General features: G+C 67.8%; 65 protein-coding genes, 2 tRNA genes and 1 pseudogene (1 of these 68 cut by a window edge). 48 read left to right on the forward strand and 20 right to left on the reverse strand.

What is annotated here, in order from left to right:
- Positions 1–274: 274 nt before the first annotated feature.
- The 31 genes from rpsL to rplQ all read left to right on the forward strand — a co-directional run bounded on the left by rpsL (position 275) and on the right by rplQ (position 17,432).
- Complete coding sequence (gene rpsL, locus H5U26_RS03545; protein WP_290616695.1) at positions 275–649, forward strand: 30S ribosomal protein S12; 375 nt, start codon at positions 275–277, stop codon at positions 647–649.
- A 65-nt stretch (positions 650–714) separates the two neighbouring features.
- Positions 715–1,185, forward strand: a complete 471-nt coding sequence (gene rpsG / locus H5U26_RS03550) for a 30S ribosomal protein S7 (RefSeq protein WP_068805612.1) — start codon at positions 715–717, stop codon at positions 1,183–1,185.
- Positions 1,186–1,225: 40 nt separating this feature from the next.
- Complete coding sequence (gene fusA, locus H5U26_RS03555; RefSeq protein ID WP_290616699.1) at positions 1,226–3,310, forward strand: elongation factor G; 2,085 nt, start codon at positions 1,226–1,228, stop codon at positions 3,308–3,310.
- 39 nt (positions 3,311–3,349) lie between these two features.
- Positions 3,350–4,540: an elongation factor Tu gene (tuf, locus tag H5U26_RS03560; protein WP_290616679.1), complete on the forward strand. Its 1,191-nt coding sequence runs from the start codon at positions 3,350–3,352 to the stop codon at positions 4,538–4,540.
- 5 nt (positions 4,541–4,545) lie between these two features.
- Positions 4,546–4,857 carry a 30S ribosomal protein S10 gene (gene rpsJ / locus H5U26_RS03565; protein ID WP_290616701.1) on the forward strand — a complete coding sequence of 104 codons (312 nt, stop codon included), beginning with the start codon at positions 4,546–4,548 and terminating at the stop codon, positions 4,855–4,857.
- A gap of 71 nt (positions 4,858–4,928) precedes the next feature.
- Entirely contained in the window at positions 4,929–5,582 is a 654-nt protein-coding gene (rplC, locus tag H5U26_RS03570) for a 50S ribosomal protein L3 (RefSeq protein ID WP_290616703.1), read from the forward strand.
- A 1-nt stretch (position 5,583) separates the two neighbouring features.
- Positions 5,584–6,204: a 50S ribosomal protein L4 gene (gene rplD, locus H5U26_RS03575; RefSeq protein ID WP_290616705.1), complete on the forward strand. Its 621-nt coding sequence runs from the start codon at positions 5,584–5,586 to the stop codon at positions 6,202–6,204.
- Positions 6,201–6,485, forward strand: a complete 285-nt coding sequence (rplW, locus tag H5U26_RS03580) for a 50S ribosomal protein L23 (RefSeq protein ID WP_290616707.1) — start codon at positions 6,201–6,203, stop codon at positions 6,483–6,485. The genes rplD and rplW overlap by 4 nt, the downstream gene beginning before the upstream one ends.
- A 30-nt stretch (positions 6,486–6,515) precedes the next feature.
- Positions 6,516–7,343: a 50S ribosomal protein L2 gene (gene rplB / locus H5U26_RS03585; protein WP_290616709.1), complete on the forward strand. Its 828-nt coding sequence runs from the start codon at positions 6,516–6,518 to the stop codon at positions 7,341–7,343.
- Positions 7,344–7,364: 21 nt separating this feature from the next.
- The gene (gene rpsS / locus H5U26_RS03590) at positions 7,365–7,640 is read left to right on the forward strand and encodes a 30S ribosomal protein S19 (protein ID WP_068805633.1); all 276 of its coding nucleotides are present in this window, start codon (positions 7,365–7,367) and stop codon (positions 7,638–7,640) included.
- A gap of 7 nt (positions 7,641–7,647) precedes the next feature.
- Entirely contained in the window at positions 7,648–7,995 is a 348-nt protein-coding gene (gene rplV / locus H5U26_RS03595) for a 50S ribosomal protein L22 (protein ID WP_068805636.1), read from the forward strand.
- A 5-nt stretch (positions 7,996–8,000) separates the two neighbouring features.
- Entirely contained in the window at positions 8,001–8,660 is a 660-nt protein-coding gene (gene rpsC, locus H5U26_RS03600; RefSeq protein ID WP_366055865.1) for a 30S ribosomal protein S3, read from the forward strand.
- Positions 8,661–8,677: 17 nt separating this feature from the next.
- Positions 8,678–9,094, forward strand: a complete 417-nt coding sequence (rplP, locus tag H5U26_RS03605) for a 50S ribosomal protein L16 (RefSeq protein ID WP_068805642.1) — start codon at positions 8,678–8,680, stop codon at positions 9,092–9,094.
- Positions 9,091–9,291, forward strand: coding sequence for a 50S ribosomal protein L29 (rpmC, locus tag H5U26_RS03610; RefSeq protein ID WP_290616714.1), 201 nt, complete (start codon positions 9,091–9,093; stop codon positions 9,289–9,291). Before rplP ends, rpmC begins: the two co-directional genes overlap by 4 nt.
- The gene (gene rpsQ / locus H5U26_RS03615; RefSeq protein ID WP_290616716.1) at positions 9,288–9,551 is read left to right on the forward strand and encodes a 30S ribosomal protein S17; all 264 of its coding nucleotides are present in this window, start codon (positions 9,288–9,290) and stop codon (positions 9,549–9,551) included. The genes rpmC and rpsQ overlap by 4 nt, the downstream gene beginning before the upstream one ends.
- Before the next feature lie 25 nt (positions 9,552–9,576).
- The gene (rplN, locus tag H5U26_RS03620; RefSeq protein WP_290616718.1) at positions 9,577–9,945 is read left to right on the forward strand and encodes a 50S ribosomal protein L14; all 369 of its coding nucleotides are present in this window, start codon (positions 9,577–9,579) and stop codon (positions 9,943–9,945) included.
- A 10-nt stretch (positions 9,946–9,955) separates the two neighbouring features.
- Positions 9,956–10,270: a 50S ribosomal protein L24 gene (gene rplX, locus H5U26_RS03625; protein WP_290616720.1), complete on the forward strand. Its 315-nt coding sequence runs from the start codon at positions 9,956–9,958 to the stop codon at positions 10,268–10,270.
- A gap of 15 nt (positions 10,271–10,285) precedes the next feature.
- On the forward strand, positions 10,286–10,825 hold the full coding sequence (gene rplE / locus H5U26_RS03630) for a 50S ribosomal protein L5 (RefSeq protein ID WP_068805657.1): 540 nt from the start codon (positions 10,286–10,288) through the stop codon (positions 10,823–10,825).
- 10 nt (positions 10,826–10,835) lie between these two features.
- Positions 10,836–11,141 carry a 30S ribosomal protein S14 gene (rpsN, locus tag H5U26_RS03635; protein WP_290616723.1) on the forward strand — a complete coding sequence of 102 codons (306 nt, stop codon included), beginning with the start codon at positions 10,836–10,838 and terminating at the stop codon, positions 11,139–11,141.
- A gap of 14 nt (positions 11,142–11,155) precedes the next feature.
- Positions 11,156–11,551, forward strand: a complete 396-nt coding sequence (gene rpsH / locus H5U26_RS03640; protein WP_290616725.1) for a 30S ribosomal protein S8 — start codon at positions 11,156–11,158, stop codon at positions 11,549–11,551.
- 12 nt (positions 11,552–11,563) lie between these two features.
- Positions 11,564–12,100, forward strand: coding sequence for a 50S ribosomal protein L6 (gene rplF, locus H5U26_RS03645; protein WP_290616727.1), 537 nt, complete (start codon positions 11,564–11,566; stop codon positions 12,098–12,100).
- Between the two features lie 25 nt (positions 12,101–12,125).
- On the forward strand, positions 12,126–12,479 hold the full coding sequence (rplR, locus tag H5U26_RS03650; protein WP_290616729.1) for a 50S ribosomal protein L18: 354 nt from the start codon (positions 12,126–12,128) through the stop codon (positions 12,477–12,479).
- A gap of 9 nt (positions 12,480–12,488) precedes the next feature.
- Positions 12,489–12,992 carry a 30S ribosomal protein S5 gene (gene rpsE, locus H5U26_RS03655; RefSeq protein WP_290616731.1) on the forward strand — a complete coding sequence of 168 codons (504 nt, stop codon included), beginning with the start codon at positions 12,489–12,491 and terminating at the stop codon, positions 12,990–12,992.
- Positions 12,989–13,183 carry a 50S ribosomal protein L30 gene (rpmD, locus tag H5U26_RS03660; protein WP_068805677.1) on the forward strand — a complete coding sequence of 65 codons (195 nt, stop codon included), beginning with the start codon at positions 12,989–12,991 and terminating at the stop codon, positions 13,181–13,183. Before rpsE ends, rpmD begins: the two co-directional genes overlap by 4 nt.
- Positions 13,183–13,620, forward strand: coding sequence for a 50S ribosomal protein L15 (rplO, locus tag H5U26_RS03665; protein ID WP_290616733.1), 438 nt, complete (start codon positions 13,183–13,185; stop codon positions 13,618–13,620). Before rpmD ends, rplO begins: the two co-directional genes overlap by 1 nt.
- On the forward strand, positions 13,620–14,981 hold the full coding sequence (gene secY / locus H5U26_RS03670; protein WP_290616735.1) for a preprotein translocase subunit SecY: 1,362 nt from the start codon (positions 13,620–13,622) through the stop codon (positions 14,979–14,981). Before rplO ends, secY begins: the two co-directional genes overlap by 1 nt.
- Before the next feature lie 16 nt (positions 14,982–14,997).
- Complete coding sequence (gene rpmJ / locus H5U26_RS03675; RefSeq protein ID WP_075968177.1) at positions 14,998–15,111, forward strand: 50S ribosomal protein L36; 114 nt, start codon at positions 14,998–15,000, stop codon at positions 15,109–15,111.
- Positions 15,112–15,152: 41 nt separating this feature from the next.
- Positions 15,153–15,509, forward strand: a complete 357-nt coding sequence (gene rpsM / locus H5U26_RS03680; protein ID WP_290616738.1) for a 30S ribosomal protein S13 — start codon at positions 15,153–15,155, stop codon at positions 15,507–15,509.
- Positions 15,510–15,528: 19 nt separating this feature from the next.
- A complete protein-coding gene (gene rpsK / locus H5U26_RS03685; protein WP_068805691.1) occupies positions 15,529–15,921 on the forward strand; it encodes a 30S ribosomal protein S11 in 393 nt (130 codons plus the stop codon).
- Between the two features lie 87 nt (positions 15,922–16,008).
- On the forward strand, positions 16,009–17,010 hold the full coding sequence (gene rpoA, locus H5U26_RS03690; protein ID WP_290616741.1) for a DNA-directed RNA polymerase subunit alpha: 1,002 nt from the start codon (positions 16,009–16,011) through the stop codon (positions 17,008–17,010).
- A gap of 35 nt (positions 17,011–17,045) precedes the next feature.
- On the forward strand, positions 17,046–17,432 hold the full coding sequence (gene rplQ, locus H5U26_RS03695; protein WP_068805697.1) for a 50S ribosomal protein L17: 387 nt from the start codon (positions 17,046–17,048) through the stop codon (positions 17,430–17,432).
- 178 nt (positions 17,433–17,610) lie between these two features.
- Here rplQ and ada read toward each other — a convergent pair.
- A pseudogene (gene ada / locus H5U26_RS03700) lies at positions 17,611–18,713 on the reverse strand (bifunctional DNA-binding transcriptional regulator/O6-methylguanine-DNA methyltransferase Ada).
- Between the two features lie 345 nt (positions 18,714–19,058).
- A tRNA-Thr gene (locus tag H5U26_RS03705) sits at positions 19,059–19,134 on the reverse strand.
- A gap of 93 nt (positions 19,135–19,227) precedes the next feature.
- Between H5U26_RS03705 and H5U26_RS03710 the strand changes: the two genes are divergently transcribed.
- The 5 genes from H5U26_RS03710 to H5U26_RS03730 all read left to right on the forward strand — a co-directional run bounded on the left by H5U26_RS03710 (position 19,228) and on the right by H5U26_RS03730 (position 22,567).
- A complete protein-coding gene (locus H5U26_RS03710; RefSeq protein WP_290616764.1) occupies positions 19,228–20,268 on the forward strand; it encodes a phosphotransferase in 1,041 nt (346 codons plus the stop codon).
- Positions 20,265–20,927, forward strand: coding sequence for an N-acetylmuramate alpha-1-phosphate uridylyltransferase MurU (gene murU, locus H5U26_RS03715; RefSeq protein ID WP_290616766.1), 663 nt, complete (start codon positions 20,265–20,267; stop codon positions 20,925–20,927). Before H5U26_RS03710 ends, murU begins: the two co-directional genes overlap by 4 nt.
- Positions 20,924–21,364: a PGPGW domain-containing protein gene (locus H5U26_RS03720; RefSeq protein WP_290616768.1), complete on the forward strand. Its 441-nt coding sequence runs from the start codon at positions 20,924–20,926 to the stop codon at positions 21,362–21,364. Before murU ends, H5U26_RS03720 begins: the two co-directional genes overlap by 4 nt.
- Positions 21,365–21,447: 83 nt before the next feature.
- Positions 21,448–21,999: a hypothetical protein gene (locus H5U26_RS03725; protein ID WP_290616770.1), complete on the forward strand. Its 552-nt coding sequence runs from the start codon at positions 21,448–21,450 to the stop codon at positions 21,997–21,999.
- Between the two features lie 19 nt (positions 22,000–22,018).
- Positions 22,019–22,567, forward strand: a complete 549-nt coding sequence (locus H5U26_RS03730) for a cob(I)yrinic acid a,c-diamide adenosyltransferase (RefSeq protein WP_290616772.1) — start codon at positions 22,019–22,021, stop codon at positions 22,565–22,567.
- Positions 22,568–22,577: 10 nt separating this feature from the next.
- Here the strand turns inward: H5U26_RS03730 and H5U26_RS03735 are convergent, their stop codons facing one another.
- The 6 genes from H5U26_RS03735 to H5U26_RS03760 form a co-directional block, all read right to left on the reverse strand.
- Positions 22,578–23,474 carry a DnaJ C-terminal domain-containing protein gene (locus H5U26_RS03735; protein ID WP_290616774.1) on the reverse strand — a complete coding sequence of 299 codons (897 nt, stop codon included), beginning with the start codon at positions 23,472–23,474 and terminating at the stop codon, positions 22,578–22,580.
- Positions 23,475–23,619: 145 nt separating this feature from the next.
- Complete coding sequence (locus H5U26_RS03740; RefSeq protein ID WP_290616776.1) at positions 23,620–24,678, reverse strand: DUF1207 domain-containing protein; 1,059 nt, start codon at positions 24,676–24,678, stop codon at positions 23,620–23,622.
- A 222-nt stretch (positions 24,679–24,900) separates the two neighbouring features.
- The gene (locus H5U26_RS03745) at positions 24,901–25,956 is read right to left on the reverse strand and encodes an NUDIX domain-containing protein (RefSeq protein WP_290616778.1); all 1,056 of its coding nucleotides are present in this window, start codon (positions 25,954–25,956) and stop codon (positions 24,901–24,903) included.
- A 37-nt stretch (positions 25,957–25,993) separates the two neighbouring features.
- Positions 25,994–26,914: an AEC family transporter gene (locus H5U26_RS03750; RefSeq protein ID WP_290616780.1), complete on the reverse strand. Its 921-nt coding sequence runs from the start codon at positions 26,912–26,914 to the stop codon at positions 25,994–25,996.
- Positions 26,915–27,003: 89 nt separating this feature from the next.
- On the reverse strand, positions 27,004–27,606 hold the full coding sequence (locus H5U26_RS03755; RefSeq protein WP_290616782.1) for a glutathione S-transferase N-terminal domain-containing protein: 603 nt from the start codon (positions 27,604–27,606) through the stop codon (positions 27,004–27,006).
- A gap of 21 nt (positions 27,607–27,627) precedes the next feature.
- Positions 27,628–28,275, reverse strand: a complete 648-nt coding sequence (locus tag H5U26_RS03760) for a class II aldolase/adducin family protein (protein WP_290616784.1) — start codon at positions 28,273–28,275, stop codon at positions 27,628–27,630.
- Positions 28,276–28,393: 118 nt separating this feature from the next.
- Between H5U26_RS03760 and H5U26_RS03765 the strand changes: the two genes are divergently transcribed.
- The gene (locus H5U26_RS03765) at positions 28,394–29,092 is read left to right on the forward strand and encodes a glutathione binding-like protein (protein WP_290616786.1); all 699 of its coding nucleotides are present in this window, start codon (positions 28,394–28,396) and stop codon (positions 29,090–29,092) included.
- 506 nt (positions 29,093–29,598) lie between these two features.
- Positions 29,599–32,112 (forward strand): EAL domain-containing protein, encoded by a 2,514-nt coding sequence (locus H5U26_RS03770; protein ID WP_290616788.1) that lies wholly within the window; start codon positions 29,599–29,601, stop codon positions 32,110–32,112.
- A gap of 28 nt (positions 32,113–32,140) precedes the next feature.
- Here H5U26_RS03770 and H5U26_RS03775 read toward each other — a convergent pair whose 3' ends face one another.
- A complete protein-coding gene (locus tag H5U26_RS03775; RefSeq protein ID WP_290616790.1) occupies positions 32,141–33,382 on the reverse strand; it encodes an EAL domain-containing protein in 1,242 nt (413 codons plus the stop codon).
- Between the two features lie 212 nt (positions 33,383–33,594).
- A complete protein-coding gene (locus H5U26_RS03780) occupies positions 33,595–35,319 on the reverse strand; it encodes a thiamine pyrophosphate-binding protein (protein ID WP_290616791.1) in 1,725 nt (574 codons plus the stop codon).
- Between the two features lie 146 nt (positions 35,320–35,465).
- On the opposite strand from H5U26_RS03780, the gene H5U26_RS03785 reads away from it, so the two are divergent.
- The 3 genes from H5U26_RS03785 to H5U26_RS03795 are packed head-to-tail and all read left to right on the forward strand — an operon-like array spanning position 35,466 to position 38,231.
- Positions 35,466–36,758 (forward strand): Rieske 2Fe-2S domain-containing protein, encoded by a 1,293-nt coding sequence (locus tag H5U26_RS03785; RefSeq protein ID WP_290616792.1) that lies wholly within the window; start codon positions 35,466–35,468, stop codon positions 36,756–36,758.
- Positions 36,755–37,231 carry an aromatic-ring-hydroxylating dioxygenase subunit beta gene (locus tag H5U26_RS03790; protein ID WP_290616793.1) on the forward strand — a complete coding sequence of 159 codons (477 nt, stop codon included), beginning with the start codon at positions 36,755–36,757 and terminating at the stop codon, positions 37,229–37,231. Before H5U26_RS03785 ends, H5U26_RS03790 begins: the two co-directional genes overlap by 4 nt.
- A 22-nt stretch (positions 37,232–37,253) precedes the next feature.
- The gene (locus H5U26_RS03795; RefSeq protein WP_290616795.1) at positions 37,254–38,231 is read left to right on the forward strand and encodes an alpha/beta hydrolase; all 978 of its coding nucleotides are present in this window, start codon (positions 37,254–37,256) and stop codon (positions 38,229–38,231) included.
- A gap of 13 nt (positions 38,232–38,244) precedes the next feature.
- Here the strand turns inward: H5U26_RS03795 and lspA are convergent, their stop codons facing one another.
- The 5 genes from lspA to murJ all read right to left on the reverse strand — a co-directional run bounded on the left by lspA (position 38,245) and on the right by murJ (position 44,486).
- Positions 38,245–38,721, reverse strand: a complete 477-nt coding sequence (gene lspA / locus H5U26_RS03800) for a signal peptidase II (protein ID WP_290616797.1) — start codon at positions 38,719–38,721, stop codon at positions 38,245–38,247.
- Positions 38,721–41,525, reverse strand: a complete 2,805-nt coding sequence (gene ileS, locus H5U26_RS03805; protein WP_290616799.1) for an isoleucine--tRNA ligase — start codon at positions 41,523–41,525, stop codon at positions 38,721–38,723. Before ileS ends, lspA begins: the two co-directional genes overlap by 1 nt.
- Before the next feature lie 19 nt (positions 41,526–41,544).
- Positions 41,545–42,474, reverse strand: a complete 930-nt coding sequence (gene ribF / locus H5U26_RS03810; protein WP_290616801.1) for a bifunctional riboflavin kinase/FAD synthetase — start codon at positions 42,472–42,474, stop codon at positions 41,545–41,547.
- A gap of 52 nt (positions 42,475–42,526) precedes the next feature.
- Entirely contained in the window at positions 42,527–42,892 is a 366-nt protein-coding gene (locus tag H5U26_RS03815) for a DUF2203 domain-containing protein (protein ID WP_290616803.1), read from the reverse strand.
- Positions 42,893–42,962: 70 nt separating this feature from the next.
- Positions 42,963–44,486 (reverse strand): murein biosynthesis integral membrane protein MurJ, encoded by a 1,524-nt coding sequence (gene murJ, locus H5U26_RS03820; RefSeq protein WP_290616850.1) that lies wholly within the window; start codon positions 44,484–44,486, stop codon positions 42,963–42,965.
- Positions 44,487–44,584: 98 nt separating this feature from the next.
- Here murJ and rpsT point away from each other — a divergent pair, with 98 nt between their 5' ends.
- On the forward strand, positions 44,585–44,857 hold the full coding sequence (rpsT, locus tag H5U26_RS03825) for a 30S ribosomal protein S20 (protein WP_290616805.1): 273 nt from the start codon (positions 44,585–44,587) through the stop codon (positions 44,855–44,857).
- A gap of 107 nt (positions 44,858–44,964) precedes the next feature.
- On the opposite strand, the gene proB is transcribed toward rpsT, so the two are convergent.
- The 4 genes from proB to rplU all read right to left on the reverse strand — a co-directional run bounded on the left by proB (position 44,965) and on the right by rplU (position 47,810).
- Positions 44,965–46,086, reverse strand: coding sequence for a glutamate 5-kinase (gene proB, locus H5U26_RS03830; protein WP_290616807.1), 1,122 nt, complete (start codon positions 46,084–46,086; stop codon positions 44,965–44,967).
- Positions 46,083–47,111 carry an Obg family GTPase CgtA gene (cgtA, locus tag H5U26_RS03835; protein WP_290616809.1) on the reverse strand — a complete coding sequence of 343 codons (1,029 nt, stop codon included), beginning with the start codon at positions 47,109–47,111 and terminating at the stop codon, positions 46,083–46,085. Before cgtA ends, proB begins: the two co-directional genes overlap by 4 nt.
- A gap of 95 nt (positions 47,112–47,206) precedes the next feature.
- The gene (rpmA, locus tag H5U26_RS03840) at positions 47,207–47,467 is read right to left on the reverse strand and encodes a 50S ribosomal protein L27 (protein WP_068805197.1); all 261 of its coding nucleotides are present in this window, start codon (positions 47,465–47,467) and stop codon (positions 47,207–47,209) included.
- Between the two features lie 28 nt (positions 47,468–47,495).
- Complete coding sequence (gene rplU, locus H5U26_RS03845) at positions 47,496–47,810, reverse strand: 50S ribosomal protein L21 (protein ID WP_068805196.1); 315 nt, start codon at positions 47,808–47,810, stop codon at positions 47,496–47,498.
- 164 nt (positions 47,811–47,974) lie between these two features.
- Between rplU and H5U26_RS03850 the strand changes: the two genes are divergently transcribed.
- From H5U26_RS03850 to H5U26_RS03865, 4 genes are all read left to right on the forward strand, one after another.
- Positions 47,975–48,952 carry a polyprenyl synthetase family protein gene (locus H5U26_RS03850; protein WP_290616810.1) on the forward strand — a complete coding sequence of 326 codons (978 nt, stop codon included), beginning with the start codon at positions 47,975–47,977 and terminating at the stop codon, positions 48,950–48,952.
- A gap of 47 nt (positions 48,953–48,999) precedes the next feature.
- Positions 49,000–49,076: transfer RNA gene (locus H5U26_RS03855), tRNA-Pro, on the forward strand.
- Between the two features lie 70 nt (positions 49,077–49,146).
- Positions 49,147–50,424, forward strand: coding sequence for a nucleotide sugar dehydrogenase (locus H5U26_RS03860; protein WP_290616811.1), 1,278 nt, complete (start codon positions 49,147–49,149; stop codon positions 50,422–50,424).
- A 26-nt stretch (positions 50,425–50,450) separates the two neighbouring features.
- Positions 50,451–51,458: an NAD-dependent epimerase gene (locus H5U26_RS03865; RefSeq protein ID WP_366055877.1), complete on the forward strand. Its 1,008-nt coding sequence runs from the start codon at positions 50,451–50,453 to the stop codon at positions 51,456–51,458.
- Positions 51,459–51,539: 81 nt separating this feature from the next.
- Here H5U26_RS03865 and H5U26_RS03870 read toward each other — a convergent pair whose 3' ends face one another.
- On the reverse strand, positions 51,540–52,157 hold the full coding sequence (locus H5U26_RS03870; RefSeq protein WP_290616815.1) for an L-threonylcarbamoyladenylate synthase: 618 nt from the start codon (positions 52,155–52,157) through the stop codon (positions 51,540–51,542).
- A 124-nt stretch (positions 52,158–52,281) separates the two neighbouring features.
- On the opposite strand from H5U26_RS03870, the gene H5U26_RS03875 reads away from it, so the two are divergent.
- Together H5U26_RS03875 and H5U26_RS03880 are read left to right on the forward strand one after the other, a co-directional pair.
- The gene (locus H5U26_RS03875; protein ID WP_290616817.1) at positions 52,282–53,019 is read left to right on the forward strand and encodes an inner membrane-spanning protein YciB; all 738 of its coding nucleotides are present in this window, start codon (positions 52,282–52,284) and stop codon (positions 53,017–53,019) included.
- Positions 53,016–53,171 carry the 5' portion of a BolA family protein gene (locus H5U26_RS03880; protein WP_290616819.1) on the forward strand. 135 nt of this gene lie beyond the right edge of the window, so only the first 156 of its 291 coding nucleotides appear in the window; its start codon is at positions 53,016–53,018; the stop codon falls past the right edge of the window. Before H5U26_RS03875 ends, H5U26_RS03880 begins: the two co-directional genes overlap by 4 nt.

Consider the following 53,171-nt stretch of genomic DNA (forward strand, 5'->3'; position numbering starts at 1 on the left):
TGGCCCGCCCCTGCCGGGGCGGGCCAGCCCGCGTACGAACCCGGTGAAGGCCCGTATGGCCAGGATGTTGCGCCCTGGCGGGTGCTTGCCGGGTTCGGTTGATGGCATTTGAATTGTGATCGGCTGCGATTGCGCCGAATGCGTCTGTTGAAGACCGGAACGGCGCGCTTTTTGGGTTGACAGTGACCCCGCCGATCCCTAGAATTCCGCTCCCCTGACAGGTCGGGGCCCCGTTGCCCCGGCCTGTCTATTTATTTGTGACCAGGAATTTTCCATGGCGACGATCAACCAGCTGGTCCGCAAGCCGCGCGTGCAGCCGCGAAAGAAGTCGCCGGTTCCGGCGCTCGAAGCCTGTCCGCAGAAGCGTGGCGTGTGCACGCGTGTCTACACCACCACGCCCAAGAAGCCGAACTCGGCCCTGCGCAAGGTGGCGCGCGTGCGCCTGACCAATGGCTTTGAGGTCACCACCTATATCGGTGGCGAAGGCCATAACCTGCAGGAGCACTCGGTGGTGCTGATTCGCGGCGGTCGCGTCAAGGACTTGCCCGGCGTGCGCTACCACACAGTGCGCGGCACGCTCGACACCACGGGTGTCAAGGATCGTCGCCAGGGTCGCTCCAAGTACGGTGCCAAGCGGCCCAAGAGCTGATCGATTCCAGGCGCCCCGGCGTTCACCCGCCGGGCGACTTTTCCCGATTTCTTTAGAGATCTGCCATGTCGAGACGACGAGTACCCGCCAAGCGCGACATCCTTCCGGACCCCAAGTTCGGCGACAAGGTGTTGGCCAAGCTGATTAACGTGATCATGCATGACGGCAAGAAGTCGGTCGCCGAGGCCATCGTGTACGGTGCCCTGGATCGCCTGACGGAGAAATCGGCGTCCGATCCGGTGGAAAAGGTCCGCCAGGCGCTGACCAATATCGGGCCGCTGGTCGAGGTCAAGTCCCGTCGTGTCGGTGGCGCCAACTACCAGGTGCCGACCGAGGTGCGCCCGTCCCGTCAGCAGGCGCTGGCCATGCGCTGGCTGATCGATGCCGCCCGCAAGCGTGGCGAGAAATCCATGGCGCTGCGCCTGGCCGGTGAAATCGGCGACGCGTCCGAGAACCGCGGCGCGGCCGTGAAAAAGCGCGAAGACACCCACCGCATGGCGGAGGCCAACAAGGCCTTCTCCCATTACCGCTGGTAAGCAGCGGTTTCTGAATCCGGATTCGACCGAGTAAACAGTCGTGCGTACCACCCCGATCGAGCGTTATCGCAACATCGGCATCATGGCCCACATTGATGCCGGCAAGACGACCACCACGGAACGCATCCTGTTCTACACCGGTGTGTCGCACAAAATGGGCGAAGTCCACGACGGCGCCGCCACCATGGACTGGATGGAGCAGGAGCAGGAGCGGGGCATCACCATCACGTCCGCGGCCACCACCTGCTTCTGGCAGGGCATGGACAAGCAGTTCCCGCAGCACCGCATCAACATCATCGACACGCCCGGTCACGTCGACTTCACGATCGAGGTCGAGCGTTCGCTGCGCGTGCTGGATGCCGCGGTGGCCGTGTTCTGTTCGGTCGGTGGCGTGGAGCCGCAGTCCGAGACCGTATGGCGCCAGGCCAACAAGTACGGCGTGCCGCGCTTGGCCTTCGTCAACAAGATGGATCGCTCCGGCGCCAATTTCCTGCGCGTGGTCGAGCAGGTTCGCACCCGCCTGGGCGCCAATCCGGTGCCGATCCAGCTGCCGATCGGCGCGGAAGAGAATTTCGAGGGCGTGGTCGACCTGATCGGCATGCGCGCCATCTACTGGGACGATGCCACCCAGGGCATGAGCTACGAGCCGCGCGACATTCCCGAAGCCATGCAGGCGGATTGCGCGAAGTGGCGCGAGAAGATGATCGAGGCGGCTGCAGAGGCCGACGAGGCGCTCATGGAGCAGTACCTCGAGGGTGGCGAGCTGTCGGTTGACGACATCAAGCGCGGCCTGCGTCAGCGTGTCCTGCGCAGCGAAATCGTGCCCATGCTGTGCGGTTCGGCGTTCAAGAACAAGGGCGTGCAGGCGATGCTCGACGCCGTCGTCGAGCTGCTGCCCTCGCCGGCCGACAAGCCGCCGGTGCGCGGTCTTGACGAGCGCGAGCAGGAAGACACGCGTCCGGCCACCGACGAGGCCCCGTTCTCGGCGCTCGCGTTCAAGATTGCGACCGATCCCTTCGTCGGTACGCTGACCTTCTTCCGCGTCTATTCCGGCGTGCTCAGTTCCGGCGACAGCGTCTACAACCCGGTCAAGGGCAAGCGCGAACGGGTCGGTCGCATCCTGCAGATGCACGCCAATACCCGCGAGGAAATCAAGGAAGTGCGCGCCGGCGACATCGCCGCGGCGGTGGGTCTGAAGGACGTCACCACCGGCGACACACTGTGCAGCGAGAAGTCGATCATCACGCTCGAGCGCATGGAGTTCCCGGAGCCGGTGATTTCGGTGGCGGTGGAGCCCAAGACCAAGAGCGACCAGGAAAAGATGGGCATCGCGCTGCAGAAGCTGGCGCAGGAAGACCCGTCGTTTCGTGTGCGCACCGACGAGGAATCCGGCCAGACCATCATTTCCGGCATGGGCGAGCTGCATCTTGAGATCATCGTCGACCGCATGCGCCGTGAGTTCAAGGTCGAAGCCAACGTCGGCGCGCCGCAGGTGGCCTACCGCGAAACCATCCGCAAGTCGGTCGAGCAGGAAGGCCGCTTCGTGCGCCAGACCGGTGGCCGTGGTCAGTTCGGCCACGTCTGGCTGCGCATCGAGCCGCGCGAGCCGGGCGAGGGCTACCAGTTCCACAACGGCATCGTCGGCGGCGTCGTGCCCCGCGAATATATCCCGGCCGTGGACAAGGGCGTTCAGGAAGCGCTGGGCAACGGCATCATCGCCGGTTACCCGGTGGTCGACGTCAAGGTGACGCTGTTCGACGGCTCCTACCATGACGTCGACTCGAACGAAATGGCGTTCAAGATTGCCGGCTCCATGGCCTTCAAGGAAGGCGCGCGCAAGGCCAGCCCGGTCCTGCTCGAGCCGATCATGAAGGTCGAGGTGGTGACCCCGGAAGACTACATGGGCGATGTGGTCGGTGATCTGAACCGACGTCGCGGCGTCATCCAGGGCATGGATGACTCGCCGTCCGGCAAGGTCATCCGCTGCGAGGTGCCGCTGGCCGAGATGTTCGGTTACGCCACCGACCTGCGCTCGGCCACCCAGGGCCGCGCCACCTACTCGATGGAATTCAGCAAGTATCTGGAGGCGCCCAGCAGCGTCGCCCAGAAGGTCATCAACCAGTAACGTCCGTCGGACGGGTCAGTCAAGCGAAGGGTGTGAGTCATGTCCAAGGCCAAATTTGAGCGAACCAAGCCGCACGTGAACGTGGGCACGATCGGTCACGTGGATCACGGTAAGACGACGCTGACGGCGGCGCTGACCAAGATCGGCGCGGAGCGTTTTGGCGGGGAATTCAAGGCCTACGACCAGATCGACAACGCGCCGGAAGAGCGGGCGCGCGGCATCACCATTGCGACCGCGCACGTCGAGTACGAGTCCCCGACCCGCCACTACGCGCACGTCGACTGCCCCGGTCACGCCGACTATGTGAAGAACATGATCACCGGTGCGGCGCAGATGGACGGCGCCATCCTGGTGGTGTCGGCGGCCGACGGCCCGATGCCGCAGACCCGCGAGCACATCCTGCTGGCGCGTCAGGTGGGCGTGCCGTACATCGTCGTGTTCCTGAACAAGGCCGACATGGTCGACGACCCCGAACTGCTCGAGCTGGTCGAGATGGAAGTGCGCGAACTGCTGACCCAGTACGGCTTCCCGGGCGACGACACCCCGATCGTGACCGGCAGCGCGCTGAAGGCGCTCGAGGGCGACCAGAGCGAAATCGGCGTGCCGGCCATCCTGAAACTGGTCGACGCCATCGACAGCTACATCCCGCTGCCGGAGCGCGCCATCGACGGCGCGTTCCTGATGCCGGTCGAGGACGTGTTCTCCATCTCCGGGCGCGGCACCGTAGTGACCGGTCGTGTCGAGCGGGGCATCGTCAAGGTCGGTGACGAAATCGAGATCGTGGGCATGCGCCCGACCATCAAGACCACCTGCACCGGCGTGGAAATGTTCCGCAAGCTGCTGGACCAGGGCCAGGCGGGCGACAACGTGGGCGTGCTGCTGCGCGGCACCAAGCGGGACGAGGTCGAGCGTGGTCAAGTGCTGTGCAAGCCCGGCTCGATCACCCCGCACACCAAGTTCGAGGCCGAGGTGTACATCCTGTCCAAGGACGAGGGCGGGCGCCACACGCCGTTCTTCAAGGGCTACCGCCCGCAGTTCTACTTCCGGACCACCGACGTGACCGGCAGCTGCGAGCTGCCGGCGGGCACCGAGATGGTGATGCCGGGCGACAACGTGAACCTGCAGGTATCGCTGATCACGCCGATCGCGATGGACGACGGCCTGCGGTTTGCGATCCGCGAGGGCGGCCGCACGGTCGGCGCCGGCGTGGTTGTCAAGGTGATCGAGTAAGCACCATGGCCGGACAGAAGATTCGCATCCGTTTGAAATCCTTCTCGCATCAGCTGATCGACAAGTCGGCGCGCGAGATCGTCGACACCGCCAAGCGTACCGGCTCACGTGTGCACGGGCCGATCCCGCTGCCGGTGAAGATCGAACGCTTCACGCTGCTGCGCTCGCCGCACAAGGACAAGGATTCGCGCGATCAGTTCGAGATTCGCACCCACAAGCGGTTGATGGACATCATCGACCCGACCGACAAGACGGTGGATGCGCTGATGAATCTGGATCTGGCCGCCGGCGTGGACGTGCATATCAAGCTCAGCTGACGGCCGTGGGCAGGCCCCGAAGGGTGGGGTTGCAGCCCGGGCGATTTGGATAACAGGTAAGGGAACCAGGCATGGCCATTGGTTTGGTGGGCCGCAAGTGCGGCATGACACGAATATTCACGCCGGAAGGCGCCGGGGTGCCGGTGACGGTGGTCGACGTGTCCAACAATCGCGTGGTGCAGGTGCGCACCGCCGAGGTGGACGGCTATCGAGCCGTGCAGGTCTCGCGCGGCAGCAAGCGTGCGGCGCTGGTCGACAAGGCCCTGGCCGGGCACTACGCCAAGGCCGGGGTCGAGCCCGGACGCAGCCTGACCGAGTTTCGCCTGCCCGAAGGCGCAGGTGACGAGTTGGCGGTTGGCGACACCCTGTCCCCCGATCAGTTCGAGGCAGGCCAGATGGTCAGCGTGACCGGTGTGACGCGCGGCCGGGGGTTCACCGGCACCGTGGCGCGCTGGGGTTTTCGCGGCGGCGACGCCACGCACGGCAACTCGCTGTCGCACCGTGCGCCGGGCTCCATCGGTCAGAACCAGACGCCGGGCCGCGTGTTTCCGGGCAAGAAGATGGCTGGTCACGCCGGCGATGTGCAGCGTACGCAGCGCAATCTCGAGGTGATCAAGGTAGACGCGCAGCGCGGCCTGCTGCTGATCAAGGGCGCGGTGCCCGGGCCAACGGGTGGTGAGCTGATCGTGCGGCCGATCGTGAGCGGCAAGAAGGCAGGGGCGTGACATGGAAATGCCAGTAACCGCGATCGAAGGCACCGTCGGCAGCGTAATGCTTGCCGATGCCGTGTTCGATCGGCCGTTCAACGAAGGTCTGGTGCACCAGATGGTGGTGGCCTTCATGGCCAATGCGCGCCAGGCCGACGCCAAGCAGAAAACCCGCACCGAAGTGCGTGGCGGTGGCCGCAAGCCGTGGAAGCAGAAGGGCAGCGGTCGGGCTCGCGCCGGCAGCATCCGCAGCCCGCTGTGGCGCGGGGGTGGCAAGGTGTTCCCGGCCGGCGGCGAGAACTACAGCCAGAAGCTGAACAAGAAGATGTACCGCGCGGGTATGCGCAGCATCTTCTCGGAGCTGGCGCGGCTGGGTCGCCTGCAGCTGGTCGACGGCTTCCCGCTGGAGGCGCCAAAGACCCGCGCGTTGGTCGAGCGCCTGGAACAACTGCAGATTCCGACTGGTCATTTGCTGCTGGTGGTCGATGAGCTGACGGTGGAGCTGGCCTTGGCCGCACGCAACCTGGTCGGCGTCGAGGCGTGCGAAGTACAGGATTTGAATCCGCTGGCGCTGATCTGGGCCGAGCGGATCGTGATGACCGCCAATGCGGCGCGCGCCGTCGAGGAGTGGCTGCAGTGAACGAAGCGAGACTGTTCGAGATCATCCGGGCGCCGCACATTTCCGAGAAGGGCACGCGGGTCGCTGAGAAACACCGCCAGATCGTGTTCAAGGTGGCGCTGGACGCCAGCAAGGACGAGATCCGCGCCGCGGTCGAGCATGCCTTCTCGGTGAAGGTGCAGGCCGTGCGCACGCTGCGCGTGAAAGGCAAGCCCAAGCGCCAGGGACACCGCAGGGACTGGAAGAAGAGCTACGTCACGCTCGCTCCCGGGCACGATATCGACTTCACCGGGGTTGCCTGATAGGCGCCCAAGGAACGCCGGAACAGCATCATGGCAGTAGTCAAGAGAAAACCAACCTCACCGGGCCGCCGCTTCGTCGTGAGCGTGGTCACGCCGGAGTTGCACAAGGGCGCGCCATACGCGCCGCTGGTGGTTGCCAAGCAGCGCACCGGTGGCCGCAACAGCGACGGCCGCATCACCACCCGGCATCAGGGTGGCGGTCACAAGCAGCGCTATCGCATTGTCGATTTTCGGCGCGAGAAGGATGGCATTCCGGCCCGCGTCGAGCGCCTGGAGTACGACCCCAATCGCACCGCGCACCTGGCGCTGCTGCTGTATGCCGATGGCGAGCGTCGCTACATCATTGCCCCCAAGGGCGTGAGTGCCGGCAGCAAGCTGATGTCGGGCGTGCAGGCGCCGATTGAGGCGGGCAACACGCTGCCGCTGCGAAACGTGCCGGTCGGCAGCACGGTCCACTGTGTGGAGCTGAAAGTCGGCAAGGGTGCCCAGCTGGCGCGAAGCGCCGGCACTTCGGCGCAGCTGCTGGCCCGCGAGGGCGATTCGGTGACGCTGCGCCTGAAGTCCGGCGAGATTCGGCGCGTGCCTGCCGACTGTCGGGCGACCCTCGGCGAGGTAGGCAACGGCGAGCATTCGCTGCGCTCGCTGGGCAAGGCCGGCGCCACCCGCTGGCGCGGCATCCGCCCGACGGTGCGCGGTGTGGCCATGAACCCGGTCGATCATCCGCACGGTGGTGGTGAGGGACGCACCTCGGGTGGACGTCATCCGGTCTCGCCCTGGGGTGTGCCGACCAAGGGTTACAAGACCCGCAAGAACAAGCGTACCAGCGGCCAGATCGTGCGCCGGCGCAGCGTCAAGTAAGGACAGGACGGAGCCAGACTCGTGCCAAGATCCGTAAAGAAGGGACCGTTCGTCGATCTGCATCTGATGCAGAAGGTCGAACAGATAGTCGCCAGCGGCGGCAGCCGCAAGCCGATCAAGACCTGGTCGCGGCGTTCCACCGTGCTGCCGGACATGGTCGGCCTGACCTTTGCCGTGCACAACGGCCGCCAGCACGTGCCGGTCGTGGTCAACGAAAACATGGTCGGCCACAAGCTGGGCGAGTTCGTGCCCACGCGCACCTACCGCGGCCACGTGGCCGACCGCAAGACGCGCTGAGGCAGTCATGGAAACCTTTGCTTTGATGCGCAATGCGCACATTTCCGCCCAGAAGGGACGGTTGGTGGCCGACCAGGTGCGTGGCATGCCGGTTGACAAGGCGCTGCAGCTGCTGCTGCACAGCACCAAGAAGGCCGCCCACCTGGTCAAGAAGGTGGTCGAGTCGGCCATTGCCAACGCCGAGCACAACAACGGCGCCGACGTGGACGAGCTGCGGATCGCAGCCGTGTGCGTGGACGAGGGCCCGTCGATGAAGCGCTTCCATGCCCGCGCGCGCGGTCGCGGCAACCGGATCACGAAGCGTACCTGTCACATCAAGGTCGTTGTCAGCGACCAGAAAAAGGCCAAGGGCTAACCCACATGGGACAGAAAGTTCACCCGACCGGCATCCGACTGGGCGTCGTCAAGGATCATAATTCGCGCTGGTACGCTCAGGGTCGCGCCTTCGCCGATAACCTGAACGCCGACATTGCCGTGCGGGCCCTGTTGCGCAAGCACTTGGCGCACGCCTCGGTGAGCCGCATCGAGATCGAGCGCCCGGCACAGAATGCACGCGTGATCATTCACACCGCGCGTCCGGGCATCGTCATCGGCAAGAAAGGCGACGACATCGAGAAGCTGCGTCGGCTGGTTGGCGAGCGGATGGGCATTCCGGTGCACATCAGTGTCGAGGAAATCCGTCGCCCGGAGCTGGACGCCTACCTGGTGGCCGAGAGCGTGGCCCAGCAGCTGGAGCGGCGCATCATGTTTCGCCGCGCCATGCGCCGGGCGGTGACCAATGCCATGCGCCTGCACGCGCAGGGCATTCGCATCAACGTCGGTGGCCGTCTGAACGGCGCCGAGATCGCACGCAGCGAGTGGTATCGCGAGGGTCGGGTGCCGCTGCACACCTTCCGCGCCAACATCGATTACGGCACCGCCGAGGCCAAGACCACCTACGGGATCATTGGCGTCAAGGTCTGGATTTATAAGGGCGACGGTCCCGAGGGCGCCGACGGCGCTCACGCACCGGGCGCCTGAGATAACAGGAAAGCACCATGTTGCAGCCTAAGCGGACGAAATTCCGCAAACAGTTCAAGGGTCGTAACCGGGGCCTGGCCCTGGTCGGCAACGCCGTCAGCTTCGGCGAGTTCGGCCTCAAGGCGGTCAGCCGCGGGCGCATCACTGCCCGCCAGATCGAGGCCGCGCGTCGCGCCATCAGCCGGCACGTGCGTCGCGGCGGGAAGATCTGGATCCGCATCTTCCCGGACAAGCCGATTTCCAAGAAGCCGCTCGAAGTCCGCATGGGCAAGGGCAAGGGTGCGGTCGAGTACTGGGTCGCCGAGATTCAGCCCGGCAAGGTGCTGTACGAAATGGAAGGTGTGGACGAAGCCGTGGCCCGCGAGGCGATGGCGCTGGCCGCCGCCAAATTGTCGGTACGCACCACCTTCGTGAAGCGGGGGCTTACGGCATGAAGATCGCTGAACTGCGCGGCAAGTCGGCCGCCGAACTGAACAAGAAGCTGATCGAGCTGCATCGCGAGCACCTGAATCTGCGGGTGCAGCGGGCGACCGGTCAGCTGGCTCGGCCGTCACGCTTCCGCGCCTTGCGGCGCGAGGTGGCGCAAATCAAGACCCTTCTGAAAGAACAGGCTTCGCAGGCAAGCGCATGACGGAAGAAACTGTAAGTCGTCGCACGGTGGTCGGCCGGGTGGTGAGCGACAAGATGGAGAAGTCCATCAGCGTGCTGGTTGAAACCCGCGAGCAACACCCGATCTACAAGAAATACCTGCGTCGCTCGACCAAGTTCCATGCTCACGATGCCGCCAACGAGTGCCGCATCGGTGATCTGGTGCGGATCGAGGAATGCCGGCCGCTGTCCAAGACCAAGACCTGGCGTCTGGTCGAGGTCATCGAGCGGATCGGCGGTTGAGCGCGCCAGCCAAGCGGAGACGGTCATGATTCAGATGCAAAGCCACCTCGATGTGGCCGACAACAGTGGCGCACGGCGCGTGATGTGCATCAAGGTGCTGGGTGGGTCCAAGCGGCGCTATGCCGGCGTCGGTGACGTGATCCGCGTGAGCATCAAGGACGCCATTCCGCGGGGCAAGGTCAAGAAGGGCGAGGTTTACCGGGCCGTGGTGGTGCGCACCGTGCATGGTGTGCGGCGCTCGGACGGTTCCAAGATTCGCTTCGACAGCAACGCCGTGGTGTTGCTCAACAATCAGGGTGCGCCGATCGGTACGCGCATCTTCGGGCCGGTGACGCGCGAGTTGCGTACCGAGCAGTTCATGCGTCTGGTGTCGCTGGCACCGGAAGTTCTCTGAGGGATCACGCATGCGCAAGATCAAGCGAGGCGACGAGGTCATCGTCATCACCGGGCGGGACAAGGGCAAGCGCGGCCAGGTGGTGCGCATGGTGGCGGCCGACAAGGTGGTCGTCGAGGGCGTGAACGTGGTCAAGAAGCACGTCAAGCCGAACCCGATGAGCGGGCAGCAGGGCGGCATCCTGGAAAAGGAAATGCCGCTGCAGGTGTCCAATGTTGCCTATTTCAACAAGGCCACCCAGCGTGCCGACCGCATCGGCTTTCGGGTGCTCGAAGACGGGCGCAAGGTGCGCTTTACCAAATCCAACGGCGAGGTGGTCGACTGAGGTCGGCCGGTGCACATGACAAGGCTGGAACAATATTACAAGGACGTGGTCGTTGCCCGACTGCGCGAGGAACTGGGTATCGCCAACGTGATGGCGGTGCCCAAGCTGCTCAAGGTCACGCTGAACATGGGGGTTGGTGAGGCCGCGGCCGACAAGAAGGCGCTCGACGCCGCCGTCGCCGACATGACCCTGATCAGCGGGCAGAAGCCGCAGGTCACCAAGGCGCGCAAGGCGGTGGCGAGCTTCAAGATTCGCGAGGGCTGGCCCATCGGCTGCAAGGTGACCCTGCGCCGGGCGCGCATGTATGAGTTCCTGGACCGCTTCATCACCGTTGCGGCGCCGCGCATCCGCGATTTTCGCGGCCTGTCGCCGCGCGGCTTCGACGGCCGTGGCAACTACAACATGGGCCTGACCGAACAGATCATTTTTCCTGAGATCGATTTCGACAAGGTCGACAAGATTCGCGGCATGGATGTGTCGATCAGTACCACGGCGATCAATGACGAGCACGGTCGGGCGCTGCTGACCGCATTCAACTTTCCCTTCCGGGGCTGAGGACACAGCTGTGGCCAAGACATCCGTAATCAATCGCAACGAAAAGCGTGCCGCGCTGGTGCGCAAGTACGCTGCGCGCCGCGCCGAACTGAAGGCTGCGGCCGTGAACGTGAACCTGTCCGAGGAGCAGCGTTACGCCGCGCAGTTGGCGCTGCAAAAGTTGCCGCGTGACGCCAGCCCGGTGCGGCTGGTCAGCCGCTGCCAGGCCACCGGCCGGGCACATGGCGTGTACAAGAAATTCGGCCTCGGGCGCAACAAGCTGCGCGAAGCATCCATGCGCGGCGATGTGCCGGGCATGGTCAAGGCCAGCTGGTAAGGTGGAAAAAGCATATGACCATCATGGATCCGATTGCCGACATGCTCACGCGGGTGCGTAATGCACTCGCGCGGCGTTACGCGGAAGTCGTCATGCCGTCTTCGAAGATGAAGATCGCCGTGGCGGAAGTGCTCAAGAGCGAGGGTTTCATCAGCGGCTTTTCGGTCACCGAGACCGACGGCCGACTGATTCTGACCGTGAGCCTCAAGTACGCCGAAGGCAAACCGGCCATCCGCAGCCTGCGTCGGGCCAGCCGGCCCGGGCTGCGCATGTACCGCGGCAAGGACGAACTGCCGCGCGTGCTCGGTGGCTTCGGTGTTGCCATCGTTTCCACGCCGCAGGGCGTGATGTCCGACCGGGCGGCGCGTCGCGCCGGCGTCGGTGGCGAAGTGTTGTGCCTGGTTTCCTGACGGAAAGCTCCAATGTCTAGAGTTGCCAAAAATCCCATCCCCCTGCCCAAGGGCGTCGAGGTGGTGGTGTCCGCGGACCATGTGCAGGTGAAGGGCGCCAAGGGCAGCCTCTCGCAGGCCTTGCACCGCGATGTCGAAGTTTCAAACGACGCCGGCGTGCTGCGCGTTGGCGTGCGTGAGGAAACGACCGCGGCCTGGGCGCAGGCCGGCACTGCGCGGGCGCTGATCAGCAACATGGTCAAGGGCTGCAGCGAAGGCTTTGCGCGCACACTGGATCTGGTCGGCGTCGGCTATCGTGTGCAGATGAAGGGACCGGTGCTGAGCATTGCCGTGGGCTACTCGCACCCGGTCGAGATGGCGGTGCCGGAAGGCCTGCAGGTTGAGACGCCGACCCAGACGCAGGTCGTGGTGCGCGGCGCCGATCGTCAGCGCGTCGGCCAGCTGGCGGCCAACATTCGCGCCGTGCGTCCGCCGGAGCCGTACAAGGGCAAGGGAATTCGATACTCCGACGAAGTCGTGGTCCGTAAAGAGACCAAGAAGAAGAAGTAGTCGGTAACAGCAGGTAAATCGGGCAATGGAAAAAAAGGTCAAGCGTCTGCGGCGCGGACGCGCCACACGGGCGCAGATTCGGAAACTGGGCGTCACGCGGCTGTGCATTCACCGCACGCCGCAGCACACCTACGCACAGGTCATCGACGCCAGCGGCGGTCGCGTGCTTGCCGCCGCCAGCACGCTCGAGAAGGCGCTGGCTGAGCAGCTTGGCCACACCGGCAACGTCGAGGCAGCGCGCCTGGTCGGCCGGGTGGTGGCCGAGCGTGCCCAGCAGGCGGGCGTGCTCAAGGTTGCGTTCGACCGCAGCGGGTTCATGTATCACGGCCGCGTGAAGGCGCTGGCGGATGCCGCCCGCGAAGCCGGTCTGCAATTCTAGGAGCTGGTCATGGCCCGAGCTGAACAAACATACGAAACCAACGACATCCAGAAGCTGATCAACGTGCGCCGCGTGGCCAAGGTGGTCAAGGGCGGGCGCCAGTTCGGCTTTGCCGCGCTGACCGTGGTCGGCGACGGGGACGGGCGGGTCGGCTTCGGGCAGGGCAAGGCCCGCGAAGTGCCGGTCGCCATCCAGAAAGCCATGGAGGCGGCGCGCCGCGACATGGTGCGGGTGCCGCTCAATGGCGGCACCTTGTACTACCCGATCACCGCCCGTCACGGCGCGGCCAAGGTATACATGCAGCCGGCTTCCGAGGGCACGGGCATCATCGCCGGCGGTGCCATGCGCGCCGTGTTCGAGGCGCTGGGCGTGCGCGACGTGCTGGCCAAGTGCATCGGCAGCAGCAATCCCGTGAACGTCGTGATGGCCACCATCGCCGGGCTGGTCGGTATGGAATCGCCGGACGCCATCGCCATGCGCCGGGGCCTCAACGTGGAAGACCTGCGGGCATGAACAGCAACACGACCAAGAAAGTGCGCGTCACCCTGGTGCGCAGCCGCTCCGGCCGTGGCCGGGTGCACGATGCCTGCGTTACCGGCCTTGGCCTGCGCCGGATCGGCAGCCAGCGCGAGCTGGAAGACACACCGGCCGTGCGCGGCATGATTCGCAAGGTCAGCTACCTGCTCAAGGTGGAGGAAGTCTGATGCGTCTTGACACCCTCAAAGCCGCCGAAGGCGCGCGCACGGCGCGGCGCCGTCTGGGGCGCGGTATCGGCTCCGGGCTTGGCAAGACCGCCGGTCGCGGTCACAAGGGCCAGCACGCGCGTGCCGGCGGCTATCACAAGGTCGGCTTCGAGGGCGGCCAGATGCCGCTGCAACGCCGGTTGCCAAAGCGCGGCTTCAATTCGCGCACCCTGGGCGACAGCGCCGAGGTGCGGTTGTCCGAACTGCATCTGGTCAAGACCGAGGTCATTGACCTGGACGCGCTCAAGCTGGCCGGCATCGTGCCCAAGGGCGCCAAGCGTGCCAAGGTCATCGTGTCCGGTGAGCTGGCCGGGCCGGTGCGCCTGAAAGGCGTGGCGGTCACCGCGGGCGCGCGGGCCGTCATCGAGCAGGCCGGCGGGAGCATAGAAGAAGCCTGATGGCTACGCGCGCCGCCAATCCAGCCATGCTCGGCGGGCTCGGCAAGTTCGCCGAGCTGCGGCGGCGGCTGCTGTTCGTGATCGGCGCGCTGCTGGTGTTTCGCCTGGGCGCGCACGTGCCGGTGCCGGGCATCAACCCGCAGGCGCTGGCGGCCATGTTCGAGGCCCAGCGCGGAACGGTGCTGGACATGTTCAACATGTTCTCGGGCGGCGCCTTGCAGCGACTGTCGATTTTCGCGCTCGGGGTGATGCCGTACATTTCGGCGTCGATCATCGTGCAGCTGCTCAGCAGTGTGCTGCCCAAGCTGGAAGAGTTGAAGAAGGAGGGCGCCGCCGGGCGGCGCAAACTGACGCAGTACACGCGTTATGGCACGGTGGTATTGGCAACCTTCCAGGCGCTTGGCATCGCCATCGCGCTGGAGGCCCAGACCGCGGGCGGGATGTCGGTGGTCATCGATCCGGGCTTCGGTTTTCGGTTGATTGCCATATCGACCCTGGTGGCTGGCAGCATGTTTCTGCTGTGGCTGGGTGAGCAGGTAACCGAACGGGGTATCGGCAACGGCATCTCGCTGCTGATTTTCGCCGGCATCGTGGCCGGATTGCCGGGTGCCTTCGGCGGCACGCTCGAGCTGGTCAGCACCGGCGAGATCGGTGGTGCGGTAGTGCTGCTGCTGTTGCTGGTGATTCTGGGTGTGACGGCGTTCGTGGTGTTCGTCGAGCGCGGCCAGCGACGCATAACGGTCAATTACGCGCAGCGTCAGCAGGGGCAGCGCATGTACGCGGCGCAGACCAGCCACCTGCCGCTGAAACTGAACATGGCGGGTGTGATTCCGGCGATTTTTGCTTCCAGCATTCTGCTGTTTCCGTCGACGCTGGCCAGCTGGGCCGGCAGTGGCGACAACGCGCTGTCCTGGTTGCGGCATGTGACCACAGCCTTGTCGCCGGGTCAGCCGCTGTACGTGCTGCTGTATGCCGCCGGTATCGTGTTCTTTTGCTTTTTCTATACCGCAGTGGTCTTCAATCCGAAGGACACGGCGGACAACCTGAAGCGTTCCGGCGCATTTTTGCCCGGCGTGCGGCCCGGTGAGCAGACGGCCCGCTACATCGATGGCGTGGTGACGCGCCTGACGGTTGCGGGCGCGGCGTACATCGCGCTGGTGTGCCTGCTGCCGGAGTTCATGATCGTTTACTGGAACGTGCCGTTCTATTTCGGTGGGACGTCGCTGCTGATCGTGGTCATTACGATCATGGATTTCATGGCGCAGGTGCAGACCCACGTCATGAGCCATCAGTACGAGGGCCTGATGAAGAAGGCCAACCTGAAGGGCCGCGGCGCCGCCGGTTTGTTCGGCCCCCGTTAGTTTTGGAGTCACGACAGTGAAAGTTCGCGCATCGGTCAAGAAGCTTTGCCGCAATTGCAAGATCATTCGGCGCAAGGGCGTGGTTCGCGTCATTTGTGTCGAAGCCCGGCACAAGCAGCGGCAGGGTTGAGTCGGCCGCGTCGGCCGCAAAGGAATTCTGGAGTTCGGTAAATGGCTCGTATTGCTGGTATCAACATTCCCGACAACAAGCACGCGCGCGTTGCCCTGACGTCGATTTACGGCGTGGGCGCTACCCGTGCGCTGGAGATTTGCGCCGCGGCGCAGATCGAGCCGGCACGGCGCATCCGGGATCTGAGCGAGGCGGAGGTCGAGGCGCTGCGCCGCGAAGTCGGCAAGCTGACGGTCGAGGGCGACCTGCGGCGCGAGCTGCAGATCAACATCAAGCGCCTGATGGACCTGGGCACGTATCGGGGCCTGCGTCACCGCCGAGGTCTGCCGGTGCGCGGTCAGCGCACCCGTACCAACGCCCGCACCCGCAAGGGTCCGCGCAAGCCCATTCGCAAGTAATCGCTAACAGGATCGCCTCATGGCCAAGCCCAACACCAGCAAGACGCGCAAGCGCGTCAAGAAGAACGTTTCCGAAGGCGTGGCGCACGTGCACGCCTCGTTCAACAACACGATCATTACCATCACTGACCGGCAAGGGAACGCCCTGTCGTGGGCCACGGCCGGCTCCTGTGGCTTCAAGGGTTCGCGCAAGAGCACGCCGTTCGCGGCCCAGGTGGCCGCCGACAAGGCCGGCACCAAGGCGCAGGAATTCGGCGTCAAGACACTGGACGTGGTGGTCAACGGTCCCGGGCCGGGTCGCGATTCGGCGGTGCGGTCCCTGAACAACGGTGGCTTCAAGATCCTGAGCATCACCGACGTGACGCCGATCCCGCACAACGGCTGTCGGCCGCCCAAGAAGCGTCGCGTCTGAGTAGCAGAACGCGGCGGCCGTGCGAATCGCGGTCAGCCAGTCGCCAGTCCGTCATCGGCAATAGCCAACGCAGCGAGCGTGTCCAACATGCAGTCATCCGTATACGAGTTTCTGAAGCCCAAGCTGGTCAAGGTCGAGCGCCTCTCGCCGGTGCATTCCAAGGTCACCCTGGAACCATTGGAGCGCGGCTTCGGCCACACGCTGGGCAATGCCCTGCGGCGGGTGATGCTGTCCTCGCTGCCCGGCGCGGCCATTACCGAGGTGCAGATCGAAGGCGCCCTGCACGAGTTCACCACTCTGGAAGGCATGCAGGAAGACGTCATCGAGCTGCTGCTGAACCTCAAGGGCGTCGCGGTGCGTCTGAACGGTCGTGACGAGGCGACCGTGCGCCTGTCCAAGAAGGGCCCCGGCGTGGTCACGGCGGCCGACATCGAGGTCAGCCATGACGTCGAGGTGGTCAACAAGGACATCTACCTGGCCACCCTGATGGCAACCGGCAAGCTCGACATGACGCTCACCGTGCGGGTCGGCCGCGGCTACCAGCCGGCGGCGGTTGCCGATGAGGGCGAGGAGCTGCCGTCCATCGGCAGCCTGCGTCTGGATGCCCTATACAGCCCGGTGCGCCAGGTCAGCTACAGCGTCGAGGCGGCGCGCGTCGAGCAGCGCACGGACCTGGACAAGCTGATCATCGACATCGAGTCGAACGGCACCATCGACCCGGAAGAAGCCATCCGGCGCGCGGCCACGATCCTGTACGAGCAGTTCGCGGTTTTCGTCGAGTTGCAGGGTGGCGCCGCGCCGGGCCGCAGCCGCGAGATGGTGGGCGACATCGACCCGATTCTGATGCAGCCGGTGGAGGAGCTCGAGCTGACCGTGCGCTCGGCAAATTGCCTGAAGGCCGAAAACATTCATTTCATCGGCGACCTGATCCAACGCACCGAGGCGGACTTGCTGCGCACACCGAATCTTGGCAAGAAATCACTGAACGAAATCAAGGAGATCCTGGCCCGCCACGGCCTGTCGCTGGGCATGCGCCTAGAGGGCTGGCCGCCGGCCAACCTGCCCCGGCCGACCGAGATGATTTCCTGACGCGCCGGCGTTGAACGCGACGAGGTTTTACAGACATGCGACACAGAAAGATCGGCCGAAAGCTCGGCCGTAACAGCAGCCACCGCGTGGCGATGTTCAAGAACATGACCGCTGCCCTGGTGCAGGAAGAATTGATCCGGACCACCCTGCCGAAGGCCAAGGAGCTGCGGCGGGTGATCGAGCCCCTGATCACCCGCGCCAAGGTCGATTCGGTGGCCAATCGCCGTCTGGTGTTTGCGCGTTTGCGCGACAAGGAGGCCGTCAGCAAGCTGTTCGGTGAGCTTGGCCCGCGCTACGCGGCACGTCCGGGCGGCTATCTGCGGATTTTGAAGTGTGGCTTCCGTCCCGGTGATGCGGCGCCCATGGCGTACGTTGAACTGGTCGACCGACCGGCCGGCGAGGCGAACGCCGCGGCCGATTGAGGGTGGGACGAAGGTTGCAGTGAAAAAGCCGGGCCAGTCCCGGCTTTTTCACTTATTGCCCGCGCGAGTTGGCGGCAGGCAGGAATTCGTCGGGTGTGGACGACAGATGCGCTGCCACCGGGGCCCGCAAGGGCGAGAACCGACTCTGACGATTGGCCATGTCGTTGCTCGGCATTCGTCATCGCCGCTTGCCGGGTAACGCGGATTGCTGCGCCTCCCGGCCGTGCAGCGCGCGCTTGCGTGCCACGCCCCAGCGGTAGCCGGCCAAGCCGCCATCGATGCGCACGACGCGGTGACAGGGAATCGCCACTGCCAGCGTATTGGCGGCGCAGGCTCCGGCGACCGGCCCGACAGCCTGCGGCGCACCAATGCACTGGGCGATGTCGGTGTACGTGACCGTGCTGCCGGGCGGGATAGCCAGCAATGCCTTCCAGGCGCGCTGCTGAAACGCCGTGCCGCGAACGTCCAGCGGCAGGTCGAGGCCCAGGCGCGGTGCTTCCACAAGCCCACCACCTTGGCCACGGGTTGCTCGAAATCGGCATTACCGCCGATCAATGAGGCGCGCGGGAAACGATCCTGCAGGTCGCGCGCCAGCGCATCCGGATCATCGCCCAGCAGAATGGCGCACACGCCGCGCGCACTGGCTGCCACCAGAATCGCCCTCAGCGAGCACTGGCCGATGGCGAAGCGTATTTGCGTCTTTGCGCCCCCGGCGCGGTAGTCGGTCGGGGTCATTCCCAGGAGCCGGTTCGATTGCTCGTAGAAGCGCCCGTTGGAGTTGTAACCGGCACCGTAGATTGCCTCGGTGATCGTACTGCTGCGGTCCAGCGCGGCGCGCACGCGGCCAGGTCGATGCGCCGCCGCGTAAACCCTCGGCGTCACGCCAGTGACGGCCTTGAAAATGCGATGCAGATGGTAGTTGCTGAGCCCGGCATGTTTCGCCAGCTGGTGCAGGCTTGGCGCCCGTTCGGCTTGCTCAATGAATCGGCACAGCTCGCTCACCAGGGCCGCGTGCCGCACCGTCAAGGGCGCCTGGTCCGGCTTGCAGCGCTTGCAGGGGCGAAAACCCGCGCGCAGCGCATCCGTCGCCGTGAGGTGGAACTGCACATTCTCGGGTCGCGCCAGCCGCGCGGCGCAGCAGGGCCGGCAGAAAACACCGGTGGTTTTGACCGAGTAGAAACAGCTGCTATCGGCCGCCGGATCGCGAGCCATGACCACAGCCCAGCGCGGATCGCTCCGGATGGCGGCGGCGCGGTCTGCCGTGGCGATGGCTGTGGTCATGGTGCATTCCTGTGGTTTCAGGGCGGGCAATCCGACGATAGCCGTTGCCTGGAAACCGGGTACTCCGAATGTTGCTTTTGAATCGATGCTCGGCGATTGCGCCTTCGATGCCGACGCCAGTTGCCACGAGAGCGCACGGGGATATCCGGCGCCGTACCGTGGGGGTGGCCTGCAAACGGCGCGCCGGTGACCGCACGCGTTCTGTCAGGACGCCGGAGGACATCTGACCTGAAGGACCGAGGCGGGCCGACACCGTGGGCGAAGAACCCGGAGATTCGAATGCCGGTGCGCGAACCGCAAGCGGCGCCGGATGGTTCGATCCGGTGTCTGCAAGGTGCCGAAGAATGGTGCCGAGGAGAGGAATCGAACCTCCGACCTACTGATTACGAATCAGTTGCTCTACCGACTGAGCTACCCCGGCGTGGGTGCATGCCCGGTTTGCGTGGTCCGGGGACGCGATTATAGGCGGGCGCTTCCGGCACCGTCTAACCTGCGCCGGCACCGCAGGCGACAAATGGCTAGAATGCTGACCACTTCGCCACCTGGCCTGTTCGTGCCCGTTTCTGCCGCCTCCGATCCCCGTCTTGCCGCGCTCAGCGCCTGGCTGACCCAACGACTGGCCGGGTTCACGCTGGAGCCGGCTTCGGCGGATGCCAGTTTTCGCCGCTATTTCCGCGTGTTCCACTCTGGCGGGACGCTGATTGCCATGGACGCCCCGCCGCCGCAGGAGGACTGCCGGCCGTTCGTCCAGGTGGCCGGGTTGCTGCACGCGGCGGGCCTGAACGCGCCGCAGGTTCTGGCAGCGGATGTCGAGCGTGGCTTCCTGCTGCTGAGCGACCTTGGCCGGCATACGTACCTGGAAGTCATCGGCGAACGAAACGCCAATTCGCTGATGGCGGACGCGATCGGCGCCCTGGTGCGTTGGCAGGCGTCCAGCCGACCCGGCGTGCTGCCGCCCTACGACGCGGCCTTGCTCGGCCGCGAACTGGACCTGTTCCCGGACTGGTACGTGGCCCGGCACCTTGGTCTGGAGTTCACGCCCGCGCAGGCCGAGGCCTGGCTTGCACTGCGGGGCCTGCTGATCGAGCGCGCCGTGACGCAAAGCCAGGTATTCGTGCACCGCGACTACATGCCCCGCAACCTGATGCCGGGCAATGGCGCGCACGGCGGCCCCGGCGTGCTGGATTTTCAGGACGCCGTGTACGGCCCGGTCAGTTACGACGTGAGCAGCCTGCTGCGGGATGCCTTCCTGTCGTGGCCATACCGGCTGGAGGCGCAGTGGCTGTTCGAATACTGGCAGCAGGCGCGCGCTGCCGGCATCGATGTGCCGGCCAGCTTCGAGCGGTTCCAGACCGATTGCGATTTCATGGGCACGCAGCGGCACCTGAAGGTGCTCGGTATCTTCGCGCGCCTGAACTACCGCGACGGCAAGCCGCGCTACCTGGCCGAAACGCCGCGCTTCGTCGGCTATATCGAGGCCGCGGCATCGCGCACGCCCGCCTTGGCGCCGGTGGCGCGACTGCTGGCCGATCTGCACGCGCGGGCTGCGCCATGAAGGCGATGCTTCTGGCCGCCGGTCTTGGCACGCGCATGGGCGAGCTGACGCGCGACCTGCCCAAGCCGCTGCTGGACGTGGACGGCAAGCCATTGATCGCGCACCTGCTGGAGTCGCTGGTCGCTGCGGGCTTTGCCGATCTGGTCATAAACGTGGCGTACCTTGGCGAGCAGATCGAGGCGGCGCTCGGCGATGGCAGCCGGTTTGGCGCCCGGATCGCCTACTCGCGCGAGCCGGACGGCCCACTCGGCACCGGAGGCGGCGTCAAGCGCGCGTTGCCGCTGCTGGGCACGGCGCCGTTCTTGCTTGTCAACGCCGATGTGCGCAGTGATTACCCCTTTGGCCGGTTGCGCCGGCCGCTTGTCGGACGGGCACACCTGGTGTTGGTGGACAACCCGGCCCACAACCCGGCCGGCGACTTTGCCCTTGGCCCGGACGGGCGCCTGGCCAACCAGGGTGAGCCGATGCTGACCTTTGCCGGGCTGAGCGTGCTCGATCCGCGCCTGCTGGAGAGCGCCGGCAAGGGTGCATTCAGTCTGACTCCGCTGCTGCGCGCCGCGGCCGACGCCGGGCAGCTGCATGGCGAACGCTATGCCGGTACGTGGCTGGACGTGGGCACGCCCGCGCGGCTGGCGCAGGCCCGGACGCCGCATTCATGATCGACGCGATCCAGAGCCTCGCCACCCGCATGCTGGCCTTGCTGGGCATCGACCCGCGCTGGCTGGCGTGGGCCACGCCGGTGTCGCTGTTGACGCTGCTGGCCACGGTGGCGCTGTTGCCACTGTTGGTAGCCCGCCTGCCGCAGGATTACTTCTACCGTGAGCACCGCCCGCCGCAGCCACACACCGGTCATTGGCTGCTGCGCTACAGCCTGCTCATCGTCAAGAACCTGCTCGGCGCCGTCCTGCTGGTGGCCGGTCTGGCCATGGTGGTGCTGCCCGGCCCCGGGATAGTGACGATCCTTGCCGCGTTCGCGCTGCTGAACCTGCCGGGCAAATACCGCCTGGAGCGTTGGCTGGTATCGCGCCCACAGGTGCGCGCTGCCATCAGCATGATGCGCGAGCGCGCCGGCCAACCGCCGCTGCACCTGCCCTGACGCGTGACCTGTGCCGCGCTTTTCTCGTAAGCTTGCCGTTGACCGGCGCGAGTCGGTCAACCCTATCCACGGAGACCGTTCGAATGATCCGCATCGCCCCGTCCGGCCTGATTGCCATTGCCCTGCTGGCCGTCATGGCCGCCACACGCAGCCACCATTTCACCTCCCTGCTGGGACCGGGTGACGCCACCCTGGCGGCGTTTTTCCTAGGCGGGCTGTTCCTGCGTCGGGCCGGATGGCTGGCGCTGTTTCTTGCAACGGCGGGGTTGGTGGATTTTCTGGCTGTGCAGGGCGGAACCAGCGCCTGGTGCATCACGCCAGGCTACGCCTTGCTGGCGCCGGCCTATGGCGCACTGTGGCTGGCCGGTCGCCTGTCCACCGGCGCCCTGCAGTCGACCGCCGGGCTGCTGCGCAGCGCGGGTTTGCTCGGTTGCGCCGTTCTGGTCTTTTTCGTGATCTCGAACGTCGGTTTCTATGCCTTCTCGGAAGCCGCGGACCTCAGCGCGATCGACTTCGCCCTGCGCGTGGCCAGCTACCTGCCAGGCTACCTGGCGCAGGCATTCCTCTATAGCGGCGCCGGACTGGTGCTGGCGCATGGACTGATCCGCGGCGGCCGTACCCAGGCCGCCGCCTGAGCGCGCCGGGCAAGGCCCCATGGGCAAGCGCCTGACCCGCATCTATACGCGTACCGGCGACCAGGGCAGCACCGGCCTTGGGGACGGTTCGCGGGTGGCCAAGGACGCCGCCCGGGTCGAGGCCTACGGCACGGTCGATGAGCTCAACAGCGTGGTCGGTCTGCTGCGCACGCATGCGCTGCCCGAGCCAATGGACAGCTGGCTGGGCGAAATCCAGCACCGGCTGTTCGACCTGGGCGGCGAGCTGTGCATTCCCGGTCACACCATCATCAGCGATGCCCATGTCACGTCGCTGGAGCAGTGGCTGGACCGGCTCAACGACGACCTGGAACCGCTGGCCGATTTCATCCTGCCGGGCGGCAGTCCGGCTGCAGCGGTCTGCCATCTGGCGCGCACGGTGTGCCGCCGCGCCGAACGGCGGGTGGTGACACTGCAGGCGCAGGAGCCGGTCAATGGCCCGGCGCTGCGTTACCTCAACCGCCTCTCGGACCTGCTGTTCGTGATGTCGCGCAGCCTGAACCGCGCCGTCGGGGTGGCGGACGTGCTCTGGCAGCGTCCGGCGCAGTGACGGCGGGCGGTTAGGGAAACAGCGTCCGGCGGGGGTCCATCGGCAATTCCTTTGCCAGGCGCCCGTAGAGTTCGCGCGCCGCGTCGGTCAGTGCCGGTGGGGTCACCATCTTGAGCACCACGTACTGATCGCCCGGCGTTGGCGTCGTCGGCAGGCCGCGGCCGCGCAGGCGCAGCGTGTCGCCGCTTTGCGAACCGGCCGGTATGTTCAGCTCGACCACGCCGCCCAGCGTCGGCACCTTGACCGTGGCGCCCAGCGCCGCTTCCCAGGGCGTGATCGGCAGGTCCAGGTACAGGTCGGCGCCCTCCAGGCGATACAGCCGGTGCGGTGCGAACTCGATTTCCAGGTACAGGTCGCCGCCGTTGCTCCCCTGGCCGGCGAGTCGGATGCGCTGACCCGCGCGCACGCCCTTGGGGATGCGCACTTCGAGCGTGCGGCTGCGCCCGCCGGGCTGGCTCAGGTTCACCGCCCGACTGCTGCCGTGGAAGGCGTCCTCGAGCGTGATCTGTACCCGCGCCTGTTGGTCCTCGCCGCGTGCCGACCGGCGCTGCGGGCCTTGCGAACCGGCAAAACCGCGCCCGAACAGGCTGTCGAAAAAATCGCTGAAGCCGGCGCCACCGCCGCTACTGCGAAACTCGAAACCCTTGCCGCCGTGCCAGTCCGGTGGCGGCGAGAAGCCCTGACCGGCCTGCCAGTTGCTGCCCAGCTGGTCGTAGGCGGCGCGCTTGTCGGCGTCCTTGAGTACCTCGTAGGCCTCGGCCACGTCCTTGAAGCGGTTCTCGGCGTTCGCTTCCTTGCTGACGTCCGGATGGTACTTGCGCGCCAGCTTGCGGTAGGCGCGCTTGATGTCCTCGGCGCTGGCGTCGCGGGCCACGCCCAGGGTCTTGTAGTAATCCTTGTATTCCATCGCCACTCGGGAATGGGAAAAGCCTGCCAGTGTAGTCGGGCTCAGGCGCCGACCCGGAGGCGGCGGGCCGCTGCCCGCTGCGCCGCAGAAGGTGTGGGTCGGCCGGAGCTTTTCAAGCGCCCGGGCCGGCTATCTGCGGCGCCGCTCAGATCCCGAACATCACGCCAAGGCCCAGATACGAGATGCGGTCGTCATAGAACTGCCCGTGCGGCGAATAACCGCGGTAGCCATCGATCGACAGGCGCAGGAAGTGATCCGAGTGTGGGGCGTCGAACTGCATGCCGACCTTCAGGCTGCGATCGATGGACCAGTCGTGTTCGGCGTAGGACTTCAGGTCGAGGCCCGCGAACGGGCGCCCGCGCAGGCCGGGCAGGAGGGTGGTGGCCGATGCGCTGAAGTACTCGATGCCGGCGTGCGCCATCAGCCGGTCGAGGTCGGCCGGCTCCCGGTGCAGCAGCACTTCGCCCCCGCCGTAGATGCGAAACGGCGTCAGGTCGTAGGCGATCAGGCCCTCCAGCGCCTCGAAGCTCAGGTTGACGCGTTCCGGCGCGGCGTTGAGCAGGAACTCGTCGCCCAGGTGCGAGCTCTGGTGATACAGGCGCAGCCGGCCGCTGGTGTTGCCCTGGCGCCAGGTCAGTGGCATGCCCACCGTGTAGTCGGCGTTGATCAGGTCGAACGAGTCGGCTTCCAGGTTGAACAGGCCGAACAGTCCGCCGGAGATGCCCACGTTCCAGCCGTTGCCGGCCTCATCGACGCGGCCATAGACCGGAAAATTGGCGCCATAGCCGACCTCGGCCAGCCATAGCGTGTCGGTGCTCGTGTCGTAATGCCGCGAGGACACGAAAAAGCGCGGCTCCTTGGGGTCGGCCAGGGACGGTCGAAACAGTTCGGTGGTCGGGAACCAGCGGCCCGGTGTCGATCCCGCCGGCTCGCTCGCGCTGGCCACCCGCACCTTGCGCACGCCGCCGATGGCGGCCAGTGCCTCCTGCGCGGCTGCTGCGTCGTCGTGCTCCCGCGCATCCAGTCGCATGCGGCCCTCGGATACGTCAAGGGTGTAACTGCCCGGCTGCCAGCCGAGGCGTTGCTCGAGCACCGCCGCCGCATAGCCGGCAAGGTAGGCATCGTTGGGCGCGCTTGGGGCGGCCACGGCGGCCGTGCTGGCCAGCACGGCCAGTCCGGCCAGGATCGGATTGTGAATACGCATGAAGGCTCCTTCGAAATAGGGTGCGTCGAACGCGGCGACGGGAAGTTGGGGCACGATGCCGCCCGTTGCCTGGTGACAGCGTCCTGCCGAAAAAAGACGACGGTGGCGGCACGTCAGTTCCGCGTCGAGCGACAGAGGGATCGCGCGCCCGGCCACGGCGATGGCGGTGGACACCGCACGTACCTTACTCCTTGCGCGGACACAAGGGTGTGCGCCGGCGGCTCAGCGGTTCAGCAATCCGTGTTCTCGGGCCAGCGCCATGGCAGCCCGGGTCGGCTGATTCAGGTCCATGTCGGCGACCTGCGCCGGGCTGAACCAGCCGATCTGCGTGGATTCGTAGTTCTTGCGCGGCTCGGGCCGGCCGGCCAGGCGCGACACGTAGTTGATCAGCAGGAAGTGCCGCGGCTGGGTGAATTCGGGACTCTCGATGCAGTCCTGGATGCACAGCCAGGCGGCGTGTTCGACCTCGATGCCGGTTTCCTCGCGCATCTCGCGCCGGTAGGCGTCCAGCATCGTCTCGCCGTAGTCGATCTTGCCGCCCGGCAGGCCCCAGCGGCCGGACCATTTGGCGGTGCGGATCAGTAGCAGCTCGCCGGTGTCGGCCACCAGCAGGCCGCCGACGGTGGCGATCACACGCCGCTCGTGGGCCAACAGGTGTTCGCGGTCGATCAGGTCGATGATGTCGCGCACGCTCTGGAACGCGTGATCCGGCCGCGCGGCGCGCAGGCGCTCTTCGGTGGCGTAGCCGTACAGCGCCGCGCCGGCGATGACCTGCGCCGCGTGGGCGGCCTCGATGTCGTGCGGGGTGTCGCCCACGTACAGGGTCTCGTCCGGTCGAAACGGTGCACTGGCCACGATCTGCTGCAGCACCGGAATCTTGTCCGCCGCGCCGCCGCCGATGTGGCCAAAGAATTCGCGCAGGCCAAGCCGGGTCAGCAGTCCGTTCAGGATCTCGGTCGGCACGCTCGAACAGATGCTCAGCGCCACCCCGCGCAGGCGGCAGACGTGCAGCAGCGCCGGCACCTCGGCGAACAGCTGCGACTGCGCCATGCGCTGCGCGAAATGGCCAAAGAACACCGCGTCGATCTGCTCGCGCGGCCGCTCGCCGATGAAGCGCCGGTAAAAGCGCTCCACCGGCAGCGTGAACTCGCGCCGGTAGGTGGCCTCGTCCACCGGCGCGGCGCCAAAGTGCGCCAGCGTGTCGTTGGTGGCGGCCAGGGTCAGGGCGCGGTCGTCGGCCAGCGTGCCGGCCCAGTCCAGGATCAGGTGGCGAATCATGGCAAGCGGCTCCGGGTGGATGCGCGGCGCGGCCGGCTCAGCCCATCAGCAGGCTGCGGTACAGCGGCGCCAGCACTAGATAGATCAGTATCGACGCGGTCAGCGCGGCGCCGTACAGCTCCGTATCCAGGCGGTAGCGGTGGCACAGGATCACGCCCACCGCCGGGCAGGCCGAGGCCATGGCCACGCCCAGCACCGCCAGCGTCTCGCCCCGCAGGCCGAAGGCATAGGCAAACGCCAGCCCCAGCGCCGGCCCGGCCACCTGGCGTATCAACAGCGCCGGCACCGCCGCGCCGAGGCGGCGCAGGGCGCCCAGACGCAGCGACAGGCCGACCACGAACACCATCAGCGGGATGCCGGCATCGCCGACATAGCGCAGCGTCGTGACGACCCGATCCGGCACCGGCAGGCCGAGCAGGTTGACCGCCAGCGCCGCGAACACTGCCCAGGCCGGCGGCAGGCGCAGGATTTCGCGGCCCAGCGAGACCCGGTTCGCGCCCTCGGCATGGCGCGCCGCCACCGCCACGCCGACGGTCCAGATCAGCAGCGTGGTGGCGATCAGGTCATAGGCGAACACCACCGGCATGCCCTCGTGCCCGAACAGGCTGACCACCACCGGCAGGGCGATCGAGCCGTTGGCAAAGCCGGCCGCCAGCAGCATGGCGCCGCGACCCTGCGGCGACAGGCCCAGGCGCTGGCCGGCGAAGCGGTACGCCGCCGCTGCCAGCAACAGCCCGCCCAGGCTGCACACATAGCCAGCCGCGGGGATCACCATCAATTCGAGGTTCAGTGAGGCCCGCGACATGATGGCGAAGATCAGCGCCGGGCCGGTGAGGTAGATCATCAGCATGTTCAGCGCCTGCGCCATGTGGGCGGCGTCGACGCCGCCGGGCGCGTGCCGACGCCACAGCCAGCCGGCGGCCAGGGCAACGAAAACCGGTAACAGGTCGAGGTACACGCGAGGTGGTTCCGGAAAGGAAACACCGCCGGCAGCTGATCACGCGGCCGGCGGCGTCTGGGTGAAAAAGCGCCTTCGGACGCCGCCGATCAGGACGGCTGCGGTGCGGTGGCCAGCATGGACGGGCGCTGGCTGAACTCGCCCAGCCACGCAGCCAGTGCCGGGTGGCCGGCGCGCCAGGCCAGGTCCGGCAGGCGAAAGTCCAGATACTCCAGCGTGACCGCAAACTCGATGTGCGCCAGCGTCAGCGCCGGGCCGAGCGCGGCCACGTCCTGTTCCATGGCCGCCAGGCCGCGCTCGATGGCGCGCCGCTGGCGGTCGGTCCACGGCGCCCAGCGCATGGACTCCGGGCGCAGCAGTTCCAGGCGCGCGGTGACCGCCGCATCCAGCACGCCGTCGGCCAGCGCCGCCCGGCGCAGCACGGCAAAGCGCTCCGTCCCGTCCGGAATCAGCCGCGGTGCGGGCGCCAGGCTGTCGAGGTATTCGCAGATCACCCAGCTGTCGTACAGGCACTGGCCGTCGTCCAGGCGCAGCGCCGGCACCTTGCCCAGCGGGTTGATGTCCAGCAGCACGGCGGGGTCTTCCATGGGGCTGGCGAGGATTTCCTCGACCCGGTCCGCCAGGCCCTTCTCCAGCGCCGTCACGCGCACCTTGCGCGAGTAGGGGGACGGCCTGGCATAGATCAGTTGCATCACGGTTCTCCTCGGGCGGGCTCAGGGATTGTCCTGTTTGCCGTAACTTTCGAACCGCGCCACCACGCGCGCCATCTCGTCCGCGTCCAGCAGCACCGGCGTGCCGGTGGCCAGCGCCGCGCAGTACTGGCCGGCCAGGGACTCGATTTCCTCGGCCAGCGCCAGGGCGCTCGTCAGGTTCGCGCCGGTCGCAATCACGCCATGGTTGGCGAGCAGGCAGGCGCGACGATCTTCCAGCGCGACCAGGGCATTGGCCGAGAGCTCGGCGGTGCCAAAGGTCGCGTAGTCGGCGCAGCGCACGCTGTCGCCGCCGGCCGCCGCCACCATGTAATGGAAGGCCGGCAGCTCGCGCCGCTGGCAGGCCAGCGCGCTGGCATAGCGCGAATGGGTGTGCACGATGGCGCCGACCTCGGGCCGGGCGGCATAGATGTCGCAGTGGAAACGCCACTCGGACGAGGGCTTGCGCTGCCCCGGCGCCGCGACGCCATGGGCGTCCAGATGCACCAGGTCGGCGGCACCCAGCTCATCGTAGGGAATGCCAGTCGGCGTGATCAGGAAGCCGCCCGGCAGGCGCACGCTGACATTGCCGGAGGTGCCGCGATTCAGACCCCGGCGCACGCTCTGGCGGCCGGTGTCGATCAGCAACTGGCGAAGGGCGCTCTCGTCCAAGGGCGGACCGTGCAGGAATAGCGGAAGGGGGCGCCCGGCGGCCTGCCGGGGAGCGCCGGTATGGTACACGCGCCGCCGCGCCCTAATAATGACCAAACGCTCGCTACAGGAGAAGCCGATGATCGATCTGTACATGTGGCCGACGCCCAACGCCCACAAGATAACGATGTTTCTGGAGGAAACCGGCCTGCCGTACCGCACCGTGGAGGTCAACATCGGCGCCGGCGACCAGTTCAAGCCGCAGTTTCTGGCCATCAGCCCGAACAACAAGATGCCGGCCATCGTCGACCCGGACGGTCCGGACGGCCAGCCGATCAGCGTGTTCGAGAGCGGCGCGATCCTGATCTATCTGGCCGAAAAAACCGGCCGCTTCCTGCCCGCCGCGCCGCGTGCCCGCTACGAGGTCTTGCAGTGGCTGATGTTCCAGATGGCCAGCGTCGGGCCGATGCTGGGCCAGGCGCACCACTTTCGCGACTACGCGCCGGAAAAACTGCCCTACGCCATCGACCGCTACAGCAACGAATCGCGGCGCATCTACAACGTGGTCGAGAAACGCCTGGCGGATCGCGACTACGTGGCCGGCGAGTACTCCATCGCCGACATGGCGATTTTCCCGTGGTTCCTGCACCACGAGCGCCAGGGCGTGGACCTGGGCGAATTGCCCAACGTGCGCCGCTGGATGGATGCCATCAATGCCCGCCCGGCCACGGTGCGCGCCCTGGCCGTGATGGCCGACCGGCGCCCGCCCAAGCCCGGCCCGCAGGACCAGCTGCAGCGGGAAATCCTGTTCGGCAGCAAGCAGTTCGAGAAGCGCTGATCCGGGCGCCAACCCGGAGCTGTTCGAATGGTCCGCGCCGGACCAGGACCGCAGCCGCACGCGAAGCGGCGACCAGGCGGACCATCACGCGTCGTTTTTATGGCAACGCTGAAGGGTTCGGCGTTTCCCGCTGCGCAGGGACGCGCTGCCAAAAATCGGTGGCTGCACGCCACTGATTTCGTGTGCCATCGCAGAACTGTGGGAGCCCGCCTGCGCCGGACGATCATCGCGCTGCGCAGCTGCACTGCATGTTTTCCCGGTGGCAGGCGCTGAAAAATCCAGACTGGACTCATTCAGCGCCTCCCTGGCACCAGTCGCTCGCCGGCCGGCGCTCAATGTTCCGACGCGGCGACCGATAAGCTGTTCCAGAGCCTTAGACTGTCCCAGACCATCGGCGCCAACCGCGGCAAGCGGGGCGTTTTGGGGTGGCCATCGGCGCGGTGGGTGGACTCCCCCGTAGCCGGCAAGCCGGCCTTCGATGCCTGCAGATAAAGGATTGACCAAGGATGGAGAAACCCTGCATCACCGGACCGTCAGCCTTTGACGACTGGCTGCGCAGCAACCCGGACCCGGTGGCGATCGCCCGCGGCGTGGCCCTGCAGGACATCCGTCTGCTGCGCTGGAACGACGCCTTCGCGACCCTGCTGGGAATGCGGGAGGATGCCGATCCGGCGCCGCGTTTCGCCGCCGCGCTGGCCCGCATGGCCCAGCTCGACGAGCAACAGGAACAGGCTTTCGTTGCGGCCAATCGGGAGGCGCTGCGGGCCGGCCGCACCAAGACCCGCTGGCAGTTTCTGGATCCGGCCGGCAAACGGATGAGCGCCGAGGTGGAGCTGACGGCCCTGCCGTCACTTGCGCCGGATGTCTACAGCGTGCACATCCGCGATATCGGCGCCGTGATCGAAGTCCAGGCCGAACTGGCCACCAGCGAGGCGCGCTTTCGCGATTTGTTCGAGGTCGCCGAGGATGCCTTCGGTTTCATCTCGGTCGTCGATGGCGAGCCGTGCTTCATCGACTGCAACGCCTATCTGGCGCGCCTGTACGGCGCCAGCGACAAGGCGCAGGTGATCGGCGCCACGCCGCTCGATTTCTCGCCGGCGGTGCAGCCGGATGGCAGGTCGTCGGTCGATCGCGCGCGAATGGAGTCCGAACGGGCGCTGGAAAAGGGCTTTGCCCGCTTCGACTGGTATTCACTGCGCCTGGACGGCACCCCATTCTGGCTGGATGTGGCGCTGACCATCCAGCCGTCCTGGGGCGCGGGCGTGCTGCATTTCTCCGGCCGCGATATCACTGACCGCAAACATGCCGAACAGACGCTCGCCCGGGCCGAGGAGCTGGCCAGGGTAACGCTGCAATCGATCGGCGACGGCGTCATCACCACCGATGCCGAGGGCCGGGTGACGGCGCTGAACCCGATCGCCGAGCGCCTGACCGGCTGGCCGCAGAGCGAGGCCCTCGACCGGCCGGTCGGCGAGGTGTTTCGCCTGGTGCACGAAGACAGCCGCCGGCCGGTCGACAATCCGCTGCTGCGCTGCATCGCCGAAGATCAGGCGATCGACCTGCCGGGCACCGCCGTCCTGCTGAACCGCGACGGGGTCGAATATCACGTGGAAGATTCGGCGGCGCCCATTCATCTGCCCGACGGCACGCTGGCCGGCGCGGTGATCGTGTTTCGCGACGTGACCGACACCCGGCGCCTGGCGGACGAGATCTCCCACCAGGCGCGGCACGACCCGCTGACCGGTCTGCCCAACCGGCGCGAGTTCGAGCACCGGCTGGGCGAACTGCTGGAGCAGGCGCGCCGGACCGATGCCGTGCATGCCCTGTGTTACGTGGATCTGGATCAGTTCAAGGTGGTCAATGACGGCTGCGGTCACGCGGCCGGCGACCAGCTGCTGGTCGAACTGGCCACCGTGCTGCAGCACCGGATCCGCCGCGGCGACCTTCTGGCGCGCCTCGGCGGCGACGAATTCGGCTTGCTGCTGACCGACTGCCCACCGGACCAGGCGACGCAGATCGCCCATGATTTGCTGGGCGCGATCGGCGATTTCCGCTTTCGCTGGGGGGAACGCAGCTTCACCGTGGGCGCCAGCATGGGCCTGGTGCCGGTCGGCGCCAGCGCGGCATCGGCCGCGGAGCTGCTGAGCGAGGCGGACCTTGCCTGTTACACGGCCAAGGACCTGGGGCGCAACCGCATCCACCTGTTTCGGCACGGTGATGCCGATCTGGCACGCCGCCGCAGCGAAATGCAGTGGGCAACGGAACTGCGCGACGCGCTGGACGAGCAGCGCCTGCAGCTGTACGTGCAGCCGATTTGCGCGCTCGGCGAAGCCGACCGGCTGCCGTGGTACGAGGTGTTGCTGCGCCTGCGCCAGCGGGACGGGCGCATCGTGCTGCCGGGCGCCTTCCTGCCGGCTGCCGAACGCTTCGGGCTGATGCCGCTGATCGACGGCTATGTGGTATCACGCGCGATCGGCCACCTGCTGGCCTGCGGCCGGGCCGCCGGCGTGCGCCTGTCGGTGAACCTTTCCGGTCGCTCGCTGGAGGACCCGGGAGTGATCGGCATGATCGAGGGCTACTTCGCCGATCCGGGCCATGTGTCCGGCCGGCTGTGCCTGGAACTGACCGAGACCACCGCCGTCGCCCATCTTGGCCGCACGCGCGAGTTCATCCACCGTCTGCGCGGCGCCGGCTGTCTGTTTGCGCTGGACGACTTTGGCACCGGCGTGTCGTCGTTCGCCTACCTGAAGCATCTGCCGGTGGATTACCTGAAGCTGGACGGCAGCTTCGTGCGCGACATCACCCGCGAGCCGATCGACCGCGCCATGGTGGAGGCCATCCACCGGCTGTCGACCATCATGGGCTTTCAGACCATTGCCGAGTTCGTCGAGGACGCGGCGACGCTGCAGCTGCTGCTAGGCATCGGCATCGACTACGGGCAGGGCTTTTTGCTTGGCCGGCCGGCACCGATCGAATCGATGCTGGCGGGCACCCCGCAGTCGGCAATACGCACGGCCTGACGCGGCCGCCGGCTGCGTCAGGGCCGTTTCACGCCCGCCAGGCCACGTCGCAGCACAGCACGCCCGGCGCGCCAGCCAGCGATGCCGTCACGGCCAGCGTGACACAGGCCACGCCGAAACCCCGTTGCAGGTAGGCGCGGCTGCGCTGCACCGAATCCGGATTGGCGACGGCGCGGGCGAAAAACCCGCGCCCGGACGCATCCGCTCCCGGTTGGTCCAGCAGCATCGCAAAGCGCGGCCGGACGGCGTTGACGCCCAGCAGGTTGTCGCTGCGCTGAATGCCATCGCCATCGAGCCAGTAACAGCGCAGCAACGAGGTCTCATCGCGCATCGGGGCGGTTGCATCGGCCAGCGTGGCGCCGCCGGCCAGGCGCTGCGCGGCGGCGACCAGCTGCAGGCGCCAGACATCGGGCCAGGATGGCACCGGCGCGGCGCCGGCCGACGCCGCCGCGCGCGGCATGTCGATGGGGATGATCTGGGCACGGTCGCGCAGAACGGGCGCCGGGAAGGCGAAGTGAAAGCCCTGCGCCAGGTCGCAGCCGACTTCCAGCGCGAGCATGGCCTCGTCGTAGGTCTCCACGCCCTCCATCAGCACCAGCGCGCCGCAGTCGTGCAGGAACTCGACCAGGCCGGGCAGCAGGCGGCGCTCCTCGTGACGGGCCAGGGCGGCCAGCAGCAGCTCGCGGTCGAGCTTGACGATGTCGACGCCCAGCGACCACAGGCGCGTCAGGCTGGACAGACCGACCCCGTAATCGTCGATCGCCACCAGGCAGCCGATTTGCCGGTAATGGGCCACCGCATCGGCCAGTGTGTCGCCGTCCTGCACGCCGCTCTCGGCGATTTCAACCACCACCCGCGCCGGATCGAAGCCGTTCCTGTCCAGCATGTTGGCCAGGAATTCGCCATGCCGGCGGTGGCTCGCCACCACCAGCGGCGATACGTTCAGGAACAGCCAGCCATCGGCAGTGCCGGCCTGGCCCTGAAAATTGCGCAGGTGCAGCAGCCGGCACAGGGTATCCAGTTCCACCAGGCCGGCCTCGTCCAGGCCACCGCTGAAGAACCGGAACGGCGTCGCGCCCCGCCCGTCGGCATAGTCCAGACGGACCAGCCCCTCGTGGCCCACCACCCGGCCGGTGCTCAGCGTCACCACCGGCTGGAACACGCTCGACAGGCGCAGGCTGCGGAACTGGCCCTGCCAGCAACCGTCGTCGGCCTGGCTGGCCAGGGTCTCGAGATGGGAAAGCTGCGAGGCGGTACGCGGGTTCGACATGGCGTTCGGCACGCTCCAGTGAATGGCCACAGGTCTGCCTGTCGGGCGTGACAGGTCACTACCTGGCCTTGTATCGGCCGGTCAGGCAGGCGCTGAATGCCGCCGAACGGCTTTTCTATACCCCGGCGGGGCCCGGCACAACTGCCGCCGATCGGAGAACTGTATGGCCCAGCCATGCCGTGCGATAACGCGCGGCACAGCCGCGCTCCCACTCAGCCGCCGAACATCCCGGCCAGGAAGGCAATCTCGTCGCCGATGCGCACGTCCAGGATCGCCGGCCGGCCCTCGCGTACCGCCGCCACGGCGCGACCGACGGCGGCGCGGATCTGCGCCGGGTCCTCTACCTTCTCGCCGTGGCCGCCGAACAGCACCGCCAATTGGCCATAGTCCGGATTGGGGGCGATCGGCGAGCTGACGTGATGGCGATGGGTGACCGCCGCGCCCTGCGGGTACAGGAACTCGGTGCCCATCTGCATGGACCGGTAGTGACCGTTGTTGAAGATCACGGTCAGCATGCCAATGCCGTACTGCTGCGCGAAGCCGAGCGCCGCCAGGCCGGGGTTGTAGTTGTAGGTGCCATCGCCGACGAAGGTCACCAGCAGCTTGTTCGGCAGCCCCACCGCGGCGCCCAGGCCCATGCCCAAGCCAAGGCCCAGGCCGCCGGAAAGGGCATTGATGAAATGCCCGGGCTTCAAGCGATCCATCACATTGATGATGGTGTGATGGCTGAGGATGGTCTCATCGATGATGACGGCGTCGTCCGGTAGGCAGGCGTTCAGTTCGTGACACAGAAAGCGCGCGTCGATCGGCGTCGCGCCGGCGTTCTGCAGCGCATCCTCCCGCCACTGCGCGCGCCGCGCCACGCTGCGTCCGGCCCAGGCGGCCTGCCGCTGGTCGGCGCCGGCGGTGGCGGTCGGGATCAGTTCCAGCAGAGCATCCACGGCGGCCATGGCATCGCCCTGAATCTGCAGATCGGCCGTGAAGCCGGTATACGGATCGCGTTCGCGCAGCGGGTCCTGGGCGATGTTGATCAGCTTGGCGGCCGGTGGCGTCATGGCGGTCGGCGGGTACCACGGACCGGGCGCCTCCAGCATCAGCACCGCGTCCACGTCCTTCAGGTAAGCCTGCGCATAGAAGCCGGCGTGCAGCGCGTGATCGCGCGGGAAATTCACGAAACCCGGGTGCTGGCCCTCCACCACGCCGGCACCCAGGCGCTCGGCCAGTTGCACCAGGCGCGCCGCTTCGGCCGCCGTGCGACAGGCGTTCTCGACGATGATCAGCGGGTTCTTGGCCGCCTTCAGCCAGTCGGCGGCCTGTTGCAGCGGCGCGCGATCCGGCTGCGGCGTGGCTGGGAAGGCATAGCGCGCCGGCGCCGGCAACACCGCCGGCTGGTGCAGGTATTCGAACGGCAGCGACAGGAACACCGGCCCCTGCGGCGCGCCCATCGCCAGCGCGCAGGCGCGGTGCACGGCGCCGGCCAGCACGGCCGGCGTGTTCAGGCCGAAGCTCGACTTGGTGATCGAATCCACCAACCGCGCCGGTCCGCCGGGGTCGGCCAGGAACCGCCCCCACTGCGCGCCGACCCAGGCGTCCGGCCCCTCGCCGAAGGTCACCGATTCGCCGGCCAGCACCAGCAGCGGAATCTGTTCGTGATAAGCGGCGCGGATGCCCATCGATGCGTGCAGCGTGCCCACCGTGGCATGGACCAGGCACACGCCGAGCCGGCCGGTGGCCCGCGCGTAGCCCATGGCCTGGCCGATGGCCAGGTCCTCGTGGCGGGCGTTGTAATAGGTCGGCGCCGGCTGATTGGCGGCGGCGCGCCGGGCCAGCGCCTCCCACAGCGGCGGCCATTCGGAGCCGGGCGAGGAGAAAATCGCCTCCACGCCGTAACCGTTCAGGATGTCGAGCAGGACTTCGGCGCCGCTTTGCTGGCTCATGGGGGTCTCCTCCGGGAGGACTGTTATGGTCGGCTTACCGAAGCGGTGCCGCACCTGACGCGAATCATAGACCGCGCAACCAACCGAACGATCAGCAAGGGCCGCATGGTATTTTTCTGCCACAGATCGCGATGGGAGAACCTGCCATGAATGCCCCGCACGCCTTGTCCGATTACGCCCACCTGGTGCAGCCCGACCGCGTGCACAGCGCCATCTACACCGATCCGGCCATTTTCGAGCAGGAAATGGCGCGCATCTTCCACCGCACCTGGCTGTGCGTCGGCCACCAGGCGGAGCTGCCCAATCCGGGCGACTTTCGCGCCACCACGCTCGGCCGCCAGCCGGTGATCATGGTGCGCGGCGAGGACGGCCAGGTGCGGGTGTTCATGAACCGCTGCCGCCACCGCGGCATGACCGTGTGCGAGACGGAAACCGGCAACGCACGCTTTTTCACCTGCTGGTACCACGGCTGGGTGTACAGGAACACCGGCCCGCTGCAGGACGTGCCCGGCCCCGCCGGCTACGGGGCGGACTTCCACAAGGAAGACTTTGGCCTGACGCTCGTGCCGCGCCAGGCCAGCTACCGCGGCTTCGTGTTTGCCAGTCTCGCCCCGACCGGGCCGACACTGGCCGAGCACCTCGGCCCGGCCGCCAAATACCTCGACATCTACATGGACGCCTCGCCGGTCGGCGACATCGACGTCACCGCCGGCGTGCACCGCACCCGCTACCGCGGCAACTGGAAGTTCGTCGGCATGGACGGCTACCACCCGCACTACACGCACCGCTCGGTGCTCGACGCCTGGCGTCGGCGCAGCGGCGGCAACATGGCCGACACCCACCACGGCGACCCGTTCGCCGACGACTCCGGCAACCTGACGCGCGACCTTGGCAACGGTCACGTGCTGCTGGATTTCTTCCCCGGCCGCATGGGCAACCTGGACCGCTATCTGGCCACCCTGCGCAAGCTGCCGCAGGGCGAGGACTACATCCAGGCCATGCACAGCGCCCATGGCGAGGCGCGCGGAAACGAACTGCTGGCCTGGGCCGGCGACCCGCACGTCGGCATTTATCCGAACCTGCAACTGATCGGCGTGCAGATTCGCCTGGTGCGCCCGCTGGCGGTGGACGACACCGAAGTGCTGATGTTCCCCGGCCTGCTCAAGGGCGTGCCGGCCAGCGTCAACAGCCTGCGCCTGCGCCAGCACGAATCGTTCTACGGTCCGGCCGGCGCCGGCTCGCCGGACGATGCCGAACTGTTCGAGCGCAACCAGGAAGGACTGCAGGCCAGCGTCGATCCGTGGCTGTATCTGGGCCGCGGCCTGAACCGCGAGCGCGTGGAGCCGGACGGCACGCGAGTCGGCCTGGTCGGCGACGAAACCACCCAGCGCGGCCAGCTGCGCGGCTGGCTCGAGCTGATGTCGGAGGCCTTGGCATGACCATCACCCGCGAGGCGGTGGAAGCCTTCCTGTTCCACGAAGCCGACCTGCTCGACGACATGGATGCCGAGGCGTGGCTGGCCCTGTGGGCGCCCGAGTGCTGCTACTGGGTGCCCTGCAACGGCCGCGACGACAGCACCGATCCGCAGCGGCAGGTGTCCATCATCTACGACGACCGGGCACGCCTCGAAGACCGCATCTACCGCCTCATGAGCAGCGCCGCGCACAGCCAGCGGCCGCGCTCGCGCATGCGCCGGGTGGTCGGCAACATCCGCTACGAAGTGCGCGAGGGCGAAGTCCACACGCGCTCGAACTTCCTGCTGGCCGAACTGCGCCGCGGACGGCAAGAGATATGGTCAGGCGTCAGCCAGCACCGCCTGCTACCGGCCAGCGACGGTTTTCAGATCAGGGCCAAAACCGTACTGCTGACGCAAAGCGACGAGGCCATCGACAATCTCACCTTCCTGCTGTGACCCCACCCCGCAGAGACTTCCCATGAGCAACGACGTATCCACAGTCCTGGCCGCCCCCTTGTCCGGGAAGGTTCACCCGCAGGTGGCCGCCCACCTGGCGCAGATGGCGGCCATGAACCCGCCGCCCATCGAGGCGCTAACCGCCGAGCAGGTGCGCTTGGGCTTTGGCCTGCAGATGAAGATGACCGCCGGCCCGGCCACGCCGCTGCCGGTGGTGCGTGAGCTCACCCTGCCCGGGCCGGACGGGGCCATCAAGGCGCGGCTTTACCGGCCGACCGCCGACGGCGTGCTGCCGGGGTTGGTGTTCTTCCACGGCGGCGGCTGGGTGATCGGCGATCTGGACAGCCACGACGACCTGTGCCGGGATCTGGCCGCGCAGGCCGGCTGCGCCGTGCTGGCCGTGGATTACCGCCTGGCGCCGGAGCACCGTTTTCCGGCCGCGGCCGAGGACGCCATCGCGGCCGCCGACTGGGCCGCCGCCAATGCCACGCAGATGGGCATCGATCCGGCACGCCTGGCCGTCGGCGGCGACAGCGCGGGCGGCAACCTGGCCGCCGTGGCGGCACTTGCCGCGCGCGATGCCGGCCGGCCACTGGCCGCGCAGCTTCTGATCTATCCGGTCACCGACATGTCGCGCTTCGAAGGCGAGTCATACGCCGCCTGCGGTGAAGGCTATGGCCTGACCGCGGGCGCCATGGTCTGGTTTCGCGATCACTACCTGACCGACGCGAAAGCCGGCCGCGACTGGCGCGTATCACCCCTGCTGGCGAGCGATCTTGGCCGCCTGCCGCCGGCGCTGGTGGTGACGGCCGAATTCGACGTGCTGCGTAGCGAGGGCGAGGCCTACGCCAAGCGCCTGGCCGAAGCCGGCGTGCCGACAAAGCTCGCCCGCTACGACGGCATGATCCATGGTTTCGCGTCCATGGCCGGCGTGCTCGACGTCGGGCGGCAGGCGCGCGGCGACATGGCGCAGTGGCTCAGGGCGACGCTGGGCTGCTGAGGGGGGCGGGCGGCTACTGGCTCGCTGGCGCCGCCCGTTCCTGTCGCCACATGCCCAGCACCAGCAGGGCGGCGCCGACGGTGATGGCGCTGTCGGCGATGTTGAAGGCCGGGAAGTGCCAGGCGCGGTAGTAGACGTCGAAAAAATCGACCACGTGGCCCAGCCACAGGCGGTCGATCAGGTTGCCGACCGCGCCGCTGAGCACCAGTGACAGGCCCAGGCCGTTCAGACGGTCGGCCGGTGGCGTGCGCCGCAGCAGGACGACGATGATCACGCTGGCGGCCAGCGCCATGCCGCTGAACAGCCAGCGCTGCCAGCCGCCGGCATCAGCCAGAAAGCTGAATGACGCGCCGCGGTTGAAGGCTAGCGTAAGGTTGAAACCGGGCACCAGCGGTATCGTCTGGTAAGGCTCCAGCAGGCGCAGCACGGCCAGCTTGCTGGCCTGGTCGAGCATGACCAGCAGCGCGGCAAGTGCCAGCCGGGCGCCCATCAGGCGAATTGCCGCCGCTCGCCAGCGCCTGCGACGTTCTCGACGCAGCGGCCGCACAGCTCGGGATGTTCGGCGTTGTCGCCGACGTCTTCGCGGTGGTGCCAGCAGCGTACGCATTTGGGGTGGCTGGTAGCGCGCGCCGCCAGCCACAGATCGGCGTCGGCGTGCGCGTCGGTGGGGCGGGCAGTGTCGGCGTGAACGCGCGCGTAGGAACAGATCAGCGCAAAACGCAGCTCGTCCCCCAGATTGTCGAGCAGCGCCCTGTCGTCGGCGTTGACATAAAGATCGACCTCGGCATCCAGCGCGGAGCCAATCGCCCCCGCCACCCGCAGGCGTTCGAGTTGGCGGTTGACCGCATCGCGGATGGCGCGCAGCCGCTCCCAGTCGGCCGGGCGGATGGCCTCGCTCGCCTCGTCCGGCAGGGCCGGCAGCGCGTACCACTCGGCCAGCAGCACACTGTCTGCGCGCGCGCCGGGCAGGTGCTGCCAGATGTCCTCGGCGGTGAAGCTCAGGATCGGCGCCAGCCAGCGCACCAGGGCTTCGAGCACGTGGTACATGGCCGTCTGCGCCGAACGCCGGGCCGCGCTGTCCGCCCGGCAGGTGTACTGGCGGTCCTTGATGATGTCCAGGTAGAACGCGCCCAGGTCCACGGCGCAGAAGTGATGCACCTTCTGGCTGACCTCGTGGAACTGGAACGCGGTGTAGGCGCCGCGCACCTCGGCGTCGAGTGCCACCGCCCGGCGCAGCAGCCAGCGGTCCAGCGCCACCATGTCCGTCGGCTGCAGGCCGTGCACGGCCGGGTCGAAGTCCACCAGGTTGGCCAGCAGGAAGCGCGCGGTGTTGCGCAGGCGCCGGTAGGCGTCGGCGCTGCGGCTCAGGATCTCGTCCGAGATCGACATCTCGGCGCTGTAGTCGGTGGACGCCACCCACAGCCGCAGCACGTCGGCGCCGAGCTGGTTGATGACCTTCTGCGGGGCGATGACGTTGCCGGCGGACTTGGACATCTTCTTGCCGCCGGCATCCACCGTGAAGCCGTGCGTGAGCACGCCGCGGTACGGCGCGCGCCCGTGCAGGGCCACCGAGGTCAGCAGCGAGGAATGGAACCAGCCGCGGTGCTGGTCGGAGCCTTCCAGGTACAGCTCGGCCGGGAAGCCGAGCTCCGGGCGGCGCTCGAGCACGCTGGCGTGGGTGACGCCCGAGTCGAACCATACGTCCAGGATGTCCTGCACCTTGTCGTAGTCGGCGGCCTCCGCGCCCAGCAGCTCGGCCGGGTCCAGATCGAACCAGGCCTCGATGCCGCGCTGCTCGATGCGCTGGGCGACGGCTTCGATCAGCTCCGCCGTGCGCGGGTGCAGCTCGCCGGTCACCCGGTGCACGAACAGCGCGATCGGCACCCCCCACACGCGCTGGCGCGAGATGCACCAGTCGGGGCGATTGGCGATCATGCCGTGGATGCGCGCCTCGCCCCAGGCCGGGGTCCATAGGGTGTCGGCGATGGCCGCCAGCGCCTTGCCGCGCAGGTCGTTGTGGTCCATCGAGATGAACCACTGCGGCGTGGTGCGGGTGATGGTGGGCGTCTTGTGACGCCAGCAGTGCGGGTAGCTGTGCTGGATGGGCCGCTCGGCGAGCAGCGCGCCGCGCTCGCGCAGCAGCTCGACGATGACCTTGTTGGCGGCGAACACCTGCAGGCCCTCGACGAAGGGCGTGCCGGGCAGAAAGCAGCCGTTGGCGCCGACCGGGTTGTAGACCTTGAGCTGGTAGGCCTTGCCGATCGCGAAGTCGTCCGCGCCGTGGCCGGGGGCGGTGTGCACGGCGCCGGTGCCGGCCTCGGTGGTGACGTGATCGCCCAGGATCACCGGCACGTCCAGATCCAGGAACGGATGACGCAGGCGCAGGCCTTCGAGTGCCGCGCCGCGGCAACGGCCAAGCTCGCGCCAGCCGTCCAGGCCATAGCGGGCGCAGGCGCTGGCGGCCAGGTCGGCGGCCAGGATCAGGCGTTCCGAGCCGGCCTCGACCAGCACGTAGTCGATCTCGGCGTTGAGCGCCACGGCCTGGTTGGCCGGCAGCGTCCACGGCGTGGTGGTCCAGATCGGCAGGCTGATGGGCGCATCGCCGTCCACCACGCCAAACGCCGCCAGCGCGGCGGCGCGGTCGACGACGGCAAAGCGCACGTCGATGGCCGGCGAGGTCTTGTCCTGGTAGTCGACTTCGGCCTCGGCCAGCGCCGAGCGGCAGTCCAGGCACCAGTGCACCGGCCGCTCGCCCTTGGACACGTAGCCGCCGGCGACGATGCGGCCGAGCGCGCGCAGGATGTCGGCCTCGGTCTGCGGGGCCATGGTCAGGTACGGCCGCTGCCAGTCGCCGAGCACGCCCAGGCGCTGGAAATCCGCGCTTTGCCCGGCCACCTGCCCGGCGGCGTAGGCGCGGCAGGCGGCGCGGAAGGCGTTGGCGTCCACCTTCTCGCCCGGCTTGCCGAGCTTTTTCTCCACCACGTGCTCGATCGGCAGGCCGTGGCAGTCCCAGCCGGGCACGTAGGGCGCGTCATAACCATCCAGCGTCCAGGACTTGACGATGATGTCCTTCAGGATCTTGTTGACCGCGTGGCCAATGTGGATGTCGCCGTTGGCGTAGGGCGGGCCGTCGTGCAGCACGTAGCGCGGCCCATCGGCGCGTTCGCGACGCAGGCGGGCGTACAGGTCCAGTTCCTGCCAGCGGGCGAGGATTGCCGGTTCGCGCTGCGGCAGGTTGCCGCGCATCGGGAACTCGGTGTGCGGCAGGTTCAGGGTGGCTTTGTAGTCGGCCATGCAGGGCTCTTTTGGGGGTTCAGGGTTTCGCAAACAGGGCGCGGGCGGCGCGCACATCAAGATCGATCTGCGCGCGCAGCGCCGTGAGGCCGTCGAAGCGGCGCTCGTCCCGCAATTGCTGCACGAACTCGACCTGCACCTGGCGGCCGTAGACCTGGCCGCTGAAGTCCAGCACGTGCACTTCCAGCAGCGGGTAAGTGCCGCCCACGGTCGGGCGCACGCCAAGGTTGGCCACCGCCGGCAGCGGCCGCTCGGCAAGGCCCGTCACGCGCACGGCAAACACGCCGCGCAGGCTGACCGCCTTGCGGCGCAGCGGCAGGTTCAGCGTGGGGAAGCCGATGCTGCGTCCGCGTGCGTCACCGTGGCTGACCCGGCCGTGCAGGGTGTAGGGCCGCCCGAGCAGGCGCGCCGCGCCGGCAAGATCGCCGCCGCTCAGATGCCGGCGTACCGCGGTGCTGCTGACCCGCTCGCCATCCAGCAGCAGCGGCGGCATGGCTTCCACCCCAAAGCCTGCCGAGCTGCCGACGGTCTTCAGATATTCCACATCGCCCAGGCGCCTGTGCCCGAAGCGAAAATCCGGACCCACCACCAGCTGACGCACGCCCAGGCCCTGGATCAGCAGCCGCTCGACGAACTGCTCGCGCGGCATGGCCGCCAGCTGCGCATCGAAATGCAGGCACAGGACGCCGTCCACGCCGAGCGCCTCCAAGGCGGCCAGCTTCTCGCGCAGGCGCATCAGGCGCGGCTCGACCTGGTCGGGCCGAAAGAACTCCAGCGGCTGCGGCTCGAACAGCACCACCCGCGCCGGCAAGCCGGTGGCTGCGGCGTGTTCCTGCAGGCGCGCGACGATGGCCTGGTGGCCCAGATGCACGCCGTCGAAGTTGCCGATGCTGGCCACGCAGCCGCGATGCTGCGGGCGCAGGTTGTGCAGGCCGCGGATCAGTTCCACGCTGGAATCCACATCATTGTCTCGGGGTCTGGGCTGGACTGGGCGGCGTCGGTCAGTAGCGCGCCCAGTCGGGGTCCTGCGTTTCGAGCACCTCGTCCAGCGGCCGGCGGCCGGCGAAGCCCTCGTCGTAGCCGTGGTAGTGGCCGAGCTTCAGCTCCGGATACTTCCAGCACAAATAGCCGTCGCCGGTGTCGAAATCGACCAGCCACAGGCCCTTCACCACCAGGCCCAGGCGGCGCATCTTGTTGACCCAGGCACCGACGATGGCCTGGTAGCGCTGCTCGGCAGCCTGCAGCTCCGGGCTGCGACGCGGCAGCACCTTCAGTTGCCGCTGCACCGGCGCCAGTTCCTCGGCCGTGCGCTGGGTGATGCCGCGCACCAGCGGGAACAGCGCCTGCGCCTCGGCGAGGCTGAACACTCGGGGATCCTGCGGCGATCCGATGCGAAGAAAGTCTCCGTCCACGCTGGGTTTTGTCGCTCACGGTGGGTCAGGGATGGCGCAACTGGGCCAGCGGCAGGCGCAGCGCCAGCAGCGCGGCGCCGTAGCATGCACCGCCGGCGGCGACCCACACGCCCAGCCGGGCCACCCGCCCGCCCGGGCCCAGCGCCAGCCAGGCATCGAGCGGACCGGCGCCCAGCCAAAGCAGCGCCGTCATGGCCGCCGTGGCCAGCGCCACGCGGGTTGCGAACAGTCCCCAGCCGGGCCGGGGGCGGTACGCACCGCCACGCAGCAGGCCGCGCAACAATAGTATCGCGTTGAGGTAGGCCGCCAGGCTGGTGGCGGCGGCCAGCCCGGCGTGACGCAGTGGCCACACCAGCACCAGCGTGAGGGCCATGTTGACCAGCATGGCGATGACGCCGATGCGTACCGGACTGCGCGTGTCCTGGCGCGCGTAGTAGCCGGGCGCCAGCACCTTGATGGCCATGAACGCCAGCAGGCCGGGCGCGAATGCCCACAGGGCCTGACGGGCCATGTGCACCGAGTGGACGTCGAAGGCGCGGTAGCCGAACAGCGTGCCCAGCAGCGGGCCGGCCAGCACGAACAGCGCCGCCGCCGCCGGCGCGCCGACCAGCAGCACCCAGCGCAGGCCCCAGTCGAGCGTGCGCGAGAAGGCGTCACCTTCGCCGCTGGCATGCTGGCGCGACAGGCGCGGCAGGATGACGGTGGCGAAGGCGATCGCCAGCACGCCGAGCGGGAACTCCATCAGCCGATCGGCGTAATACAGCCAGGACACGCTGCCGGTGACCAGGAACGACGCCACCACGGTGTCGAACATCAGGTTGACCTGCGCCACCGAGGAGCCGAACACGCCCGGGCCCATGAGCCTGAGGATGCGCCGCACGCCGGGGTGGGAAAAGCTGACCCGGGGTCGTGCCAGATTGCCAGTGGCAGCCAGTGTCGGTAACTGCCACAGCAATTGCAGTAGCCCCCCGATCACCACGCCGATGGCCAGCGCCAGCACCGGCACGTCCAGGCGCGGCGCCAGCCAGACCGCCGCGCCGATCATGGCCAGGTTCAGGAACAGCGGCGTCAGGGCGGGCGTGAAGTAGCGCCCGAAGGTGTTGAGCACGCCGCCGACCGCCGCCGCCAGCGACACCAGCGGCAAGTACCAGAACGTGATCTGCAGCAGCGTGGTCGTCAGTGCGCTGCGCTGCGGGTCGTCACCGAATCCCGGCGCCAGCAGCCATACCAGAAGTGGCGCGGCCAGCACCGCCAGCAGCGCCACACCCAGCAGCACCAGACCCAGCGTGCCCAGCGTGTGGGCGACCAGATCGCGCACCTCGGCCGGCTGGCGCGTGGCCCGGTACTCGGACAGCACCGGCACGAAGGCCTGCGAGAAGGCGCCCTCGGCGAACAGCCGGCGCAGGAAATTCGGAATGCGAAAGGCCACGAAGAATGCATCCGCCGCCGGCCCGGCGCCAAAGGTGGTGGCGATGACGGTGTCACGGACATAGCCGAGCACGCGCGAGGTAGTAGTGGCGACGCCCACCGAGGCGGCCGAACGCAGCATGCTCACGCGCCCTGCAAGCCGGTTTCCGGATTGACAAACGCCGCTCCCGTGAGCATAGTTCGCGACCTTTTTTCGGTTTTCGACGCAGGGATTTCGCCTTGGCCAACAGCCCGCAAGCCATCAAACGCGCCCGTCAGAACGACGACCACCGCGCCCACAACGCCAGCCGCCGTTCGATGCTGCGCACCGCCGTCAAGCGCGTGCTGGCGGCGATCCGCGCCGGCGACGCCGACACCGCCGGCAGCAGCTACCGCGCCGCCGTGCCGTTGCTGGACCGCATGGCCGCCCGCGGCCTGATCCACAAGAACACGGCCGCCCGCCACAAGAGCCGCCTGAACAAGCGCATCCACGCGCTGCGTCAGGCCGCCTGAAGCGCCGCGCGCCGCATCGGCGCGCGCCCTGTAAGCAAACAGGCAGGCAAACAGAAAAAGCCCGCTTCGGGCTTTTTCTGTCTTGGCCGGTCGGGTGGCTGGCCGGATCACGTCAGCACCAGATTGTCGCGGTGCACCAGCTCCGGCTCGTCGACGTAGCCGAGCACCTCGGCGAAGCGGCTGCTCGGTAGCCCCTTGATCTGGCGGGCTTCCTCGGCGCCGTAATTGCACAGGCCGCGGGCCACCTCGCGGCCGTCCGCGGTCACGCAGGCGACCAGGTCGCCACGGCGAAAATCGCCTTCCACTGCCGTCACGCCGACCGCCAGCAGGCTGCGCCCGGCCTGGCGCAGCACCTGTTCGGCGCCGGCGTCGATGTGCAGGCGCCCGCGCACGCGAAGATTCCCCGCCAGCCACAGCTTGCGCGCCTGCAGCGGCTCCTGTTCGGGCAGCAGCAGGGTGCCGATGTCGGCGCCCTTGGCCAGTTCGGTGAGCACGTTCGTGATGGCGCCGCCGACGATCCACGTGGCCGCGCCGGACCGCGCCGCCAGACGCGCCGCGCGCAGCTTGGTCTGCATGCCGCCGCGGCCGAGCTGGCCGCCGCTGGGACCGGCCATCGCGTCGAGCGCCGGGTCGGCGGTGTGCGCAGTCGCCAGGCGCTGCGCGGCCGGATTCTGTGCCGGATCGGCGTCGTACATGGCGTCGCGGTCGGTCAGCAGCACCAGCAGCTTGGCTTCCACCAGATTCGCCACCAGGCCGCCCAGGGTGTCGTTGTCGCCGAAGCGCAGCTCGTCGAAGGCGACCGTGTCGTTCTCGTTGACGATCGGCACCACGCCCAGGTCCAGCAGCGTGCGCAGCGTGCTGCGCGCGTTCAGGTAGCGCCTGCGGTCGGCCAGGTCGTCGTGCGTCAGCAGCACCTGCGCGGTGTGCACGCCGTGGGTCTGGAAGCAGCTCTCCCAGGCCTGCACCAGGCCCATCTGGCCGACCGCGGCGGCGGCCTGCAGGTCGTGGATGGCTTCCGGGCGGCGCTCCCAGCCGAGGCGGCGCATGCCTTCGGCCACCGCGCCCGAGGACACCACCACCACCTGGCGGCCCTGTGCGCGCAGCCATACCAGCTGCGCCACCCAGGCCTCGATGGCGGCCGTATCCAGGCCGGCGCCGCCGGCGGTCAGCAGCGCGCTGCCGATCTTGATGACCCAGCGCCCGGCGCCGGCATAGGTGGCCCGGCTCATTCCCTGGCCTGCAATGCCTGCTGTTCGAGGTGCCGCATGATGGCCTCGCACAGCGCCTGGCAGCCGCTGCCGGTGGCCGCCGAGACGACGAACAGCGGGCCGGTCCAGCCCAGTTCGCCGGCGATCTGGGCGCCGCGCGCGGCGGCTTCGTCCGGCAGCAGCAGATCGGCCTTGTTCAGCACCAGCCAGCGCGGCAGGGCGGCCAGCTCCGGACTGAAGGCTTCCAGTTCCGCCACGATCTTGCGCGCTTCCTCCGCCGGGATGCTGGCCGGATCGGCCGGCGCCAGGTCGAGCACGTGCAGCAGCAGGCGGGTGCGGCCGAGGTGGCGCAGGAACTGTGTGCCAAGGCCGGCGCCGGCGGCCGAGCCCTCGATCAGGCCCGGGATGTCGGCCATCACGAAGCGGCGAAAGCGGTCGACCTCGACCACGCCCAGTTCCGGATTGAGCGTCGTGAACGGGTAGTCGGCAATCTTGGGCCGCGCCTGCGACACCGCTGCCAACAGCGTCGATTTGCCGGCATTGGGCGCGCCCAGCAGGCCGACGTCGGCCAGCAGGCGCAATTCCAGCGCCAGACGGCGCAGCTCGCCGGGCTTGCCGGGACTGGTCTGGCGCGGGGCGCGGTTGATGCTGCTCTTGTAGCGGGCGTTGCCGAGGCCGTGAAAGCCGCCGGCGGCGACCTTCAGGCGCTGGCCGTGGTGCGTCAGGTCACCGATGAGCTCGCCGGTGTCGGCGTCGCGCACCTCGGTGCCCAGCGGCACCGTGATCTCGCGGTCGGCGCCGGCCCGTCCGGTGCGGCAGCTGCCGGCACCGGCGTGGCCGCTTTCGGCGCGGAACTCGCGCTGGTAGCGAAAGTCGCTGAGCGTGCTCAGGCCTTCGTCGGCCACCAGATAGACGCTGCCGCCGTCGCCGCCGTCGCCGCCGTCCGGGCCGCCGAAGGGGATGTACTTCTCGCGCCGGAACGCCATGCAGCCGTTGCCGCCCTTGCCGCCGGCAACGGTGATGGTGGCTTCATCGACGAATCGCATGCTGGCTGAATCAGGACGCTACAAACACAAAGCCCCGCCGGAGCGGGGCTTCGACGCCAGGCCGCGCCAGGCCGGAGCAGAAAAACGCGGCGCGGTCAGGCCAGCGGCTCGACGCTGACGAAGCGGCGGCTTTTCTCGCCGCCGACGCGAAAGCGCACGTGCCCCTCGACCAGGGCGAACAGGGTGTGGTCGCGGCCCAGCCCGACGTTGTCGCCGGGATGGAACTCGGTGCCGCGCTGGCGCACCAGGATGTTGCCGGCCAGCACGTGCTCGCCGCCGAAGCGCTTGACGCCAAGACGCTTGGAGACGGAATCGCGGCCGTTGCGGGAACTGCCGGCGGCTTTTTTATGGGCCATGAGTGCTTACTCCTGAACGCGGCGCGGCTTAGGGCGCGCCGATGCTGGTGATGGCGATTTCGGCGTAGTGCTGGCGGTGGCCCATCTGCTTCTGATGGTGCTTGCGCCGCCGGAACTTGATGATGCGAATCTTCGGGTGGCGGCCCAGTGCGCGCAGCTCGGCGGTCACGGTGGCGCCCTCGACGTAGGGCCGGCCGACCTTCACCTCGGCACCGGCGCCGACCATCAGCACGCGATCGAAGGTGAGCGTGTCGCCGACGGCGCCGTCCAGTTTTTCCACCTTCAGGACCAGACCCTGTGCCACCCGGTACTGCTTGCCACCGGTTTCGATTACCGCAAACATGGACTTCCCCACTGCCGACACGTGCCGCGCGGGCACGACTGCCCGGCGGGAACAAAAAGGGCGTGGATTCTAGTTCTGGCGGGCGTGCCGGGTCAAATGGCTTGACACCCACCCACCCCGAAACCTAGCATCCGCCGGCTTCACACCCCCGCCTGACCGAGTGCATGACTGCCAATCCCCTGGCCGCGTTGCTGGCGCCGGCCGCCGCCGACATGGCGGCCGTGAATGCGCTCATCGAGCAGCGCCTGCACTCGACCGTGCCGACCATCGACCAGCTGTCGGGCTACATCATCCACAGCGGCGGCAAGCGCCTGCGGCCGGTGATGGCGGTGCTGTCGGCCCGCGCCTGCGGCTATTCGGGCGACCAGCATTGCCTGTTGGCGGCTATCGTCGAATTCATCCACACCGCAACCCTGCTGCACGACGACGTGGTGGACGAGTCCGAACTGCGGCGGGGAAGGGCGACCGCCAACAGCCGCTTTGGCAACGGTCTGAGCGTGCTGGTGGGCGATTTCCTGTACTCGCGTTCGTTCCAGATGATGGTGGAGCTGGGGTCCAAGGAGGTCATGGACGTTCTGGCGACGGCCACCAACCAGATTTCCGAGGGCGAGGTGTTGCAGTACCTCAATCGCCGTAACGTCGACGCCACGCCCGAGCAGTGCCTGGCCATCGCCCGCAGCAAGACGGCGACGCTGTTCGAGGCGGCCGCCCGCTGCGGGGCCCTGCTGGCCGGGCAGGACCGCGCCGGCCAGGATGCGCTGGGCGATTACGGCCTGCATTTCGGTCTGGCCTACCAGCTGGTCGATGACCTGCTCGACTACCGGGGCGACGCGGCGCGTATCGGCAAGAATCTGGGCGACGACCTGGCCGAGGGCAGCCCGACGCTGCCCTTGGCCTATGCCCTGCAGGCGGCCGATCCGCAGCAGGCGCGCGTGCTGCGCTCGGCGCTGGGTGAGGACGGCGAGCCGGACTTCGCGGCGGTGCTGGCCGTGATTGAATCGACCGGGGCCATCGCGTACACTGCCGGCCTCGCGCAGACCCATGCCGAGCGCGCCCAGGCGGCCCTTTCCGGGCTGCCGGACTCGCCGGCACGGGCGGCCCTGCAGGGGCTGGCCCGGTTTGCAGTTTCCCGGGATTTCTGAAAATCCGCAGCCGCCGCCGGGCGGGCCTGCGGCGCACGTGTCGCAATCGGGGTGTAGCTCAGCTTGGTAGAGCACCGTCTTCGGGAGGCGGGGGCCGGAGGTTCGAATCCTCTCACCCCGACCAGTTGCGAATCTTCGACGCCCCGTCAGCTTCCTGCTGACCGGGACGACCTGCTTACATTCGACGCCGGCACGTGACGGACGCGCCGACACTGGCACAGGCACGTGTCGGTGTGCTTGGACTCGGTTATGTCGGCCTGCCGCTGGCGGTGGCGCTGGCCACCCGCTTGCCCACTCTTGGCTTCGACATCGACCGCCAGCGCATCGCGGCCCTGAACGCCGCGCATGACGCGACCGGCGAGGTGAGCGCCGCGCAGCTTGCGGCGAGCGCCTTGCGTTTGTCCTGTGAGTCCGCTGATCTGGCCGACTGCAACACCTATGTCGTCACCGTGCCAACGCCGGTGGATACCCACAAGCGACCGGATTTCGGGCCCCTGCTGGCGGCCAGCCGCACCGTGGGGCAGGTTCTGAAAGCCGGCGATGTGGTCGTTTACGAATCCACGGTGTATCCGGGTGCGACCGAGGAAATCTGCGCGCCGGTCCTGGAGCGCGAATCCGGCCTGACGCTGAACCGCGATTTTTTCGTCGGCTACAGCCCCGAGCGCATCAACCCCGGTGACCGCGAGCACCGCCTGGAGACGGTGACCAAGATCACCTCCGGTTCCACGCCGGCGGCGGCCCGTTATGTGGACGCGCTGTACGCCACCGTCACCAAAACCCACCGCGCCAGTAGCATCCGCGTCGCGGAAGCGGCCAAGGTGATCGAGAACACCCAGCGCGATGTGAACATCGCCCTGGTCAACGAGCTGGCGCTGATCTTCAACCGGCTCGGCATCGACACGACGGAAGTGCTGGAAGCCGCCGGCACCAAGTGGAACTTTCTGCCGTTTCGGCCGGGCCTGGTCGGCGGTCACTGCATCGGCGTCGATCCCTATTACCTCACGCACAAGGCGCAGGAAATCGGCTACCACCCGGAAGTGATCCTGGCCGGCCGGCGCATCAACGACGGCATGGGCCGCTACGTGGCCGAGCGCGTGGCGCGCCTGCTGATCCGCCGCCGGCTGCCGGTGGCCGGTGCGCGGGCGCTGGTGTTGGGCATTACCTTCAAGGAAAACTGCCCGGATGTGCGCAACACCCGCGTCGTGGATGTGGTGCGCGAACTGGAAGACCTGGGCATGGCGGTGGACGTGCACGATCCGTGCGCCGATGCGGCCGTCTGCGAGGAGGAATACGGCATCCACCTGTGCGCCGAGCCGGCGTCGGGTGCCTACAGCGCCATCGTCCTGGCGGTCGCGCACCGCCAGTTTGCCGATCTGGACGCCGGGCGGCTCGGTGCCTTCAAGGCCCCGCAGGCGGTGGTCTACGACATCAAGTCGGTGCTGCCGCGCGACCAGGTGGACGAGCGCCTGTGAGCGCGCAGCAGTTTCAAATGGCGCCGATGCGCATCCTGGTCACCGGCACGGCCGGCTTCATCGGCGCGGCCGTGGCCCATCGCCTGCTCGATCAGGGCCATCAGGTCGTCGGCCTGGACGAGGTCAACGATTACTACGACGTGAACCTGAAGCTGGCCCGCCTGGCCCGCCTGACGCCGCGGGCCGGCTTCACGGAAGCGCGCATCAGCCTGCAGGACCGCCCGGCCATGGAGCGGCTGTTTGGCGATGTGCGTCCGCAGCGGGTGATCCACCTGGCCGCGCAGGCCGGCGTGCGCTACTCGCTGAGCCACCCGCATGCCTATGTCGACTCGAACCTGGTCGGCTTCATGAACATCCTGGAAGGCTGCCGGCACCACGGCGTCGAGCATCTGGTGTACGCATCCAGCAGTTCGGTCTATGGCGCCAACACCCGCCTGCCGTTTTCCGAGCATGACATCGCGGATCATCCGCTGAGCCTGTACGCTGCCACCAAGCGCTCGAACGAGCTGATGGCGCACTGCTACGCGCACCTGTACGGCCTGCCGGTGAGCGGGCTGCGCTTCTTTACCGTCTATGGCCCGTGGGGCCGGCCGGACATGGCGCTGTTCCTGTTCACGCGCGCCATTCTGGCCGGCGAGCCGATCGAGGTCTTCAACCAGGGCCACCACCGGCGCGATTTCACGTACATCGACGACATCGTCGAGGGCGTGCTGCGCGTCACTGCCCGCGTGGCGGCGCCCAATCCCGGCTGGGATGGCGAGAATCCCGATCCGGCCACCAGCCGGGCGCCGTTTCGCGTCTACAACATCGGCAACAACCGTCCGGTCGAGCTGCTGCGTTACATCGAGGTCATCGAGGAGTGCTTGGGCAGGAAGGCCGTCAAGAACCTGCTGCCGATGCAGCCGGGGGACGTGCCGGAAACCAGCGCCAACATCGACGATCTGGGTGCGGATGTCGGTTATCGACCAGCGACACCGGTCGAAATCGGCGTGCGCAATTTCGTCGCCTGGTACCGGGATTACTACAAGGTCTGAAAACGCTGAAGTATTCACGTTTTCCGCAGCGCAGGGATGCGGGCGCTGAGAAATCCAGTGCTCCCATCAAGACGGCCGGCCTCAGCCGCCAAAACGCGCCAGATCGCCCTTGCCCGGCCGCACCACGCGCGCCTGGCCATCCTCGAAGGCCACCACCGTGCTGACCTGGTAGTCGCCCGGCCCGGCGTCCAGCAGCAGGTCCACCTGCTTGCCAAGCCGGTCTTCGATGTCGTCCGGGTCAGTCAGCGGAAACTCATCGCCCGGCAGTTGCAGGGTGCTGCACAGCAGCGGCTCGTCGCGCAGCGCCAGCAGACCCTGGGGCACCGGATGGCTGCTGATGCGCACGCCGACCGTGCGCCGCTTGTCCTGCAGGCGCTTGGGTACCTCGCGCGTCGCCGCCAGCAGGAAGGTGTACGGTCCCGGCGCGGCCGCCCGCAGCAGGCGATGCTCGGCGGTGCCCAGCGTGGCATAGACGGACACCTGTTTCAGGTCGCGGCACAGCAGCGTGAACGGGTGGTCCTCGTCCAGCCGGCGCAGGGCGCGGATGCGCTGCATGGCCGCCTTGTCGGTCAGATCGCACAGCAGCACGTAGCTGCAATCGGTCGGGCTGGCCAGCAGCGCGCCACCAGCGACGGCCTCGGCCGCCTTGCCCAGCAGGCGTGGCTGGGGATTTTCGGGGTGCAGGTGAAAGCGCTGCATGGGTACTGGCCACGAGTCCGGCGAAGCTTGGGCGGGACATGGTAGCGTTTAACGCCCCGCCAAGACCGCGCGCTGCGCATGGCGTGGCGGTGGTTCTGGCACGAATTTTCAGAGGTGGTCCGGTTTGAAACTGCTGTTCGATTTCCTGCCCATCATCGTGTTCTTTGTCGCCTACAAATGGGCCGGCATCTATTGGGCCACCGGGGCTGCGGTCGCAGTGGCGGCGCTGCAGATCGTGGTCCTGCGCGTGCTGCGCCGGCCGATCGACAAAACCCAGTGGTTCAACCTGGCCCTGCTGGCGGGCCTGGGCGGGCTGACCATCTTCCTGCATGACGAGCGCTTCATCATGTGGAAGCCGAGCCTCATCAACTGGGCCTTTGCGCTTGGCTTCGCGCTGAGCCTGTTCGGGCGCACGCCGCTGACCGAACGCATGCTGGGCGCGCAGCTGGCCCTGCCGCGGGCCATCTGGCAGCGCCTGACCCTGGCCTGGGCCTTGTTCTTCGCGTTCAGCGGCGCCCTGAATGCCTACGTCGCCTTCGTTTACCAGGTGACGCCGCAAAGCCTCGATGCCGACCGGCAGGCGATCTACGCCCAGGTGGCCGAGGACGACGGTACCTACGCGCGTGCGGTCCAGGGCAAGGCCCTGGCGGAGATGGACGCCGCCCAGCGCGCCGAATTGACCGCCCTGGCGCCGGCTCAGCGGCAGGCCGCCTACCTGCACAAGCTGCACCAGGACATCTGGGTCAACTTCAAGCTGTTCGGACTGCTCGGCCTGACGCTGGCGTTCGTCCTGGCGCAGGGCATTTACCTCAGTCGCCATATGCCGGCGGCAGATGGCGACCGCGAGTCCACAGCAGCATGAATGCCGCCACCGACAGTCCGCGCATGGCGCGCATCCGCGCCACTCTCACGCAGGCGCTGGCGCCGACCCGCCTGGAGCTGGTCGACGACAGCCACCGGCATGCCGGTCATGCCGGCGCGCGCCAGGGCGGGCACTGCACGCTGCGCATCGCG

Origin of the sequence: Immundisolibacter sp. (assembly GCF_014359565.1) — a bacterium.
In the GTDB taxonomy this organism is placed as follows: domain Bacteria; phylum Pseudomonadota; class Gammaproteobacteria; order Immundisolibacterales; family Immundisolibacteraceae; genus Immundisolibacter.

Excerpts from the sequence above, each read along its gene's own strand:
- rplX (WP_290616720.1), top strand. The coding sequence starts at position 9,956 with ATGCGCAAGATCAAGCGAGGCGACGAGGTCATCGTCATCACCGGGCGG.
- rplQ (WP_068805697.1), top strand. The coding sequence starts at position 17,046 with ATGCGACACAGAAAGATCGGCCGAAAGCTCGGCCGTAACAGCAGCCAC.
- H5U26_RS03865 (WP_366055877.1), top strand. The coding sequence starts at position 50,451 with ATGCGCATCCTGGTCACCGGCACGGCCGGCTTCATCGGCGCGGCCGTG.
- murU (WP_290616766.1), top strand. The coding sequence starts at position 20,265 with ATGAAGGCGATGCTTCTGGCCGCCGGTCTTGGCACGCGCATGGGCGAG.
- rplP (WP_068805642.1), top strand. The coding sequence starts at position 8,678 with ATGTTGCAGCCTAAGCGGACGAAATTCCGCAAACAGTTCAAGGGTCGT.
- rpsG (WP_068805612.1), top strand. The coding sequence starts at position 715 with ATGTCGAGACGACGAGTACCCGCCAAGCGCGACATCCTTCCGGACCCC.
- H5U26_RS03740 (WP_290616776.1), bottom strand. The coding sequence starts at position 24,678 with ATGCGTATTCACAATCCGATCCTGGCCGGACTGGCCGTGCTGGCCAGC.
- rplC (WP_290616703.1), top strand. The coding sequence starts at position 4,929 with ATGGCCATTGGTTTGGTGGGCCGCAAGTGCGGCATGACACGAATATTC.
- rpsM (WP_290616738.1), top strand. The coding sequence starts at position 15,153 with ATGGCTCGTATTGCTGGTATCAACATTCCCGACAACAAGCACGCGCGC.
- H5U26_RS03710 (WP_290616764.1), top strand. The coding sequence starts at position 19,228 with ATGGCTAGAATGCTGACCACTTCGCCACCTGGCCTGTTCGTGCCCGTT.
- rpsK (WP_068805691.1), top strand. The coding sequence starts at position 15,529 with ATGGCCAAGCCCAACACCAGCAAGACGCGCAAGCGCGTCAAGAAGAAC.
- H5U26_RS03720 (WP_290616768.1), top strand. The coding sequence starts at position 20,924 with ATGATCGACGCGATCCAGAGCCTCGCCACCCGCATGCTGGCCTTGCTG.
- secY (WP_290616735.1), top strand. The coding sequence starts at position 13,620 with ATGGCTACGCGCGCCGCCAATCCAGCCATGCTCGGCGGGCTCGGCAAG.
- rpsE (WP_290616731.1), top strand. The coding sequence starts at position 12,489 with ATGGCCCGAGCTGAACAAACATACGAAACCAACGACATCCAGAAGCTG.
- rpoA (WP_290616741.1), top strand. The coding sequence starts at position 16,009 with ATGCAGTCATCCGTATACGAGTTTCTGAAGCCCAAGCTGGTCAAGGTC.
- ileS (WP_290616799.1), bottom strand. The coding sequence starts at position 41,525 with ATGGCCGACTACAAAGCCACCCTGAACCTGCCGCACACCGAGTTCCCG.
- proB (WP_290616807.1), bottom strand. The coding sequence starts at position 46,086 with ATGAGCCGGGCCACCTATGCCGGCGCCGGGCGCTGGGTCATCAAGATC.
- H5U26_RS03745 (WP_290616778.1), bottom strand. The coding sequence starts at position 25,956 with ATGATTCGCCACCTGATCCTGGACTGGGCCGGCACGCTGGCCGACGAC.
- H5U26_RS03775 (WP_290616790.1), bottom strand. The coding sequence starts at position 33,382 with ATGTCGAACCCGCGTACCGCCTCGCAGCTTTCCCATCTCGAGACCCTG.
- rplN (WP_290616718.1), top strand. The coding sequence starts at position 9,577 with ATGATTCAGATGCAAAGCCACCTCGATGTGGCCGACAACAGTGGCGCA.
- rplR (WP_290616729.1), top strand. The coding sequence starts at position 12,126 with ATGGAAAAAAAGGTCAAGCGTCTGCGGCGCGGACGCGCCACACGGGCG.
- rpsC (WP_366055865.1), top strand. The coding sequence starts at position 8,001 with ATGGGACAGAAAGTTCACCCGACCGGCATCCGACTGGGCGTCGTCAAG.
- tuf (WP_290616679.1), top strand. The coding sequence starts at position 3,350 with ATGTCCAAGGCCAAATTTGAGCGAACCAAGCCGCACGTGAACGTGGGC.
- rpsJ (WP_290616701.1), top strand. The coding sequence starts at position 4,546 with ATGGCCGGACAGAAGATTCGCATCCGTTTGAAATCCTTCTCGCATCAG.
- rplU (WP_068805196.1), bottom strand. The coding sequence starts at position 47,810 with ATGTTTGCGGTAATCGAAACCGGTGGCAAGCAGTACCGGGTGGCACAG.
- rplD (WP_290616705.1), top strand. The coding sequence starts at position 5,584 with ATGGAAATGCCAGTAACCGCGATCGAAGGCACCGTCGGCAGCGTAATG.
- rplB (WP_290616709.1), top strand. The coding sequence starts at position 6,516 with ATGGCAGTAGTCAAGAGAAAACCAACCTCACCGGGCCGCCGCTTCGTC.
- H5U26_RS03755 (WP_290616782.1), bottom strand. The coding sequence starts at position 27,606 with ATGCAACTGATCTATGCCAGGCCGTCCCCCTACTCGCGCAAGGTGCGC.
- rpsL (WP_290616695.1), top strand. The coding sequence starts at position 275 with ATGGCGACGATCAACCAGCTGGTCCGCAAGCCGCGCGTGCAGCCGCGA.
- rpsH (WP_290616725.1), top strand. The coding sequence starts at position 11,156 with ATGACCATCATGGATCCGATTGCCGACATGCTCACGCGGGTGCGTAAT.
- rpmD (WP_068805677.1), top strand. The coding sequence starts at position 12,989 with ATGAACAGCAACACGACCAAGAAAGTGCGCGTCACCCTGGTGCGCAGC.
- H5U26_RS03735 (WP_290616774.1), bottom strand. The coding sequence starts at position 23,474 with ATGGAATACAAGGATTACTACAAGACCCTGGGCGTGGCCCGCGACGCC.
- H5U26_RS03850 (WP_290616810.1), top strand. The coding sequence starts at position 47,975 with ATGACTGCCAATCCCCTGGCCGCGTTGCTGGCGCCGGCCGCCGCCGAC.
- H5U26_RS03785 (WP_290616792.1), top strand. The coding sequence starts at position 35,466 with ATGAATGCCCCGCACGCCTTGTCCGATTACGCCCACCTGGTGCAGCCC.
- H5U26_RS03730 (WP_290616772.1), top strand. The coding sequence starts at position 22,019 with ATGGGCAAGCGCCTGACCCGCATCTATACGCGTACCGGCGACCAGGGC.
- lspA (WP_290616797.1), bottom strand. The coding sequence starts at position 38,721 with ATGGGCGCCCGGCTGGCACTTGCCGCGCTGCTGGTCATGCTCGACCAG.
- rplO (WP_290616733.1), top strand. The coding sequence starts at position 13,183 with ATGCGTCTTGACACCCTCAAAGCCGCCGAAGGCGCGCGCACGGCGCGG.
- H5U26_RS03790 (WP_290616793.1), top strand. The coding sequence starts at position 36,755 with ATGACCATCACCCGCGAGGCGGTGGAAGCCTTCCTGTTCCACGAAGCC.
- cgtA (WP_290616809.1), bottom strand. The coding sequence starts at position 47,111 with ATGCGATTCGTCGATGAAGCCACCATCACCGTTGCCGGCGGCAAGGGC.
- H5U26_RS03870 (WP_290616815.1), bottom strand. The coding sequence starts at position 52,157 with ATGCAGCGCTTTCACCTGCACCCCGAAAATCCCCAGCCACGCCTGCTG.
- H5U26_RS03780 (WP_290616791.1), bottom strand. The coding sequence starts at position 35,319 with ATGAGCCAGCAAAGCGGCGCCGAAGTCCTGCTCGACATCCTGAACGGT.
- H5U26_RS03725 (WP_290616770.1), top strand. The coding sequence starts at position 21,448 with ATGATCCGCATCGCCCCGTCCGGCCTGATTGCCATTGCCCTGCTGGCC.
- H5U26_RS03765 (WP_290616786.1), top strand. The coding sequence starts at position 28,394 with ATGATCGATCTGTACATGTGGCCGACGCCCAACGCCCACAAGATAACG.
- rpsQ (WP_290616716.1), top strand. The coding sequence starts at position 9,288 with ATGACGGAAGAAACTGTAAGTCGTCGCACGGTGGTCGGCCGGGTGGTG.
- rplE (WP_068805657.1), top strand. The coding sequence starts at position 10,286 with ATGACAAGGCTGGAACAATATTACAAGGACGTGGTCGTTGCCCGACTG.
- H5U26_RS03795 (WP_290616795.1), top strand. The coding sequence starts at position 37,254 with ATGAGCAACGACGTATCCACAGTCCTGGCCGCCCCCTTGTCCGGGAAG.
- murJ (WP_290616850.1), bottom strand. The coding sequence starts at position 44,486 with ATGCTGCGTTCGGCCGCCTCGGTGGGCGTCGCCACTACTACCTCGCGC.
- rplF (WP_290616727.1), top strand. The coding sequence starts at position 11,564 with ATGTCTAGAGTTGCCAAAAATCCCATCCCCCTGCCCAAGGGCGTCGAG.
- rplV (WP_068805636.1), top strand. The coding sequence starts at position 7,648 with ATGGAAACCTTTGCTTTGATGCGCAATGCGCACATTTCCGCCCAGAAG.
- H5U26_RS03770 (WP_290616788.1), top strand. The coding sequence starts at position 29,599 with ATGGAGAAACCCTGCATCACCGGACCGTCAGCCTTTGACGACTGGCTG.
- rpmA (WP_068805197.1), bottom strand. The coding sequence starts at position 47,467 with ATGGCCCATAAAAAAGCCGCCGGCAGTTCCCGCAACGGCCGCGATTCC.
- rpmC (WP_290616714.1), top strand. The coding sequence starts at position 9,091 with ATGAAGATCGCTGAACTGCGCGGCAAGTCGGCCGCCGAACTGAACAAG.